Source organism: Jeotgalibacillus malaysiensis, from assembly GCF_044789845.1.
Lineage (GTDB): Bacteria > Bacillota > Bacilli > Bacillales > Jeotgalibacillaceae > Jeotgalibacillus > Jeotgalibacillus malaysiensis_A.
The window spans coordinates 2,309,081-2,366,751 of sequence record NZ_CP085252.1; the positions used below are offsets into that span (position 1 = coordinate 2,309,081).

The following is a 57,671-nucleotide window of genomic DNA, read 5'->3' on the forward strand; positions in this document are numbered from 1 at the left end:
CCAATGTAGTGAATACACCATATGAGATCGCGCCGAGATGGTTCGTCATTTGTGGTGTTACCTGAAAAACCTGGCGTTTATTTTCATTTTTTTCAACCTGCAGTTCTTTTAAAATCAGGTCGTCGATGGTTTCACCCATCTGCGGCTGACGCTGGATCATTTGTAATGCTTTCAGTACATCCTGCCTGCTGATCACACCCTGCAGCTGGTGTGATTCATTTACTACAGGTAACAGCTCAATTCCTTCCCAGATCATAATATGAGCTGCTGAGGCTACACTTGTTTTTGTATTTACAGTCAGTGGATACTTCGTCATGACCTTCTCTAAAAGCTCATTTTTATCGCGGCCGATAATGTCTTTTGCGGTAACCATCCCTGTTACTTTCAGCGATGATGCATCAACGACAGGAAAACGGCTGTGGTGCGTTTCTTTATTTAAGTTCTCCCATTCTTTGATGGTGGACTTTGCATTCAGATAATAGGACTGTTCCAGTGGGATGAGTATATCGTCAACGAGGACAATTTCCTTTTTGATCATCTGGTCATAGATTGCCCGGTTGATCATGGCCGCTACTGTGAACGTATCATAGCTTGTTGAAATCACCGGGAGCTCAAGTTCATCTGCGAGTTTTTTGACAGACTCTTCTGCGTCAAATCCTCCAGTTATTAGTACAGCCGCTCCGGCATTTAACGCATATTCATGTGCTTTTGTTCTGTTACCAACAATCAGCAGGTTCCCGGCTTCTGTGTATCTCATCATCGCCTCAAGCTTCATAGCGCCAATCACAAATTTGTTCAGTGTCTTATGAAGACCGGTTCTTCCGCCGACCACATGTCCGTCTACTATATTGACGACTTCAGCATAAGTAAGCCGCTCAATGTTTTCACGGATCTTTTTCTCAATTCTGATTGTGCCGACCCGTTCAATTGTACTGACCAATCCTTTATTTTCTGCTTCTTTTATCGCCCGGTAGGCTGTGCCTTCGCTGACGGCCATATGTTTTGCTACCTGTCTTACGGAAATCTTGTTTCCGACAGGCAGGGATTCTATATGTTGTAGTATTTGTTCATGTTTTGTAGCCAATCGCTAATCCCCGCTTTCTCGTTCCTGCATTCGTTCCTTTATTATAACCGCAGTGGTAAGAAAGGTTCAAATCGGTTAGAAAATACAAAACAAAAAGGCTGAGACAAAAATGTCTTAGCCCTTCCAAATCGTTTCGCTGCGCTTCAGGCGGACGCTTTCCGCGGGGACGGCGCTGAGCCTCCTCAGCCTGCGGCTTCCGGGGTCTCAGCTGTCCGTCATATCCCGCTGGAGTCGCCGCCTTACGCTTCGCTGCACTAAAATATTATATTGAATATTTCCCATTCAATTCTTTTTATAATTCTACTTGATCCCCGGCATGCATCATTTTACCCTGTCCCTCTTTTAACATACTGATGAATTTCTCAGGGTCCTGCTTGATCGGCGGAAATGTGTTGTAGTGAATTGGTACAACGTGTGTTGCCTGAAGGAGCTCTGCTGCATAGGCTGCGTCTTCAGGTCCCATTGTAAAGTTGTCACCGATTGGCAGAAATGCAATATCGATCGGGTGTCTGTCACCGATTAGCTTCATATCGCTGAATAATGCAGTATCTCCTGCATGGTAGACGGTCTTACCTTCAGCCATAAATAAAATCCCTGCAGGCATACCAGTATAGATAATCTGATTATCTTCAGTTGTATAAGATGAGCCGTGGAAAGCCTGTGTGAATTTCACTTTTCCAAATTCAAATTCATACGCGCCTCCAATATGCATCGGGTGTGTGTTTAGCCCCTGTATTTCCATATAATTAGCAAGTTCAAATGGTGCCACGACCAGCGCATTACTCCGTTTAGCAATTTCAACGGTGTCGCCAACATGATCATTATGTCCATGTGTCAGCAGAATCACATCAGGATTCTGATCATCTGCATTCAGATCTGTCTGTTCATTTCCATTAATAAAAGGATCAATCAAAATTGTTTTGCCGTTTGTTTCAATTTTAATAATTGAATGTCCATGGTAAGAAATTTTCATTTTCATTCCTCCTAGGTTACGGTTTCTCTCTCAAGTTTTCCCTTCCTGCAGCTCATGAAACATTTACATGTGCTATATATAGTGATAATTTTGAAATGACTGAATTTGAGAGGATGACAATCATGATTGAAAAAATCCAAACGTATTTAAAAGATGAACAAATCGATGGTGCTTTGCTGACTTCTACTGAAAATGTTACATATACGACCGGATTCAGAAGCAACCCGCATGAAAGGTGGCTCGCAGTATGGATACCGGCTGAAGGTGAGTCTATTTTGATCTGTCCGGGAATGGAGGTTGAAGACACAAAAGCTGCCGGCTGGAATGGAAAAGTGATCGGCTATAGTGATACGCAAAAGCCTCTTGAACTGCTAAAGGCTGAAGTGAATCACGTAAGCAATCTTGCAGTGGAAAAAAACCACTTAACAGTAGACAGGCTGGAGCTGATCCAGCAGGTCTTCGGGGATTGCATCATTACTGCTGCCGAGCACTTCATGAATGATCTGCGGGTCATTAAAACTGAATCAGAAATTAAGCGGCTGAAGAAAGCTGCTGAGCTTGCAGACTTTGCAATCGAAACCGCATGCAGCGAGCTTGAAGAAGGCAAGACAGAGCTTGAAGTGCTCGCAAAAGTAGAATATGAATTGAAGAAAAAAGGAATTACTGAGATGTCTTTTTCAACAATGGTGCTGACAGGTGAGAATGCTTCTTCCCCACACGGAACACCGGGCGACTCCACAATTAGAAAAGGTGACCTTGTGCTTTTTGACCTTGGTGTTGTCTATCAGGGCTATTGTTCTGATATTACACGGACAGTGGCTTTTGGAGAGATTTCAGATACTCAGCGTGATATTTATGAAGCCGTACTGAGAGCAGAAATGACGGCACTTAAAATGGTGAAACCCGGCGTTATGTCAAGTGAGCTTGACCTGGCAGCAAGAAAAGTGATTGAGGATGCCGGATATGGAGATTACTTTCCGCACAGACTTGGTCATGGCCTCGGGCTGAATGTGCATGAATACCCTTCAATTACTTCTGAAAGTAACATTGTCCTAAAAGCAGGGATGACCTTTACAATCGAACCTGGTATTTATGTGCCGGGTGTTGCCGGTGTGAGAATTGAGGATGATGTACTTGTCACAGAGGATGGGTATGAAACATTGACGAAGTTTCCAAAAAGCCTTCAGACATTTTAATTCTGAACAGTGGACGGTGGTTGAGAACATTTATTTGAATCGATGTTGAATGTTTATGGTTCACCGCTGAATGTAATTGATTCATCGTCTCAGATATATGAATCAGTGGCCTTTGAAGTGTAGTTATTTGAATCAGACCTTTAGTTATTTGGTTCATACCGGGGATTAATTGAAACACCACGGCAGTTAATTGAACAACACATTTTTGCCGCTTACCCCGCGGCAACTAAACAGCGCCCGGCCATAAAATTGGCCGGGCGCTGTTGTTATTATTGAATCAGCAGTTCTCTCACACTTGCATATTCCAGTCCGTGTGCTTCAGCTACTGCATTGTACGTTACAAAACCATCCAGCGTATTGATCCCGCTCATCAGTGCTTCGTTATCAATACACGCCTGGCGATACCCTTTATTTGCAATCTGAATACCATATGGCACTGTCACATTTGTCAATGCAATTGTCGAGGTACGTGGTACTGCTCCCGGCATATTCGCTACAGCATAATGGACAACACCGTTCTTTGTATAAGTTGGGTTATCGTGCGTTGTAATTTTATCAGTTGTTTCGAAAATACCACCCTGATCAATCGCAATATCAACCACTACCGCTCCGGGCTTCATTGCTTTGATCATTTCTTCGCTGACCAGTTTAGGTGCTTTCGCGCCAGGGATCAGAACAGCCCCAATGACAAGATCAGATTCTGCTACACTTTCAGCGATATTTAACGGGTTTGACATTAATGTCGTTACATCTTTTCCGAAAAGGTCATCGAGCTGACGCAGTCTTTCAGGATTCAGGTCAAGGATTGTGACATCCGCTCCAAGGCCGACAGCCATTTTCGCTGCATTCGTTCCGGCTACTCCTCCGCCGATTACTGTCACTTTTCCTCTGGCTACACCTGGTACACCTGCAAGCAAAATGCCCATACCACCATGAATTTTCTCGAGGAACTGCGCGCCGATCTGTGTTGACATTCTGCCGGCTACTTCACTCATTGGTGTTAATAATGGAAGTGAACCATTAGGAAGCTGCACTGTTTCATATGCAATTGATACGACTTTGTTATCAATTAATGCTTTCGTCAGTTCCGGTTCCGGTGCAAGGTGCAGGTACGTAAACAGGATTAACCCTTCGCTGAAATATCCATACTCACTTGCAATAGGTTCTTTTACTTTCATCACCATTTCACAAGACCATGCTTCAGCAGCTGTTGGTGTGATCTGGGCACCGGCAGCTGTATAATCTTCGTTAGTAAAGCCTGAACCAAGACCCGCTCCATCCTCAACAAGGACTTCATGACCCTGATTGACAAAATGGTAAACACCAGATGGTGTAATCGCTACCCGGTTCTCATTGTTCTTTATCTCTCTTGGAATCCCGACACGCATGTTTATTCCTCCTAAATCCAGAAAATTTTAAACACCCTTTATGCAGTTCCATTTTAACAAATCGCCCAACCCTTGTCCCTACTTATTTTCCACTTCTGAATTGATTAATAATTCTCACATTTTGAAACCGTTTTCGCTATTACGCTAATGTGGTAAAATGACGGTACTTAATTGATGGGAGTTATCTCATGACTAATGCAATGAATAAAAAAAGAATTCAAATAGAAACAATCGGTCTCTCTGAAGTACCTGAATCTGAAAAGAAAACACGCTGGTTTGATTATGCCTTTATACAAATGGCCTTTTCTGTTAATACGGGAAATGTACTCGTTCCGGCACTTGCAGTAACTGCAGGTGGGCTCTCAGCCGGGGCTGCTATCGGCTCAACGCTGATCGGTGCAGTGTTAGCGTTTATACTCGTTTCAATTCTGTCACTCCCGGGTGCACGTTACGGGCTGCCTGCACAATATATGATCCGGACGATGATTGGCAGCAAGCTTTCCATGTACTTTGCTTCACCTGTAAGGTCCCTCACCTCTCTATACTGGTTTGCTGTCCAGACGATTGGCGGCTCGATTGTAGTGCAGTTTTTGCTGAATGAATTTGCAGGAATTCAAATTCCTTTATTTGTGCTTGCCCCTCTTTTTTCAGTCATTATGGGTATACTCGCTTTAATCGGTTTTGAAGCTGTTAAAAAAACGATTAAATGGTTTATCCCGTTTCTATTTCTCAGTCAGCTGCTAATGCTTTATCTGATTGTTGATCTGGTTGCTGCAGATACGACCGTATTAACTCAGGGTGAATTCTCGATCGGCACCTGTTTCTTTTACGGCAGCCTAGCCTTTATGCAATATGTTTCAGGGGTCAGTGCATCCTCTGATATGACGCGTTATGCAAAGTCACCTAAAGAAGGCTTTATCGGTGTACTGACTGGAAATATTGCAGGGTTTGCTGTTACAGCTGTACTCGGTGCTTTATTTGCTTCTGCTCTGCAATCTGTTAATCCATTTGTTTCAGCAAGCATGCTGACGGATTCCAGCGCTGCGATTGTTCTGATTGCTGCCGGCGCGATTATTTCAATGATTTCCATTAATCTCAGTAATGCTTATACCGGCGGATACAGTCTTTTAAATGCGCTGCCGTTTCTTGGACGCGTTAAAAGTGCAGTTGTGTTTGGAATTGCAGCAACTGCTCTCAGTCTGTTCCCAGGAATTGTTGAAGGAGCAGAAACGTATATTTCTCTGCTGGGAGCTGCAATTGTTCCTTTATCTGCAGTCATTATCGCTGACTATGTAATCGTTAAGAAGATGAACATTACTAAAGATCACTTATTCCGTCTGACTTCAGGAAATCATTCAGCAAATTTATCTGCGCTGGTTACTGTTTTATTATTTGTCCCTGTATACTTTTTAATTCCTGATCCATTATCACCTGGTTTAATCGTATTTATTGTCGCCTGTGCCTTTTATGCTGTTTTGCAAAAAATAGTCACTAATCGATCAGAAATTTCTCATAATTAGCAGGAATATTGACATGATTTGGTGTAATATATAAGTAAAGGAGGCGATCAAAATGACATTAAGCTATGACCACATTCTAGTTGCGGTAGACGGTTCTAAGGAAGCGGAGTGGGCTTTTAAAAAGTCAATTGATATCGCAAAAAGAAATGATGCAACGCTGAACCTGCTTCATGTTATCGACACCAGATCTTTTGCGGTTGTTGAAGCTTACGACAGAAGTGTTGCGAAGAGAGCAGAAACTTTTGCGGAAGAAATGCTGAATGATTACAAGAAAGAAGCAGAAAGCAAAGGTGTTGGTAAGGTTAATGTATTTGTAGAATACGGTTCTCCAAAAGTGCTTGTTCCTAAGGAATTTGCACATAAAGTTGAAGCAGACCTCATCATTTGTGGCGCGACTGGTCTCAATGCGATGGAGCGCTTCCTGATTGGAAGTATTTCTGAACATATTGTACGGGCAGCGAAGTGCGATGTGCTTGTTGTGCGTACTGACCAGCCTCCGGAAAAAGAAGCGAAAGACTTGGATATTTAATAATTAAAAGAGAGAACCCGCTAAAGGTTCTCTCTTTTTTGATTATGCTTTCACATGATCTTTTATAATGGCTTCAGCTTTTTTCAGCTGATTTTTCACCTGCTCAAAGCCCGTGCCGCCCTCTGATTCACGGCGTTTCACGGCCTGTGCTGGTTCAAGGACATGATAGATATCTTCTTCAATCAGAGATGAAGCGGCTGTCATTTCACTCAGCGGTAAGTCCTTCAGATAAATCCCCTGATTAATACACGTCAGTACAAGCTTTCCAACGACTTCATGCGCCTCACGGAATGGCATCCTTTTAGATGCAAGATAATCTGCAAGCTCAGTTGCATTAGAGAAATCTTCGTTAACCGCTTTTGCCAGCTGGTCTGTCTTAACTTTCATTGTATTGATCATACCTGCAAAGATTTTTAAAGATCCCATCAGCGTATGAACGGTATCAAACATACCCTCTTTATCTTCCTGCATATCTTTGTTGTATGCGAGCGGAAGGCCCTTCAGAACGGTCAGCATAGAGACCAAGTGTCCAAACACTCTTCCCGTCTTCCCTCTCACAAGCTCTGCCATATCAGGATTCTTTTTCTGTGGCATAATGCTGCTGCCTGTAGAGAAAGCATCTGCCAGTTCGATAAACTGGAACTCCTGGCTGGACCAGATGATCATTTCTTCTGAAAATCTTGAAAGGTGCATAATTGTCATCGAGGCGTTAGATAGAAATTCAACGATAAAGTCACGATCACTCACTGCATCCATACTGTTTTCGTAAATATCCGAAAAACCGAGCAGCTCTGCAGAACGTTTTCGGTTGATTGGAAAAGTTGTTCCTGCAAGTGCACCAGCTCCAAGTGGTGAAACGTCGATTCTTTTGAGTGAATCCTGAAAACGCTGAACATCTCTTTCAAGCATCCAGAAATAAGCCATCAGGTGATGAGCAAAAGAAACGGGCTGTGCGCGCTGAAGGTGTGTATACCCTGGTGCAATGGTTTCCACGTGCTGGTCAGCCTGCTTCACAATTGCCTCCTGGACAGCACGAACCAGTTCAACAATCTCAATCACTCTGTTTTTAAGATACAGATGCATATCTGTTGCGACCTGGTCATTTCTGCTTCTTCCGGTATGCAGCTTCCCTCCGACCTGACCAATTTCCTGAATCAGAAAGTGCTCAAGGTTTAAATGAATATCTTCATTCTGAACAGAATAAGGAAGATCACCATTTTGTGCTTTTTCCTTCAGAATAGAAAGACCTGAGAGGATCTGCTTCACTTCAGAAGGCTCTAAAATACCGCACTCTCCAAGCATCGTAACGTGGGCAACTGATCCTTCCAGATCTTCCATTACAAGATTCTGATCAAACCCGATGGAGGCGTTGAACTCGTCAACCCACTCCTCGGGTGATTGTGAAAAACGTCCTCCCCAAAGTTTACTCATGAAGTCGTCACACCTTTTGATTCCTTCTGTACCATAGAATGAACTTTCGTTGGAAGTCCCCATAGTTTAATGAATCCTACCGCTGCACCGTGGTCAAATTCATCATCAGAAGTATAAGTTGCAAGCTTTTCGTTATATAGTGAATTTGGTGAAGTTCTTCCTTCCACAATTGCATGTCCTTTAAACAGCTTCACTCTTGCTACACCATTTACATACTGCTGCGTTTCTTCCAAGAATGCTTTCAGTGCATCAGTCAGTGGTGAGAACCATAAACCTTCATAAATTACTTCAGTCAGCTTCTTTTCAATAACCGGTTTGAAATGGGCCATTTCTTTTACAAGCGTCAGGTCTTCAAGCTCTTTATGAGCCTTCATAAGTGTGATAGCCCCAGGGCACTCATACACTTCTCTTGACTTGATTCCTACAAGACGGTTTTCGACATGGTCAATTCTTCCAACCCCATGCTTTCCTGCAATGTCATTTAACTTCAGAATCATGTCAGACAGCTTCATCCCCTGACCATTTAATGCAACAGGAACCCCTTTTTCAAATGTAATTTCAATCGTTTCAGGTGCATTAGGTGTCGTTTCAAGAGATGCAGTCAGATCATAAGCACCTTCCGGAGGAGCAGCCCATGGATCTTCTAAAATTCCACACTCATTACTTCTGCCCCATAGATTCTGGTCAATTGAATAAGGACTGTCGAGATTGACAGGGATCGGAATATTATGCTGTTTTGCATAATCAATTTCTTCTTCTCTTGACCAGCCCCACTCACGTACCGGAGCAAGTACCTCAAGATCAGGATTCAGCCCATTAATCGCCACTTCAAAACGTACCTGATCATTTCCTTTACCTGTACAGCCATGCGCTACTGCAGAAGCACCTGCTTTCTCTGCTACTTCAACAAGCTTCTTTGCAATCAACGGTCTTGATAATGCTGAAACAAGTGGATATTTACCTTCATACATTGTATGTGCCTGAAGTGCAATTAAAGCAAAGTCCTGTGCGAATTCTTCTTTAGCATCAATGACGTAGCTGTCAACAGCACCAACTGTCAGTGCTTTCTCTTTAACAAAATCAAGGTCTTTTCCTTCGCCAACGTCTAAGCAGCACGCTACAACTGCGTACCCCTGATCTTTTAACCACTGAATCGCTACTGAAGTATCAAGTCCGCCTGAATATGCTAAAACTACTTTTTTGTTTTGTGTCATGTTAATCAACCTCTTTCGTATTTTTATAAATAACTTTGTATATTTATTCTTTATATGATGAATGTATCATAACAGTCTATTTATAAAGATGCAACACCTGTTTATGAAAAAAATAAAGATTAAATATTCTGATTTTATTAATTTCCAATCATTATTTTTTCGGTTTTGAAGGCTCGAGTGTTGATCTATCCTGAAAGAGAACGCTTACAGACGATAGTAAATTCAGCTGAAAATCATGAATTAACTCCACAAAAAAAGAACAGCTTTAACTGTTCTTATCAATCAGATAGCGATACTGGTAAAATCGCTCTGCATATTCAGTTACATTTCTCGTGAGCTGGTAATTGGCAGCTGCTCCGATCGCCATGGAAATGACCGGGTATCCTCCTGCACGTTTGTTGTTAAACATTCTGATTGCGAGTGTTTTAAACAGCTGAAGACCCGGGCCCTCCAGCCAGCGTTCGTTTGTAAGCTTATCAGTTCCATTGAAGAAATAGTCGCTTTGCACACTGCTTAATGTATTTTCAAGCTCATCCCATGCTTCTGCCTGAAATTTTCTTGGCAAAGTTGCTGCATGGAACAGCTTTAAGGCAATCGTCATTTCATAAGGTGTATGCACGTCACGCCCGTATGCAGCTGCTGTAAATTGAATGGCTCTGATGTTTATCAGCAGTAATGCAAGCAGGTCACTGATAAAGGCAGCCGCTCCACCTGAACCCGCAATACCACCCTGTAAAAATGAATAAAGTCTGTGTCTGCCGCTTTGCTGCAAAGACAGATAGTTAAGCTGGTCTATACTCAGTCTCCGGATATCTTCAATTTGTATAACTGAATCATCAAATGCTTTTGCCGTTCTCAGGATGCTTTCACGTTCGTCCTGCTGAAGCTGAAATCCCTGCATTGTACTATGTATATGAAATAAGGATGTATCTATATGGGAAAAGATGTCTTTTTTCAATTTTTCCGGGAAAAGAGAGAAAGATCGTTCAATCCATTTCGAATAAACATTTGTCAGGTCGTTACCTGATACTTCACTCAGAGATTGCTTCCATAAGCGGATTTCGTTGTATACTTCCTCGTCTCTTTCAGACCAATTCATTTAACCACCTCACCTTTCTTTCCTATATTATACTATTGTTATATTCAGGATTGCATAAGTAATTAAAAAAGCACTGCTCTCTCCTTATAAAGGAGTAAGCAGTGCTTTTGTATAATTAAAATTAAGTTAAACGAGTAACATCGCGGGCAATCATGACTTCTTCATCTGTTGGGATGACGATTACTTTAACTGGTGAGTGAGGATAGTTGATAAATGCTTCCTCACCGCGTGTCTTGTTCAGTGTAGGATCCCAGTATACGCCCATGAACTCAAGGCCTTTCAGTACTTCCGCACGGATAACATCACTGTTTTCACCAATACCGGCAGTGAAAATAATGGCATCAACACCGTTCATACGTGCTGCATATGAACCGATATATTTGTGAATACGGTTTGAGAAGACATCAAGCGCAAGACGTGCACGTTCGTTACCTTCTGCTGACTGGATCTCGATATCTCGCAGGTCACTTGAAAAACCTGATACACCAAGCATACCTGACTGCTTATTCAATACGTTCAAAACGCCTTCTGCTGTCAGGTTTGTTTTTTCCATAATAAATGGAATCAGTGCCGGGTCAATGTTACCGCTTCTCGTACCCATCGTCACACCGGCAAGCGGCGTGAAGCCCATTGATGTATCAATAGAATTGCCGCCTTCAATGGCAGCAATACTTGCACCATTACCGAGGTGACACGAGATCAGACGAAGCTGCTCAAGCGGACGGCCGAGCATTTCTGATGCACGCTGGGATACATACTTGTGTGATGTACCGTGGAAACCGTACTTACGTATACCGAAGTCTTTGTAGTAATCATATGGAAGGCTGTATAAGAATGAGCTTTCAGGCATTGTCTGGTGGAACGCTGTATCAAATACCGCAACTGCAGGTACATTCGGTAATACGTTCTGGAATGCTTTAATCCCTGTAATGTTAGCTGGATTGTGCAGTGGTGCAAGCTCAGACAGTTCTTCAAACTTAGCAATTGCTTCATCAGTAATGACGACTGAATCGCTGAATACTTCCCCGCCATGAACAACACGGTGACCTACACCGTTGATCTCATCCAGTGAGTTGATAATTCCGGCAGATGTCAGTTTATCAAGAAGCAGCTTAACTGCAACATCATGGTTCGGAATATCTGTTACTTCCTTCTGCTTTTCTCCGTTTACAGAAATCGTGAATACACTGTTATCTAATCCGATTCGTTCGATTAAACCTTTTGTGATGACTTCCTCTTCCGGCATCTCGAAAAGCTGAAACTTCAGTGAAGAGCTTCCTGCGTTAATTGCAATGACTTTTGTCATAAATTTTATTCGCTCCTTTTATATGAAAAACATAAGTATTACCTTTATACCCTGTTAAACAATTTACTATCCATGTTCATTTAATCACTCTCTTTACATGTCTTCAAGGGAAAGCTTGCTGTGGCAACGTTTTCATGTAAAAGTGTTTATTTTCAGAATACAATATTAGAAAAAGACTGAAACAATTTGTCTCAGTCTGGGTAATCGTTCCACTTCGCTTCAGGCGGACGCTTTCCACGCGGCCGGCGGTGAGCCTCCTCGGACGCTTCGCACCTGCGGGGTCTCACCTGTCCGGCTTCTCGCGTTGGAGTCGCCGCCTTACGCTCCGCTGCACTCAATTTCATTTAACACATTTTTTCATTTTCTATATTTCAAATCTGATCTTACTTGTTCTCTTTCATCCACTGCTGAATTTTTGTCATCATGTTCTGCACTGCAGGACCATTTGATAACTTCGGCATTTCTGCAAGGAGTACCTGCTTTGGCGGTTTTGTATTTTCGCCCTGTTTTTGAAGGATCAGGATGCTTTTTGCAGATTGTTCGTTTTTAAATAGTGACTGCGGCAGTTTGATGAGGCCCTGAATATGCGCTTCCTCTTTTAGAAATTCGTGAAGCTGCCCTGATAGCGGCGATTCAAATAATCCGTTTGGCACAAGGAAAAACAGGTAGCCGCTCTTCTTTACATGCTTAAGTGACTGCTCAATGAATAAGTGATGGGCATATGAATGACCTTCTTTTGCCTGGAGCTTATAGTCAGCAGCCCTTGTGTCATTCGGATAGTATCCGACAGGCAGATCACTTACGACAGCATCTGCCGGATCGATGAATAAAGGTTCAAGTGAATCCTGCGTATATAGATGGATTGGCTGTTCTGAAAGGTTTGCTCCTGTGTATGCAAGCCTGATCAGTACTTCATCAATTTCAACGCCGTGCGCCACTTCCACTTTCCCATTCAGCTGATTCATAATCGAGAGAACCAGGTTTCCTGTTCCAAGTGCCGGATCAAGCAATGTAATTTTTTCCTGACCCTGTGTGAACTTCTCAAGCAGGTATCCAATGACCATCGCGATCGAATCAGGTGTCATTTGGTGATTAGGCTGTGTGTGCTCTTTCATCCCTTTCAGAACTGCCAGCTGAAATGCTTTTCTTCTGTCATCCTGCGAGAAGGATTCAAGCTGAAGTGATGCATAACGGTCTTCAAGCTTTCTTTTAAGTTCAGGGTCCGTTTCTTCCACTGTTTCTGTAAACCAGTGTTCCCCAGATTCTGCCAGTGCTTCTAAATATGAAATTGAATGGACACGCTGGATCTCTTCAGCTGTTTCATTCAGTAATGTAAAAATGGATTCTACAGGTGATATGCTCATCATTTCGTGCCTCCTGTTTAACTTTTGACGCTTCATTTTAACATGTATATAAAAAAAAGAAAGCCATGACGGCTTTCTCACTTCTTACTCTGCTTTTTTCGCAGCTTCAATCGCTGCGTCATAGTCAGGATGATCGGTTGCTTCTTTTACATATTCAACGTAAGTTACTTTATCATTTGTATCAATCACAAACACCGCACGTGCCAGCAGACGCATTTCTTCGATTGCGACACCGTATGCCTTTCCAAATGACAGGTCGCGGTGGTCAGATAATGTAATCACGTGTTCAAGACCACTGTCTCCACACCAGCGCTTTTGTGCAAATGGAAGGTCAACAGAAATTGTCAGAACCTCTGTGTTGTTAAGCTTTGATACTTCTTCATTAAATTTACGTGTCTGTGCGTCACATACGCCAGTATCAAGTGATGGGACTACGCTGATAATTTTCACTTTTTCTGCAGAATCTTTTAGGTGAAAAGGCGACAGATCATTCGCAAGCACTGTAAATTCAGGTGCCTGATCTCCGACCTTCACTTCATCACCAAGTAGTGTTACCGGGTTATTTTTGAATGTAATAGAAGCCATGAAAATCCTCCTTCAGTATATGTATTCTCATTTATCATACTGAAAGGCGGACGCGGCAATCAACTAATATGATTCTTCCTGGCGAAAGACATCTGAAATTCTGCTGACTGCATCAGGTGCCATATCCATTAACTTCTCAAGCAAATGAGCACCTTCATTCATGTGGTGGAGTCTGATCCCATCCTTCCCAACGATTAAAAACGCAACAGGTGTGATCGAAACACCTCCACCACTCCCGCCGCCAAACGGAAGCTCCGGTGCTGCTTCATAGGAAGTCTGATAATCGCTGCCTCCTGCTGCATAACCAAAACGGACGCGGGACACTGTCATAATCGTACTGCCATCAGCCGTTTCCACCGGATCTCCGATAATTGTATTCACATCTACCATTTCCTTAAGCTGTTCCATTGCTGTTGTCATTACACCTTCAATTGGATGTTCCAATTAAGCCACTCTCCGTTCTTTTATGATTAACCATTCTTCTCATAAGAAGCATGACACCTGCTTTTATAAGGTGTGCAATCGTTACTGAAATTATGCAGTGACATACAACAGTCATTGGTGACTGGCTGAACACTGGTCTGATCATTAACCGGGGTGGGGCTGCCAGTCTGATATATATGGAGAGCTGTTGAACGATTAATGCCTGAACCATGCCAATTCCACCATTGAGCCATGCACTCAGATCAGGTCTGTTTGTTCCGACTCCGGCTGTTACATGCAGTGATTCAATAGTAAAACCTTTCGATGTCTTCTTTAGCCAGCTATTTAACCTGACTACTTTTTCTCTTATTTGTACAAGCTTTAATTTCATTTTTTGTAAATCACTTTTTGTTAATTTCTTTGGTTTGCTATTTATTTTATATTCAGGCTCAGGCGCCAGTTCAATCGGTATCATGTATCGCTTAACGCTGATACCGGCTATTTTCACGACAATCATAAACTGAATGTTTTTACCCTTCCACTCAATATCAATCAGACACTTGCATTTTAAAAATAGCAGTAGCGGCAAACAGAATAAAAAGAGCAGTTTAATCATCGCATCCACCTCAATGATAAACTGCCCTTTTCCTATTTATTTATACTTTTACAGTTTCTGCTCTGACAACCGTCCGTTCATGAATGACTGTTGTGTCAGCGAACAGATCGTGAATTGCCTGCTTTTTCGGAGTAAAAGCAGCAACCACATACAGGATCGCCAAAAAAGGCAGACCGAAAAATGTGATTGATGTGTATATATACCGGCCGGCAAGCTCTCTGATCAACACCGCAATCCATCCCGGTCGTTCGCCGTCTTTTGATATGACTCTTAATCCAAATATCATTTTTCCAAGCGACTGTCCGAAAAATTTTGTCATTAATATAAAGTAAGCAAAAAAGACGATCGCTGTTGCAATATTCACACCGCTGAACATTCCACTTCCCATTTCAAGCCCGCTCAGTCTGAATACTGGATAGATCAACAGTCCATTCAGTGCAGCAATGACTAACAGATCAAGTAAAAATGCACAGGCCCTGATCCAAAAACCGCCAAAGTGAGGCAGGAAAGCCGGTCTTTCAATCGTATTTGTTTCATTTGTCTCCATACAGCTTCCTCCTTTTAATCAGCGTATAAGTACATTGGGCGTGGTCCGCCTGTATGACTCATTACTTCTGACAGAATCTGACCTTCAAGGCCGCCAAATGTTTTTTGAACCTGCAGTGATAACAAAGAGCTCCAATCATTTGGCATTCCATAATGAATAACAGATGCATTTTCAAGTTCTAGGTCCGCTTTGATTGCACTGATGACATCTTCCTCGTAACCAAACTCGTCAATTAAATCTAGTTCAAGTGCCTGAACACCATTATAAATACGTCCGTCAGCAATATCTCTGACGCGGTCTTCAGGAAGGTCACGTCCATTTGCAATGACGTCAACAAACCCATCATAAGAGTCGTTTAGTATACTGCGTACAATTTCTAAATCTTCTTCACGCACTTCTTCTGCAGGATTGAGCATATCCTTAAATTCTCCGGAAGTGACCGTAACGAATTCCACCCCGTAATTATCAGCAAGCTCACCAAAATTAATGCTTTGAAGAATAACACCAAGTGAGCCAGTCATTGTTTCTCTGCTTGCATAAATTTTATCAGCAGGTGCTGCTACGTAGTATCCACCTGAGGTTGCCTGGGCACCCATTGAGACATAAACGGTCTTACCCGCTTCCTGAATCTCAAGAATTTTATCGTGGATCTGGGCGCTCTCTACAACACCGCCCCCTGGAGTATTCACACTGAGTACCACGCCTTTAATCGTGCCATCATCCTTCACCTGATTCAGCTGGTCCATAAAGTGAGAATGGTTATACCCGGCTGCACCTAGCAAACCGCCTGTATCACCAGTGTCCTGAATTGTCCCATTCAAATCAATGACAGCAATTCTGTCTGTTGTACTGCCTGTTTCAATCACTTCTTCAGACAAACCTGATGTTGTTTCAAAAGAAGAAAACATTTCATCAAAATTAGTTGAGAGTGCTGCAGTTGCAAAGTTAATACCGGCTGATACGACAAATAAAACACCCGCAATGCCGATTGCAATCCACCTTTTAGTATTCATTTTTCAAAAACCTCCTCGTATTCTCTCTCTTGTCTATACGTTCTACTTTTAGATATGTTTCATTTCATGATACACTTTAATCAATCTTTTATTATGTTGTATTTTCAAAATTTTCATGAAAGACCTGGAGGGATTCATATGACTGAAAGAAGAAATATTTATTTTTATGCACGTAAAACTGAACAGGCGAAAGAACATTTGCGGATGCTTGAAGAGCTTGCAGAGCGCTATCAGTTCAATGTCGTTCAGGATTTTAAAAAAGCAAATATTATTGTCAGCCTTGGTGGTGACGGTGCATTTCTTCAGGCTGTCAGAAAAACAGGATTCAGACAGGATTGTCTGTATGCCGGCGTTTCAGATTCAGGTAAAAAAAGCCTGTACTGTGACTTCCATGTAGATGATGTATCTTCAATGATTGATGCAATGACGCAGGATCAGATTGAGGTAAGAAAATACCCGACAATTGAAGTCACTGTTGATGATGAGACAAGCTTTCTATGTCTGAATGAGTTCAGCATCCGGTCAGGAATCATCAAAACATTCGTCATGGATGTACATATTGACGATCTTCACTTCGAAACGTTCCGCGGTGACGGAATGATTATTTCAACACCAACAGGCAGCTCTGCCTACAACAAATCTGTTGGGGGCGCTGTAGTGGATCCGATGCTTCCATGCATGCAGGTGAGCGAGCTTGCTTCAGTAAACAGTAACCGTTTCCGAACGCTCGGTTCCTCATTTATCCTGAGCGGTCAGCGGAAGCTTCGTCTGACTGTGACGCAGGATGGCAATGACTATCCGGTGATGGGGCTCGATAACGAAGCGCTTGGTATCAGTCATGTGCAGCACGTAGACCTTGCACTGAGCGAAAACATCGTTAAAACCGTTAAATTGAAAGACAATTCCTTCTGGGAAAAAGTGAAAAGAACATTTCTTTAAAAGAGAAGCTGCGGGTGATCCGCAGCTTTTTATTTTAGCCTGACCCTTCTCGCCATTCTCATTCTTGAGTATGTAAAAACTGTGAGGCTTAGCCATATAAAGATAAATGAAATCAGGTCAATTGCACTGAACGGTTCTCCGTATAAAAACACACCGAGAATCAGTGTAAGTGTCGGCGCAATATATTGTAAAAAACCGATCATAAAGAGCGGAATGCGCTGCGCTCCATTTGCAAATAAAAGAAGTGGTATAGCTGTAGCTGCCCCTGCCCCAATCAAAAAGAAATCTGTCTCTAGTGATACATCAAATAGTGCAAGATTTCCCGTGCCCTGCAAATAAGCAAGATAAATCAGTGCAATCGGCATAATGGTCATCGTTTCAAGCGTAAGCCCTATTGCTGCATTCACACGCAGCATTTTCTTCACAAGTCCATAAAATCCGAATGAAAAAGCAAGAGCAAAAGCGATCCAGGGAAAGCTCCCGTATGAAATGGTTAAAATTAATACCCCGATCAGCGCTAATATAAATGATAATACCTGCGCTTTAGATAAAACTTCTTTTAATACAAATACACCCAGCAGGACTGAAACGAGCGGATTAATGTAGTATCCAAGACTCGCTTCAACCATCTGCTCAGAATTCACTGCCCATATGTAGACAAACCAGTTAATACTAATCAGTACAGATGCTGCAACCAGCGCACCTAAAAGCTTTGGACGCCTGAAAAGGGAGAGTGCCTCTTTCTTAAACTGACCGAACTGGCGCATGGCAATGAGTAAAACGAGCATAAACCAGAATGACCAGAAAACCCGGTTCGCTAAAATCTCATCTGCCGGCACATGCTGAACAAACTTCCAATATACCGGGAGCAGTCCCCATAGTGTATAGGCAAGGGCAGTATAAATCATACCCAATCTTTCTTCGTTCTCCATTTAACCGCCCCGTTCTTAACATAAATCCTGCAATAAAAATAGTAATGATTTTAAACCCTTGTATAAACCGTCTTCCCATCAACAATCGTCCTTTCGACTTTCATCGTGAGCAGTTCATCCGGCTCTTGTTTGAATGGATTTGCTTCAAGTACAGTAAAGTCAGCTGCAAAGCCCGGCTTGATAACTCCGCGATCATGTTCATGATGACACGCATAAGCACTGCATTTAGTAAATAGTGAAATCCCTTCATACATACTCAGTTTTTCACTTTCACCATACACTGTTTTGTTTGGGTCATCCGGCTTTGTTCTTGTCACAGCAGCATGAATGCCAAGCAGCGGATCAACAGGTTCGATTGGTGCATCAGATCCTCCAGCGCACGCAATACCTCTATCCATCAGCGTTTTCCAGGCATAATTCCACTGCATACGATCTTTACCGATCCGGTCCTGCACCCATGGAAAATCAGATGGCACGAATCTCGGCTGAATATCAAGTACGATCGGCAGTTTTTCAGCCCGCTTAATCAGCTCTTCATCCAGTATCTGAGCGTGAATTAATCTGTCCCGCTCCCCGTTTGAAGGATAAGCTTCGATCGCATCAAGCATATATTCAAATGCCTGATCCCCGATTGTATGCACAGCAACAGGCATATCGTATTGTCTGGCCTTCCATACAAGCTGTTTTAATTTTTCAGGTGAATGAATCGCTACCCCTTTTTCGCCCGGCATATCAGCATAATCATTTTTAAGTAATGCTGTCCGCCCGCCAAGTGCACCGTCAGCAAAGATCTTCATCGCACCAAACTCAACATAACGGGACCCGGATCTGAAAGAGTGCCCCTGTCTGTGCCAGTCTTCAATCACATGATGGTGTACTAGCAGGTGGGCTCTGAAAGGCCGGCCGTCTTCTTCGATCACTTTCTGAAAAGCACGATAGGTTCTTGTAAAATCACCATAATAACTTAAGTCTTCAGTATGTCCCCCGGTTAATCCAAGAGACCATGCGTGCTCAAGCGCAGTTTTTAAAGATTTTTGGATATATTCATCCTCTATTGGCGGAAGTGCAGGGATCATTAAGTCCTGAGCGGTATCTTTGAGCTGTCCTGTGAGTTTCCCGTTAAACTTTTCAATGACCCCGCCTTCAGGATCCGGTGTCTGTTCATCAATTCGAGCTAAAAACAGTGCAAATGAGTTAACCACTAGAGCATGTCTGCAAATTCTTTTCAAAATCACCGGATGATCAGGTGCAACTGCGTCAAGCTCTTCAGCAGTCGGAACAGATGCATCCTCCCACTGATTCTCATTCCAGCCGTCACCCTGAATCCACTCACCCTTTGGCAGTTCAGCTGCCTTTTTTGCGACCGCATCAATCACTTCCTGCTTTGATTTCATCTCTGATAAATCCAGTCTGAGCAGCGTCTCCCCTACCCCGACAATATGTAAGTGGCTATCTACAAACCCCGGAAACATGGTTTTGCCTTCAAGATCCACAGTTGTAACCTCTTCATTGCCTGCAGATGCTAATAATTCATCCTCAGATCCAACTGCTTTAATCTTTCCGTTACTCGTCAGAACAGCTTCTACTGTAGACCCTTCCTCTTCCATTGTATAGATTGTTCCATTCTTAAATAGCTGCAGCATATCAAAACCCTCTTTTCTTTCGACACATTTATACTCAGTGTACAAAAAATATTTCGAAAGATGAAGTGGATTGAACTAGAAAAGTGGAAGGCGCTTGCTCAGCTTCGAAGGGCATAAGGCGAGGAGCGGAAAACGGGTGGACTTTCCCGTTTATCGATGCTTGACTTATGACCCGAAAAGCTAGCGCCTGGAACTGGATCGAGAAATGTGAAAGCAGGCTTATTTTGTTATACCGGAGCGTTCAAATAATTTGAGTGGTGATGTAAATAAGTAGATAGATGATGTAATTAATAACAAAGATGATTCAATAAAATCCTTCACGTTCAATTAATCCTGAAGCTGATCCAATTATTTCTGTAGCCGATCCAATCAACTGAATACCTCATACAATCAACAGCAAATGGGATTCAATTCTGCTGCCAGCGCATTTGCAGCTTCCATACCGGTTGCTTAACACGCAAAAACAGCAGGCGCCTCATTTAAGCACCTGCTGTTCTTTCATTATTATTTCTGATATCCGCTAAGCTGTTGTTCAGCCATCTGAACTAGACGCTTAGTGATTTCTCCACCTACTGAACCGTTTGCGCGTGATGTAGAGTCAGCTCCAAGCTGTACGCCGAATTCAGTAGCAATTTCGTATTTCATCTGATCAAGAGCTTGTTCTACACCTGGAACAACAAGCTGGTTTGAGCTTCTGTTTGCCATGTGCTATCACCTCCTTGTGAATATAGAATGTGCAATAACACGTGGCTTATTAATGGTAAATGTTCCTAACAAACGAGAACGATTAAAACGTGAAGCTCACGCTTAAAATAAATCAGTTTCTAAAGCTTCTTCTGTGCGGTATCCAGGCTTTAAAATGATGGTTTCAGTCTCTTCAACAGACTGAAGGATCATGTCTTCAAAATCGATAAAGCTTTCATAAAAAGCCACTTTTTCTGTTTTTGGCCTGGTTTTTGGTGCTGCCGGTGTAAAGATGGTGCAGCAATCTTCATATGGCAGGATCGATGTTTCATACGTGCCAATCTCTTTTGCAATCTCAATAATATCTGTTTTATCTGATGCTATGAGTGGTCGCAGTACCGGCGTATTCGTTACCGCGTTGATTGCTTCCATACTCTCTAATGTCTGACTGGCAACCTGACCAAGGCTTTCACCTGTGACAATAGCTTTTGCACCGGTTTTCTTTTTAATTTCATCAGAGATACGCAGCATCATTCTTCTTGTTGATGTCATCGTATAATTTTCAGGAACCTGTTGATGAATCGTTTGCTGAATGTTCGTAAAAGGTACGATGTGAAGCTTTACAGATCCGGAGAAACCTGCAAGTTCAGAAGCAAGCTGCTTTACCTTTTCTTTTGATTTTTCACTCGTAAATGGAGGGCTGAAAAAATGAACAGCTTCGAGTTCAACACCTCTTTTCATCATCTGATAGCCGGCAACCGGGCTGTCGAGACCACCTGAGAGCATCAGTACTGCTTTATTGCCAGTTCCAATTGGCATTCCGCCTGCTCCCTGGATCGTCTGCGCTGACAGATAGACAGCTTCACTTCTCACTTCAACTGTCAGTTCAACTTCAGGCTTTCTCATTTCCACTTTCAAACCGGGTACGTTTCTTAATACGTGCGATCCTATTTCGTAATTTAATTCATTCGTATCGAGCGGATAATTTTTGTCAGCTCTTCTCGCTTTCACCTTGAAAAGTGTACCTTCTGATGCAAGTGATTGGACGAGTTCTGCCGCATGACATTTTACTTCTTCAAGATCCCTATCAGATTTTACAACCGGACTGAATGACTGAATCCCAAATATTAATTTAAGTCTGTCCATCAGCTGATCAGCATCTTCAGGATTTTTTAACTCGAGGTGCATCCTGTCCCTGCCTGATTCAATATGAAAAGCACTGAGATCTGCACATGCATCCGTAATATTTTGCTTAAGACGCTTGATGAATTTATTCCGGTTTCTTCCTTTAGTTGAAATCTCGCCGTAGCGAATTAAAATTCTATCTATTTGCATATTGCTTATACTCCTTTCAGTAATGGCGGAATGACTTCCTGCCAGATCCTGATAAATTCTTGTATATCTTCTGTCTGCTGATCTGCTCCGAGACTGATTCTTACTGCACCCCTGATATCGCGGTCGCTGAAGGCGCAGGCAGTCAGTACATGGCTTCTTTTATTCATTTTTGATGAGCACGCGCTTGAAGTGGTAATAAAGATCTCTCTCTGAGCCAGTGCGTGCACAATGACTTCTCCTGTCAGCTTTGGGACAGTTAAAGAAAAGATGTGTGGTGCGGCATTTTCCGGGGAAAGGACTTTTACTTCTTCCCTCTTCTCAAAAAATGACCTCAGCATCTGCTGACAGGCTTGAAGTGTCTGATCAGCTTCAGGCTGGTGCTCTGAAGCAAGTCGCATGGATTTTGCGAGTGATACTGCTCCTGCAGTGTTGACTGTGCCGCTTCTTAAACCTTCCTGCTGACCGCCCCCGGCCATTTCAGGGATAAGCTTCATGTCTTTTTTCATTGCCAGCAGGCCTGACCCTTTCAGTCCGTTAAACTTATGGGCTGATAATGTGATCATATCCAGCGTTTCATAATCAGCTTTCAGCTTTCCATAAGCCTGAACAGCATCTGAATGAAAACGGGCATTTGAATTCGCCTTGATGATTTTTCCGGCTTCATGAATGGGCTGTATACTGCCGATTTCATTATTCACATACATGATTGATACCAGAATTGTATCTTTTCTGAGTGCTGCTTTCAGGTCATCCAGAGAAATCACACCAGCTGGATCGACAGGCAAATAGGTGACTTCAAACCCTTCATTTTCAAGCTTTTTAAACACTTCTAGAACTGATGGGTGCTCAATTGCCGTTGTGATTAAATGCTTTCCTTTACCCTGTAGAAAATAAGCGGATCCTTTAATCGCCAGATTGTTTGACTCTGTCCCGCCGGAGGTAAAAATCACTTTGCTGTCAGGCAGACCTGAAAGTTCGCTACACTGCTGCTGTGCCTTTTGAAAAAGTGATGATGCTTTCTCTCCAAATGCATGAATGGAGGAAGGGTTTCCATAAAACTGTTCATTTACCTTTATATATGAAGAAATGACTTCAGGATGTGGTTTTGTCGTTGCACTGTTATCCAGATAAATCATGGTGATCACTCTTTCTTTTATAGTGAATCTCTTATACAAACGCTACATTTATTTCATTAAACCTTATTCATCCTAACATATCTGCCTCAGGAATGTTATTTAAGGAAATTTATCAGTTGAGCAGACACAATTTTCTCTTTATTTAGACTTTTGCTATTTTCGACAAATTTCAACTTTTCTATGATATGATGTTGCGGTAAAACTTAGATCATCGGTGGAGGGTATTATGAATAGCAATAAAATAACATATGGTAGCGTTTTCACGGTTGGGCTTATGCTCTTTGCACTTTTCCTAGGTGCCGGGAATATGATCTTTCCGCCTCTGCTCGGACAGCAGTCGGGTGATAGCAGCTGGGTTGCGATCGCAGGATTCCTTCTGACCGGGGTAGGTCTTCCTTTATTAGGTGTCATTTCTATAGCGAAGTCTGGCGGAAGCCCGATGGACCTGGCAAGTCGTGTACACCCAATTTTCGGAATAATCTTTACAATCATCCTGTACCTGGCAATCGGACCGTTCTTTGGTATCCCGAGAACAGCAACTGTTTCCTATGAAATCGGTGTTTTACCATTTCTGACTCAGGATACTGCAGGCGGCTGGACGTTACTTTTATTTTCTATATTGTTTTTTGCAGCAACTGCATGGTTATCGTTGAATCCGGCAAAGCTCGTTGACCGGATCGGCAAAATATTAACACCAGTATTAGTTGTTATTTTAGCAGTTTTGGTAGGCGGTGCCTTTATTAATCCGATGGGCGAACCTGGTCAGGCTGTAGCCGGCTATGCAGATTCTCCATTTATTACAGGATTTTTAGAAGGTTATCTGACACTTGATGCGATTGCAGCACTTGTGTTTGCGATTGTTATTATCTCTGCGATTCAAAATAAAGGTGTGACAGACCGTAAGCAGGTGGTAAGAGCTGCTGTTTTCGCAGGGTTAATCGCAGCATCAGGCCTTGCAGCCGTATATATTTCACTAAGCTACCTTGGCGCTACAAGTTTAAATGCAGTTGGCGTTCAGGATAATGGTGGCGCACTGCTTTCTGCAGCTGCGAACTATCTGTATGGTTCATCAGGTGCGATCATTCTGGGAATTGCGATTGGTGCAGCCTGTCTGACGACTTCTATCGGACTGGTTTCTGCGACTTCATCTTACTTTTCAAGAACGTTTCCAAATATTTCTTACAAGAAATTTGTCATCATCTTCTCTGTTTTCAGTATGATGATTGCAAATATCGGACTGGCGCAATTGATCGCTGTTTCGGTTCCTGTTCTTGTGATGATCTATCCAATGACAATTGTTCTGATTATACTGTCATTCCTTGATAAAACGATTAAAGGTAAACAGGCCGTTTACGTTGGTGCAATTATCCCTACATTTATATTAGGTGTGAGCGATGGACTTGCAGCTGCCGGCTTTACAGCACTTGCGTCAGCATTTTCATTCCTGCCGCTGATGGATCAGAGTCTTGGGTGGATCTTACCGGCTATTGCTGGTGGATTGATCGGTTTATTCATTCCTTCAGGATCAGGATCTACAGCTCCGGTCAAACCTACAAATTAAATGAAGCAAAAAAAGAAGCAGTACTTCTCATCCTGAGAAAGTGCCGCTTCTTTTTATATGAAGATTATAATGCATCAATTTTTTTGAGTGCACCGGGCTCAATTTTTTCGATTGACTCAGCTGCCTGCTCGAGTGCATTCTGGTAATCACCGTTTCTGAACATCAGCTCTGCCTCGTTTAATCCGATAAACACTGTTTCATGGCGGCTTCTGTAGCGGTTACCGTACTGAATCACTTTTTCAGCCTGCTCGGCAGCCTGAATCATTTCCTCTGTATTTTCAGTAAAGGTTTCAATCATTTTTTCAGTCGTCATCGTGTGCTGATTAATCGCCTTCATATTCATCGGACGTTCTGCAAGATAAGAATCAAGCGCTTCAATCTGCCTGATAATATCCTTTCGTTCTAAGAACCAGAACTCAGGTATTTTAGGAAGGTTTGCACTGTCTACGATTTTTTCCTGATCTCTTACCGCTTTGATCTGATACTCCTGCTGGTTTCTCGCAGCTAATTCGTCACTTCTAAGCTGTTCAAGTTCACCAGCATACTTTTTATGTTCCTCATCGATCTGCATCAGTTCAGTTTCAATTTTCTCTGTTTCTTTTAATACAGACGAATAAGGTTCAAGCTGTTTTTCCAACTGCTTGTTCTGATGATCAAATGTATCAGCCAGTTCTTCAAGCTGAGTTTCCTTTTCTTTTGGCAGATCCAGGTCTTCTTGATCGAGTTGATATCCCTGCCGCACATAATCCATTTCACGGATCAATTCATTATTTCTGATTTTTAACGTCTCTAGAAGCTTTCTAACGTTTGCAATTTTAGCCGGAAGGTGAGTTCTTGCATTCACTTCATCTTCCAATGCAATAAACGCTTCATCAATTTCTTTTCTCGTGTTCACTCTCAGTTCTTCAGCTTCAGTAAATTCCAGTCTGATCAGATGCCTTTCAGCTTCTTTCAGGTTGTTCTCGATTACAAGACACCCTTCTTCAAGGTTTAAATGATGGATCGGATACTGCTGTTCGTCCATTTCTTTACAGGCATCCTTTAACTCATTCAATTCTTTCGGCAGTTCATCAAGCAGGTCATCTGCAAGTTCTGGCGCACTCTCGATCATCATGATGATCTCATTAATCTCTGCAGTCAAATAAATCACAATTTCTCTTGCCTGAAGATAATTTCCCTCAGCTGTCAGATTATGATATTCATCAAGCTTCGGCTCTAAAGCCATAATTTTACGTTCAATTGGCTCAGCAGCCTTGCCGAATTGGGTACGTCTGTTACGGATCAGTGAAGCTGCATCTTTGTAATCGGCTTCTACCAGCTGGATTTCTTCGCGGTTCTTCTCGTCACTGCCCATTAATTCTTCCAGTTCAGAAAGAATTTCATTCATATGTTCTTCAGCTTTATCCAGCTCAATCGCAATGTCTTCACGTACTTTTCGTGATTTTTTGAAACGGAACTTATCAATATATTCCTCAGCATCAAACAGCATACTGTCTACTTCAGCTAATTGTTTATCAACAATATTGTTCCATGAGTCTCTCCATTTTTCAAAGAGCTCCTCTGTCTGACCATTCATGTTCAGTTGTTTTACTTTTGTCATTTCTTCAAGAACAGGTCTGTGCTGAATGTCGAGCTTCTGTTCCTCAAGTTTATCTACTTCTTTATACTGCTTCTTCCTTAATACGAAAGCAGTGATGATCAATATAATGATTAAAATGACGGATCCAATTATGTACTCCATCTTATGCCTCCTGTTCAAGCAGCCCATGTCTATGTCAATATGAAAAATGTATTGACTTTATGATACCATGTAACAAATGAGATTTCTTGTTTTTTCTTGATTTTTTGACACGACTTTTTTCGTATGCGAAAGGACTGGACATGATGATTACCAGAGATGGACATATTCATACGCCATATTGCCCTCACGGCTCTCAGGATGCTTTATCGTTATATGCTGAGAAAGCGATTGAAGCCGGGCTTAAGGATATTACTTTTACTGAGCATGCCCCGCTGCCGGAAGGCTTTTATGACACAGTTCCTGATAAGGACAGTGGCATGCGACAGGAGGATCTCGAACATTACTTAAAAGATATTGAGGCGATTAAAAAAGTATATAAAAAAGACCTGCGCATTCACACAGGACTTGAAGTTGATTATATTGAAGGCTTTGAAGAGGAGACCCGTAATTTTCTGAATCAGTATGGTCCCGCACTGGATGATTCGATTCTTTCAGTGCATTTCCTGAAAGCTGCAGACCGGTATGTCTGTCTTGACTTCAGCCCGGATGCTTTTAAGGAGCTAATTTCTTTGACAGGGTCTGCTGATGCTGTGCATTCACTTTATTATGAGACCGTGATCCAATCCGCACTTGCTGACCTGGGTGAATATAAACCGAAAAGAATGGGACATATCACACTCGCCAGAAAGTTTCAGCGGCTCTTCCCTGCACTGGACTCACATGAAGCTGAAATCCAACAGCTGTTAAATGTGATAAAATCCCGGAACCTTGAGCTTGATTATAACGGAGCCGGAACCGGAAAACCGTATTGTCAGGAAACTTATCCGTCTCCTGCGATCGCATCAGCTGCTCACCAGATGGGTATTAAACTTGTCTATGGCTCTGATGCACATACCGCATCCGGCCTGATGCAGGGATCCGATCAGCTGATTGCACTTAATCCGTAACTTGAAGTTACACTGTTAAACCATATTTCAACCGTTTCGATATATTGCCTTGTAAAATAAGGGTCTGCAGTATTCATATGCCACAGCTCCCTTACAGTCTGGCTTTGTAAAAAAGGTGTTGTGATCATGGAATTCAGCTGAATCAGAAAAAACGAAGGGGACAGCTTAAAGCTGTGTCCTTTTTCAATATCCTCAGCCATCAGCATCTTCCATAAATACTGCTCTTTTCGTAAGTAACATGCAGTCATCTCTCTGATCAGCTGGTGATCAAGTGTAATCTCCCGCCAGGCAAATCTGGCAAATCGGTGATGCTGCTGTTGGAACCTGATCACGTCACAGGCAGCGCTCATTACAGCACTTTTATGGTGCTTCCCCTCATTCAGTGACTTTTCAAGCACATTCAGGTATGGTTCGAAAAATGCAATCAGACATTCTTCCAGCAACCCTTTTTTCCCCGCAAAATAATATGATACTGTTCCAACGTTTACACCTGCTGATGCTGAAATATCTCTGATACTCGTACCGTGAAACCCTTTTGTATAAAACAGATCCACTGCTGTTGTCATGACTTCGGATTTTGTTTCGCGCTGCCCATTCATTTGTCTTCACCCTTTCAAATGATTGCTTCAAGTTCCATGCTGTGTTATACCTGTATTATTCTAATGTATATATTCGGGGTGCCACGGCAGCCTTCCTTTAAAAAGCGTTCTTCAAATTACGCGTATGAAAGGAAAAATCAAATCAATTAAGCGGGTGATAAGATGTTTAATGTCGAAACGTATAAAGGCAGTAAAGAAAAACAATATGAAATGGTTCACAAACAGCTTAAGGCTTTACTCGAAGATGAACCGAACCGGATTGCAAATCTAAGCAATGCCTCAGCATTGCTGAATCAATTTCTGGATGAAACGAACTGGGTAGGCTTTTATCTAATGGAGGATGGCGAGCTTGTACTCGGACCATTCCAGGGGCTTCCTGCCTGTGTAAGAATTCCACTTGGAAAAGGCGTATGCGGCACAGCTGCAGGTGAAAACAAAACGATGCGTGTCGAGGATGTTCGTGCATTCCCCGGCCATATTGCATGTGACGCTGCTTCTCAGTCAGAGATTGTGGTCCCACTCGTTAAAGACAGCGAAGTAATCGGCGTCCTCGATATTGACAGTCCGGTAAAGAGCCGCTTTGATGAGGAAGATCAAAAAGGACTTGAAACATTCGCGGAAATTTTAACTAAATCTATTTAATGATTGCCAAAAAAGCCGCAAGCGACGATTCGCGTGCGGCTTTTATATGATCAGCTTTCCTGCTTCATTGCTGCACTTTCCTCAATTCTTGTAAATGCCTGGTCAAGGTCCTCTTTAATATCCTCCCATGATTCAAGCCCGACTGACAGTCTCAGCAGCGTATCGCTGATGCCCATTTCCTGCCTTGTCGCCTCAGGTATGACTGAGTGTGTCATTGTTGCAGGATGCTGAATCAGTGTTTCTGCATCTCCAAGGCTCACTGCTATTTTGATCAGCTTTAATTCATCCATAAAAGCCTGAGCCATTTTCTTTGTGCCATTAAAATCAAACGAAATGAGGCCCCCCCATCTACTCATTTGCTTCGCAGCGATGTGGTGTGATGGATGGTCATTGTCGCCAGGAAAATAAATATTTCTGACAGACGGGTGCTGTTTGAGATAGCCCGCAATTTTTTCAGCATTATCACAATGACGGTCCAGCCTGACAGCGAGCGTTTTTAAACCTCTCAGTAATAGCCACGCATCAAATGGTGACATGATCCCGCCAATATCTTTTTGGGTTGTCATCCGGATTTCAGCAATTGCTTCAGCTGATTTTGCAACCAGCAGTCCACCAATAACATCCCCGTGCCCGCCAATATACTTTGTCGCACTATGAAGTACAAAGTCCGCTCCGAATTTTAACGGGTTCTGGAGGTAAGGTGAGCTAAATGTATTATCAACTACAACAGGAATCCCCTGCTCATTTGCTACGCGGCAAACCAGTTCAAGGTCAATGATCTCCATTGTTGGATTAATGGGTGTTTCTACGTATATACAGGCTGTGTCCGGTGAAATCGATTGTCTGATCGCTTCTTCTGTAGAAAGGTTCGCAAATTCATGCGTGATCTGGAACTTTTCTGACATCAATTCAAGCAAACCGAATGTACAACCGTACACTCCTTTCGAACAGACAATATGATCCCCTGATTTTAATAGATGAAACAGAATCGCTGAAACAGCAGCCATACCGGAACCAAATGCTAAAGCAGCTTCCCCGTCTTCAATCGTTGTCATTCTGTCTTCAAGTACTTTCACTGTCGGGTTTCCAAGACGTGAATAAATGTATCCTTCCTCATCTCCTGCAAATCGCCTTTCCCCTTCAGCGGCATGAGCAAATGTATAAGTTGACGTCTGGTAAAGCGGAGGCGTCAGTGATCCTTCATATTTTCCTGAATCATACCCACTATGAATAACCTCTGTTTCAAATCTTTTTTTCTCTCTTGACATGTCAAGCTCCCCTTGTTTTGTAATCGCTTTCATAACCTATTTTACTTGATTTTGTAATAATTTCAATGGATCTTTCCAATATAAAAAGGACTGCATTTAAACAGTCCTTTTAAGAGCGCATAATCTGATCTGATTCTCTTTTTAACCAGACAACGCGGTTCTTGCCGGTGTTTTTCGCTTTATACAATGCGATGTCAGCACGTTTGACTACACTAAGCATCTCGTCATGAACTTCACCAGTCCAGTTGGAGACTCCGCATGAAATTGATACTTCCGGATCTGTTACGTGCTGAACAGTTTCTCTAAGGTTTTCTGTTAATGCTACTCCTTCATGAAGTGAAATGTTCCGGAAGTAGATCGCCAGTTCCTCTCCACCCCACCTTGCAGAAACGCTGTGCTCGTTCTGGAATGACATTAAATGCTTTGCAACCTGAATAATGACCTGATCTCCTTTTTGATGACCATATGTGTCGTTCACTTTTTTAAAGTCGTCTATATCAATTAAGATAAATACACCCTGCTCATCTTTTGCCATTGACTCTTCAATGAATTGATCAAGGTAATGTCTCGCAAAAAGACCTGTCATATGATCCCGGTTAATCATTTCCTGCATCTCCACGCGCAGCATAGCATTGACAAGTGCTAAAGCTGAGTGATGGACGATTGACTTAAAAAGTTTATACATCTCAAATGTAAAAGCGTAAGAATCCTGGTGAAGCACGATACAGAATCCTTTCAACTCGTCATGATGGATCATCGGAACGGCAATCAGCGAGCGGTATCCCGCTTCTAAAGCACAGTCAGACATGTACACGCCGTCAGTTCCTTCTAACAGCTGCTGTTTAACATTCTCAATATAAACACGGCCCTGTTCAGTGTTGAAAAAAGCAGAACTACCTTCGACGATTTTCCATTCCTCATGATCTACCCAAATCAACCCTGTTTCATCAGGATTCAATGCTTTTTGAATCTGCACTGTCAGCACGCTCATCATATCTTTCATGTTGAGATTTGCATTCAGCTCGTGTGACAGGTCATTAATTAATTTCAAGTCAATAATCAGCTGTCTTGATTGCATATAGAGTTTTGCATTCTCAAGCGCATGACCAGCAGTGGTTGAGAGTACCTTAATAAATTCTATCTCGTTCTTTTTGAGTGATTTGTTAGATTTCCCTTCAGTTTTTAACAATCCATAAACGCCCTGCTTACCTTTTAATGGTGAATACATAATGGAACGGCTTCCCTGATCATCGATTGTTACTTCAGAGGAAACAAATGCATGAAAAAGCGCTTCGTTATCAGACTGATAATCCAGGTATTCAATCGGCAAACCTTTTTCAACGCCTTGATCGTCTGAGAGAATTAATGTGAACTTATAATGAGAGAACGTGTTCTTTAATGAATGAATGATTTTAGCAAGTACCTGAGACACATTCATATGGGAATTAAACGCTTTTGTGACATCAAAAAGCTCATGATACCTTTTTCTCTCTTCTGCGGTGATTAACATCCTTCTGACATTCTGATAAAGTACAGCAGTATCACAAGCTAAAACTGATACCATGACAGGGTTTTTTGCCCACTGCGCTTCAGGTAAAGGTCTGATTGCGATAAAACCCATCAGATCGGATTTTTCGTAGCATGGAATTAAAATATCTCCCTGCTTAAGAAATGTCTGATTATATTTTAAAATATAGTATGGCTGATTATTAAGTTGGTTAATGATGCTTTTATCTATTGGTTCCCGCTTTTCCAGAGATTCATCGTATTCATAAAGATGCTCTCCTTCCTTATATAAATAGAAGGTTTCTTCTATATCAAAGTGTTCTTTTAATAGGGCAGATAACTGACGGTACCAGTGTCTGATCGAGCTTTCTCCTGCCATGGAATGTGCGAGAATATCAAAGACACCAGCTTTAAATCGGTCCATAAACGGTTTCAGCGAATCCATTTTTTCACCTTCGTCTCTTATGTATTGGCTTTGTTAAAGATGGCTGGTGATTGCAGCGAGAGGGGGGATGCTACCCGCGGCCGGGCGATGAGCCCGCAGGCTTCGCCCCCTTACGCTGCAATCACCAGCCGTGCAGAAACAAAAACAATCCTTAACATAGCTTATGTATTAAATATAATTGCTTTATTATATAATTTTCAGATATTTACAAATATTAATTATAGCACAGTATGTCCTATTTACTATACTCGCAGGCCGCTTTTCGTAACAGACTTTTCAGCAATTATTTCAGCAAAAACCGCCATCGTGTATTTGCATATTTTAATATACGCGCTATCAATGATGTTTCAGAATAACGGTTGACAGAAAGCCTTATAAATTGTATGATGATCTTTGTGTAAAATAATGCAGCCTTTTGTGAACACATGAATGTCTCATTTTGTTCCTATTGTTTGTAGGTGCATCGTGTAACCCCTGCTGCAGGGCGATGGTGCAAGATAACAAAATGGGTGTTGATGGTTTATCACATGGTTTTTATTTTACAACAAAATAAAAACACAAGGAGGAGTCAAATTATGGCTCGTTATACAGGTCCATCTTGGAAACTGTCTCGTCGTCTTGGTGTTTCACTAAGCGGCACTGGTAAAGAACTAGAAAAGCGTCCTTACGCTCCGGGTCCACACGGTCCTACTCAGCGTAAAAAACTATCTGAATATGGTCTTCAGCTTCAGGAGAAGCAGAAGCTTCGTCACACTTACGGAGTAACTGAGCGTCAGTTCCGTAACCTATTCGACAAAGCAGGTAAACTACCTGGACGTCACGGTGATAACTTCATGATCCTTCTTGAAGCTCGTCTTGACAACCTTGTATACCGTCTTGGTCTTGCTCGTACTCGTCGTCAGGCGCGTCAGCTTGTAAACCACGGCCACATTCTTGTTGATGGTTCACGCGTTGACATCCCGTCATACAGCGTAAAACCAGGACAATCAATCAGCCTTCGTGAAAAATCACAGAAGCTGAATATCGTTCAGGAAGCAGTAGAGCTTAACAGCTTCACTCCTGAGTATGTATCTTTTGATGCTGACAAGCTTGAAGGTACTTTCACTCGTTTCCCTGAGCGTAACGAGCTTGCTGCTGATATCAACGAAGCACTAATCGTAGAATTCTACTCTCGTTAAATTCTACAATTTGCAGGATAGTACTCAAAAATCCCTTGAAATGTTGGAATGCCAACGTTTCGAGGGTTTTTTTATTTTTTCCTAATTTGCAAAACAATGCATTATATGACTTTCATTTGGGACCAAAAAGAAATGAAAATTGCTTAACGGTGGGTAAAGGAATAAGTGCAAAAAATTAATAACTGTTTCTTTAAAACTAATATAAATCCAGCATGTAATGCGGATACTAAAAAATTGCTTTACAATTTTCATTATTTTTCTATAACAGTCACTTCTAAGACTTAAAAGAAAAACCGCCCACATGGACGGTCTTTCTTTGTTTAAGTATTTACTTTCCAGGAGGTAATTCTTCGCTAAATGGATTCACTATAGGTGGGTGAAAGCTTAAACTTTAAACGTTTATATTGTGAAACCGGATGGATGGATGAATAAAGGAGAAGCACCGAGGGATTATATTTCTCAGTGCTTCTTCCTTTATGATTCGATAGACTGTGGTACGAAGATTGAGAGCATGACAAGGTACATCATTCATTCGCTCCATTCAACCCCCTCATTAACATCAGAACTCTACATATATACCAAATAAACCATTCCTACCGTTACAATCCCGGTAAGAAAAGTAAGGGGCATCCCGGCCCGCAGATAATCCCGGAAGCGGTAGCCTCCAGGACCGAAAACAATCAGGTTCGTCTGGTAACCAATCGGTGATAAGAAGCTTGCAGAAGCTGCTATCGCTACAAGGATCGCCATGCCGATCGGTTCTATCCCGATCGGTCCGGAAATCTGATAGGCGGCAGGGAACATGATGACAGCTGCCGCATTATTCGTCACGACTTCTGTTAGAAGAGCAATCATTCCATATAAAACGACAAGCAGAAGGATGACTCCGTAGGGTTCCATCGCTTCCATAAGCTCCTGCGCCATCCAGTCCGCCGCTTTCGATTCGATGATGACGTTGCCTATTCCGAGGGCTCCCGCAATAAGGAGAAGCACCCGGAACCGGATCATCTCCCGTGCCTCTTCAGGGGAAACGAGGCGAAAAGCGAGCATCAGACCGACAGCCAAGGCCATGGCATTGAAAATACTAAGAAATCCGCTGACCACACACACGATAGCTCCTATGAAAATGACCAGAGCACTCCATCCGGTACGATCATCTTCAAAAAATTTTTCTTTTCCCTCAGGAAATGTAACGTAAAAGTCACGATGCCTCTTCATGCGTTGATCAAACGACTCGCCAGCGACCATCAGCAATACATCCCCCGCCTTTGGTTTGATGTCACCGATTTTCCCTTCTAACAGCTCTTCGTTACGATGGATGGCTACAACAGCGGCATCATAAGCTTCACGGAACCGAATTTCTTTCACGGTACGACCGAGCAGAGAGGACTGATGAGAGACCACCCCTTCTCTCAGTTTATTCGTCCCTTTTTTTAAACCGACGATACTTAAATCAGTGCCTGTATCAACGACCAGGCCCCGGCGTTTTCCAAGTTCTGCGATCGATGAGATGACTCCAGTGAAAAAGAGACGATCTCCGGGGAAAATCCGGGTATCGCCGGACACGGGAGCGATTCTCTCTTTCCCGCGTCTGATTTCTATCAGGTATAAACTTTCCAGATTCCGGAGACCTGCCTCTTTTACTGTTTTTCCGGCGTGCGGAAAATCAATCTGCACCCGGAGTTCACTCAGGAAGTCTCTCGGGCTCACTTCTTCCTCTTCACCTTCTCCGCTCTCGTGCCCGGGGAGCAGACGCGGAGCGAAAAGAAGAAGATAAATAAGTCCGACCACCGTAACCGGAAGTCCTACAATCAGAAGCTCGAAGAAACGGAATCCCTGTTCCCCGAAGTCAAGTAGCAGCCCGTGAATTACAAGGTTCGTCGATGTCCCCATCAGTGTCATTGTTCCTCCCAGAATGGTCGCATACGACAAGGGCAGCAGGAATTTGGAAGGAGCTATCTTGTGGACTTCACACCATTTCCGGACGAGCGGAGTAAGCGTTACGACGAGCGGAGTATTGTTCAGAAATCCTGACATGCCGGCCAATGGAATCAGCAGACGTCCTCTGGCTTTCCCTTCCGACGCTGCACCTGAAAGGATTCGGGAAACAAACTTCTCCGCAAGACCGCTTTTTTCGAACACTCCCCCGACAATGAATAACAACCCAATTGTCAGCATTCCCTGGTTTGAAAAACCTGCAAGCCCCTCTTCCGGAGAAATGAAACCGAACACGATGAACACGAAGAGCGTCGTGAGTACCAGCAGCTCAGGTCGTACCACGTCCATTATAAGACCGATCAGCATCAGCCCGACAATTCCTAAAACCATCGCCATCTCCATCGTCATATTTATCTTGGCCCCTTTTACCTTTTCATCACGGCTGACCCATGTACCTTTTGATTTCTTTCAGCACGTAGTTTGTCGCTTCCTCAAGCGAAAGATCGGTTGTATCGACTTCTATGTCCGGATCCCCTGGTGCCTCATAAGGAGCAGACACGCCAGTGAATCCGGAAATCTTACCTTTTCTAGCCTTTTGGTATAATCCTTTTACATCCCTCTCTTCGCAAACCTCCAGAGGTGTATTGACAAAAATTTCGATAAACCCTTCTCCAATGATCTTCTTCGCTTTCTCTCTGTCCCTCTGATACGGTGAGATGAAAGAGGTGAGCGTAATCAGACCGGCATCGTTCATAAGACGTGATACCTCCGCTATCCGGCGGATATTTTCGAAACGGTCTTCTGCATTAAAACCAAGATCACCGTTCAATCCGTGGCGGACATTGTCTCCGTCCAGAAGCATTGTATGGTATCCTTCGTGGAAAAGTCTTGCTTCTATTTCACTAGCAAGAGTCGATTTCCCGGACCCCGACAAGCCGGTGAACCAGAGAGTGACCGGCTTCTGCCCTTTCTGACCGGCTCGGAATTCCCGGGTGATCGATGTATCTTCCCAAGTAGTATTCGGAGAATTGTGCATCGTCTCCTCGATGACACCGCTTGCCGCCGTACTGTTCGTCACGCGGTCGATTAGAATAAATGCCCCCAACGTCTCATTATTTCGGAAGCTGTCAAACACACCTTTTTCCGCCGTAACAACCTCCACAGTAAGCAGCTCATTCTTCTCTCCTCGAGATACATCCACCTGGTCCCCGGTGTTGATATCCGTTTTATGATGAATAGCGGTTACTGTACCTGGAATCGTCTTGGTACCAGCTTTCACGAGAAAGTTTTTCCCTTCTGTCAGCGGTTCATCGTCCATCCAGAGGAGACTTGAGGTGAAACGATCCGTAACTGGAAGATCTACATCAGTAATCACGTTGCCTCTCGATATATCCAATTCCCTGTCCAGCTGCACAGTTACCGGCTGTCCGGTATCCCCCCGGCCCACTTCCCGATCAGTGATGAGAATGTTTTTAACTGTTGCCCGTTCTCTGCTTGGTAATATCAGAACTTCATCTCCCAGGTGGATTCGACCGGACTCAATCTGCCCCTGAAATCCCCGGAAGTGGTACCCCGGACGGGAGACCCGTTGTACCGGCATGATGAAAGGCGCTTCCTCTTCTTCTTTTGTAACGTCGGCATTCTCAAGATATGTAAGCAGTGGCGGTCCATTATACCAGCGTGTATTCGTAGAGTTCGACGTAATATTGTCCCCTTCCGTGGCGGATACGGGGATCACCGTTGTATTTATGTCCGCAAAAGAAGAGATGAATGTGTCGAAGTCACGATTAATTTTCCTGAACGTTTCTTCGTCATATTTGATGAGGTCCATTTTATTCACGGCCAAAACCATATGACGGATCCCCATAAGGGAGCAGATTCTCGCATGACGTTTCGTCTGGGTGATGACCCCTTTCGTCGCATCGACGAGGATGACTGCGAGATCCGCAAAAGAAGCTCCTACCGCCATGTTTCTCGTATACTGTTCATGTCCCGGCGTATCGGCTACGATAAATGAACGGGCATCCGTCGTAAAGTATCGGTAAGCCACATCGATCGTTATCCCCTGCTCCCGTTCAGCCATCAGCCCGTCAAGAAGCAGCGAATAATCGATTTCTCCGCCCCGGCTTCCGACTTTGCTGTCGAGTTCGAGTGCCTTCTCCTGATCGGCAAATAGTAGCTTCGCATCATATAACATGTGACCGATGAGCGTGGACTTGCCGTCATCCACGCTCCCGCACGTAATGAATTTCAACAGACTTTCCATACTAGAAGTACCCCTCTCTCTTCCGCCGCTCCATGCTTCCGGCCGCTTCCTGATCAATCACCCGGCTGGTCCGTTCCGACGATACTGCTCCGAGCGTTTCCTCGACGATTTCATCCAGCGTTTCCGCTTCCGATTCCACTCCACCGGTCAGTGGATAACACCCGAGCGTACGGAAGCGGACTTTGCGATGGACAACCTTCTCTCCCGGCTCGAAGCGCATCCGGTCATCATCGACCATCACGATATTGTTTTCGCGATAGACGACTGGACGTTCTTTCGCATAATAGAGCGGAACGATATCGATATTTTCCTTTCGGATATACTGCCAGATATCCTTTTCCGTCCAATTGGACAAAGGAAAGACGCGCATGCTTTCTCCTTTGTCAATCCTCGTATTGTACAACTTCCACATCTCTGGCTTCTGATTCTTCGGGTCCCAGGCATGGTTCTTGTTACGGAACGAAAACACCCGCTCTTTGGCACGTGACTTCTCCTCGTCCCTGCGTCCTCCACCGAAAGCAGCATCGAACCCGTACTTATCAAGTCCTTCTTTCAATGCCTGGGTTTTCATAATGTCTGTATAATTTGCTCCGTGATCGAACGGGTTAATCCCTTCCTTCGCTGCCTGTTCGTTGGTATGAACGATCATGTCGATGCCGAGCTCTCTTGCTTTCCTGTCCCGAAACTCTATCATTTCTTTGAATTTCCACGTCGTGTCGATATGCATGAACGGGAAGGGGGGCTTCTCGGGATAAAAAGCCTTCATCGCCAGGTGAAGCATCACCGAGCTGTCTTTGCCGATCGAATACAGCATGACCGGATTCCCGCACTCCGCCGCCACTTCCCGGATAATATAGATGGCTTCTGCCTCGAGCCTATCCAAATGCGTAAGCCCGGATCCCTGTTTTTTCTCTTCCGTGTTCACCTTCATACTTTCACCTCCGAATGAAAATCAAGACCTGACTGCACAGCTTTTACGTGCCCGGCCCGAATGACGAAATCACCGAAATGTTCCCCTTCTTCTCTCTCCGTCGCATATTCGATGAAAAGAGGACGGAGAGTATCGAGAATCTCTTCTTCTCCGATATTTTCGCGGTATAGCCGATTCAGTCTGTTTCCTGTAAACCCTCCGCCAAGGTACATGTTGTATTTGCCCGGCGCTTTGCCGATGAACGCGATTTCCGCCAGGGCCGGCCTGGAGCAGCCGTTCGGGCAGCCGGACATCCGGATGACGATTTCTTCCTCCCGGAGACCCGCTTCGTCCAGAATATCTTCGAGTTTATCGACGAGCGTTGGAAGATACCTCTCTGACTCCGCCATCGCAAGCCCACATGTCGGCATTGCGACACAGGCCATCGAATTCCTTCTGAGCGCCGAATGGGACCTGCCATCTGTCAAACCGTACTTTTCAATCAGTGCCTCAATCTCTTCTCTTTTCGCATCCGTTACCCTTGCAATAATGAGATTCTGGTTCGGACTCAGCCGGAACTCCCCTTCATGGACTTTGGCAATTTCTCGGAGACCTGTCATAAGTGGATAATTGTCTTCATCTTTAATCCGGCCGTTCTGGACAAATAAAGTGAAGTGCCATTCACCGTTCCCCTCGGTCCATCCATACCGGTCTCCGTTATGATCGAAGTGGAAGTCACGCTCTTCCTCGAGTCTGTAACCGAGGCGCTGTTCGAGCTCTTCTTTTACCCACGGGAGACCACGCTTATCGATTGTATATTTGAATCTTGCATTTTTCCGATCAGAGCGGTTTCCGTAATCGCGCTGGATGGTGATGATCTTCTCTGCCACGTCTAAAATGTTTTCAGGCTTGCAGAAGCCGATGACGCGGGCGATCTGAGGGTACGTGTTCGTGTCTCCGTGTGTCATCCCCATTCCGCCCCCAACGGTAACGTTGAATCCGAGCAGTCTCCCATTTTCAACGATGGCGATGAATCCGAGGTCCTGGGAATAGACATCTACATCATTTGACGGAGGCACGGCAATCCCAATCTTGAACTTTCTCGGAAGATAGAATTTCCCGTACATCGGTTCGATCTCTTCTTCCGACCTGGTGTCGACAATTTTTTCTTCATCCAGCCATATTTCATGATACGCTTTGGTACGGGGGGATAAGTAATCGCTCAATTCTTTTGACCATTTGTACACTTCTCCGTGTATCTCCGACCGGTAAGGATTGGCACCGGCCATCACGTTCCTGTTCACATCTCCGCAGGCAGCGAGTGTATCCATAAGTGCCTCATTGATCTCCTGGATTTGAGGCTTCATGTTCCATTTCAATACCCCATGCGTCTGAAAAGCCTGTCGCGTTGTAAGCTTGAGCGTCTTATTTCCATATTTATTCGCTATGTCATCCATAACGAGCCACTGCTCTGGTGTCGCCACCCCTCCCGGGGCCCGAACTCTCGTCATGAACTGATAGGCAGGCTCGAGTTTCTGCTGTTTCCTTTCCAGACGTAGATCACGGTCATCCTGCATATAGCTACCGTGGAACTTCAGTATTTTGGCATCCCCCTCAGGAATACTCGCTGTCAACGGTTCCTGAAAGCTCTTTACGAGGGAGCCTCTCAAGTAATCACTTTTTTCCTTCAGTTTTTCCATTTCACTTGGTCGTCCCGGCTGTTTATCGGTCATATCTCTCTCCCTTTCTTGCTGCAGCGGTTCAGTAAACGTCCCGCTGGTATCGTTTTTCTGTTCGAAGTGCTTTCATATAATCGGACGCTTCCTCAGAAGAAAGGTTCCCTTCCGATTCCATAATAGCTGTAAGTGTCCGATCCACATCCTTCGCCATTCGGGATTCATCGCCGCATACGTATACATACGCTCCTTCTTGAAGCCAGCGGAACACTTCCTGCCGCTGATCCCACAAACGGTCCTGCACGTATATTTTCTCCGCAGTATCCCTCGAGAAAGCGACATCCATCCGGGTGAGCAGGCCCTCTTTTTTCCAGCGCTGCCACTCCGTCTGATAAAGGAAATCGGTAACGAAGTGTTGCTCTCCAAAAAAGAGCCAGTTCTCTCCCTCGTCCTCCCTTTCTTCGCGTTCTTCGAGAAATGCACGGTACGGAGCTACGCCGGTTCCGGCTCCGATCATGATGATCTTTGAATCTCCTGATTCCGGCAAGCGGAAATTACGGTTTTTTTGGACAAAGACTGGTAGCGTATTCCCTGCGTCTGCCCGCTCTGCACATTGTACCGAGCAGACGCCGTTGCGCTGACGACCGTTCGCTTCATAGCGCAGAGCTCCGATTGTCAGGTGGACTTCATTCGGATTCGCTGCACTGCTGCTGGCAATGGAATACAGACGGGCCGGTAATTTACGAAGGATTGAAAGGAATTCTTCAGCCGGTACGTCCCACGGTCCGAAATCACGGACAAAATCCAGTAAGTCGCGGCCGTATATATAGGATTTCAATGCCTCCGTGTCTTTGATGAGCGCTTTCAGGTCCTCGTTATCCGTCAAGGTAGAGGATTTTTCAAGCAGCGGCTTCGTCAGCACCGTCGTTTCGTAGACGGACAGGAGCGCTTCACGCACCGAACGGATTTCTCCATCTTTGGTTATAGTGACCGATGCTTTCCCGTCCCAGCCCATTTCCTGGATCAGTTCATCCGTAAGCTTCTCCTCATTTTCCGGTAAAATGCCGATACTGTCGCCCGGCTCATAGTCAAGTCCCGATCCTTCTAAATCCAGCTCGATGTGGCGGGTTTCCTTGTTGGATCCACGCCCGTTCAGGTTGATATTCTGGAGTATCTCCGCCCGGAACGGATTCGCTTTGGAGTAGACGGGCCAGACCGCTGTTTCCTTCGCCTTCGCCACACCTTCAGCCTGAGCGGAGGGACTCTGTTCCTCGAGCTTTTCCAGCACCCCTTCCTTCCATGTTTCTGCCGCTTCTTCAAAGTCGAGATCGCAGTCTATCCTTTCATATAAGCGCTCTGCGCCGAGCTCTTCTAGCCTCGCATCGATGTCTTTTCCTGTCTGGCAGAAGAACTCATACGAACTATCTCCAAGAGCAAGTACGGAGTACCGCATGTCTTTCAATTCCGGTGCGCGTTTACTGAAGAGAAATTCATAAAAGGTCATAGCATTATCCGGCGGGTCTCCGTCTCCGTGCGTACTCGTCACCAAGAGCAGATCCTCCGTTTTCTTCAGGTTCTTCGGTTTGAAATCATCCATGGAAGAGACTGTGACCTGAAAGTCTTTTTCCTTCAGGTTCTTTGATAATTGCTCTGCAAGTTCTTCACAGTTCCCGGTATGGGAGCCGTACAGAACCGTGATCGACCGCTGCTTTGCTTCTGCTTTCGTTTTTTCGACTTCTCCTCCTGATTGCGTGGGCAGTGTCTTCGGTGCAAGAGCCGGGGCACTCGCCAGGTAACCACTGAGCCAGATTTTCTGATTTTCCGTCATCGAAGACAGCAGCTGATTAAGAAGATCTGCCTGCTTTTCATTGAACGGGCTGTTCATCACTTCAAGTTGCACCGTCTCCACCTCCTGTTTGTCTTGCATGTTTCTCTTCCCCCTTGTCATTTATCGCATCAAAGTAGCGGGCCATATCTACAACCATCGCTCCCATTTTCTGATTTTCCGGGTACAGTATTTCCTGTACACCGAAATTTCTGAGTTCCTCTGCCGTGACCTTTCCTGTGGCGACCGCTTTCACTCTATTATTCAGTGAATGGACAAGCCGGTCGTCCGCTTCTTCTTCGAACAAATTTCTTACCTGCGTTTTGCTGGTGAACAGGACAGCCTGGACTTCAGCATTCGTTACTCTTTCGACTAACGTTTTCCTGACATCTTTTGAAGGTCGTTTGTATTCATAAGGACGGGAAAGGTACACGTAGGAAAAAAACTTCCCGAATGATTCTTTCCATGAGGCATCATCAACACTGTATGCCTGTAGAAAGGCTCTTCCCTGTTCTTTTTCAAGCTTTTCCACCAGCCCTTTCATCGTCCCATCTTCAGAGACGACTTCAGCTGTAAGTTCATGTTCAATGAGCCACCGGAGCGCCTTTTTACCTCGGATCGCGAGCTTCGCATTCTGCAATTTTGCAAGGAAGGCATCAAGTATCCCTTCTTGCTGTGCTGCATTTTCGAGAGTTCGCACACCGATTCCTGTCGTTAGAATGATCCATTCGAAATCTTCTTCCAACAAAATGTGCACGTCTCTGATACTTCGCTTTTCATGCAGCTGCTGTTCTCCCTGGATGGGCGTATATACAGGAGTGCCACCAAAATTTTTAATGAGAGCTCCCAATTCTTTGCTACGCCTGTCAGCCGCTATTGCTATTCTTTTTCCATTCAAACTGTTCACTCGATCCCCTCCAACCTTGCGACCATAAGAGCCTGCTCTTTTTCCTCTCCACAGTCTTCATCGAGCAGTTTGTTGATTGCTTCTTTCTTCTTTTCCTCTGACAGACCGGATGTTTTAATTTTCGTTCGGCAAACATGCAAAAAGTCGAGGTAAGCCGCATAATCTTCGTCATACTCTTCTTCGAGACGGTTCTTGATACGCGCAGCAAGAGCCGGACTCGCCCCGCCGGTAGATACGGCAATGGACAGTCGGCCGCGGGAGAAGTGAGCAGGGAAGTGTATATTCCCGGCATCTGCCTCTCCGGAAATATTTACAAGCGGCACATTCTCTCCGGCTTTCTTCACTTCTTCATCCACATGCCGGTTACCGGTAGCGGCTATTAAGAGAAAAGCCCCTTCTATATCACTTCGCTCAAACGTTCTTCGTTTCCAATGAAAACGTTCTTCTCCTGCCAGATGGCCCAGGCCCGGCGTTATTTCAGGACTCACTATCGTAATCGAAGCTTCTGCGTCCAGAAGTTTTTTCGCCCGTTTTTCAGCGACAGTACCTCCTCCGACAATGACGACCCGCTTTCCCTTCATGTTAACGGTGAGCGGCAAATGACTCATGGTCTGTATCCTCCTTCATCAAGGGAGTGTACGGTTCTTTTTCCAAAGATTCCTGAACCCGTTGCCGAAGGAGTTCGATGATGAAGTGGTGGTTATCGAGGTAATGAGCTGTGTGGACATTACAACCTTTCTCTTTCAAAATCCCCACTTCCTTTTCAATGTGCCGGATCAGTCTGCCGGTAAACCAGAGACAGGGGAGTACGATGAGACCTTCTGGATGCTTTTTAACTGCGTCCGCCAGTCCCTGTTCAAACGTCGGTTCCAGAACAGCAAGGTAGCAAACCTCTCCATGCCTGCTTCCGGTTTTCGCTACAAGGTGTTCCCTGATCGTTTCCATCACCTGTTCCGTTGCCGGATTCGTGCTTCCTCTTGCTACAAGGAGAAATGCATCCGTTGATCCTTTTTCGCTAAGCCTGTCGGAGAGTGCATCAATTAAAGCCCCCTGTACACCTAGAGGTTCTCCGTATGTAAAAGTGACATCCGGATATTTCTTCTGAAGGTTCTCCAGTTCATCCGGAATATCTGAATAATAGTGACCGGCACTGAACAGAAGCAGCGGAACAATAGCTATCCGCTTTGCACCTTCCGCTATCAGTTTCCCTGCCCCTTCTTCTATGCCTGGAGAAGCGATTTCCAAGTAGCACAGCCTGTGAAGCGCAACATCAATACCCTTGTGTGCTTCTTCCACGACCCGCTCCACTTCAGCCTTCGTCTCCTCAACCCGACTTCCGTGACTGACATATAGTACTCCCTGCATCTTATCCTGAGACCTCCATTTCTTTCGCTTCTGTGGGCTTTTCGAACCACTGGATGGTTTCCCTGCAGCGGACCACCTCTCCGACGACTATAATGGCCGGATTTTTTATGTGTTCCGCCTTTTCTACAATCGTGTCGAGTTCTCCTGTAACCGTCTCCTGCCATTCCGTCGTTCCCCAACCGACCAGCGCAATCGGCGTCGTTACCGGTTTTCCATGACGGATCAGCCTTTCACATATATCCGGCAGTTTCCTGACGCCCATGTAAATGCAGAGAGTATCCATACTTTTCACGACATGCTCCCAGTACACTTCATCCTCCATTCCGAGTTTGCTTACGCCTGAGATAAATGCAACAGAAGAACTGTGTTCTCTATGAGTTACTGGAATTCCCGCGTAAGCCGGAGCTGCAATACCTGCGGTGATGCCTGGTACGACTTCAAAAGGGATACCGCGTGCGGCCAGCACTTCCGCTTCTTCCCCGCCACGTCCAAATACGAATGGATCGCCGCCTTTCAGCCTGGTGACTGTCAGCCCCTGCGCCTGGAAATCGCAAAGCAGTGTGTTAATCTCTTCCTGGGTTAATGAATGGTGATCCGGACTCTTACCGCAGTAGACAAGACGGGTGTCGCTACCTGCTTCTTCCAGCAGATCCTGATTCACGAGCCGATCGTACAAAATCACGTCTGCCTGCCGGATCGCCTTTAATCCTTTAATAGTGATAAGGTCCGCATCTCCTGGACCTGCACCTACGATATAGACTTTACTCATTTCTCCACTCTCCTTTATCACGATTGACCACCTGTATGGAGTCCACACTCCGTTTTCTCCATCCCTTTCCATCTGCCATCACGACCACCACTTTCTGCTTTAAATGTACATGGAATGCATCCGATACTCGGATACCCTTCATCATGCAAATCATTGTAATTCAACCCATTTAGTCGGATATAAGACCAGACGTCATCCCATGTCCAGTAAATAAGGGGGCATACCTTTATCGATTGGAAACGTTCATCTTTGTTAACGAAATTCGTATTGCTTCGACTGAGCGACTGCTCCCGTCTCAGTCCAGAAACCCACGCCTCTGCTCCATCAAGAGCTTCTTCAAGAGGTTTAATTTTACGGATGAAGCAGCACTGATCAGGATTTCTTTTCCATAGAGCGGAACCGTGTTCCTCTGCTTGTTCTTCAAGTGTCAGGGCCGGCTTTTTCATTTCTATTTGAAGCGCCGGGTATCTCTGCTTCACTTTTTCGATAAGGTCATATGTCTCCTTAAAATGAATACCGGTATCGAGAAATACGATTTTTGCATCCTTTTTCACTTTTGCAATCAGATCGATGAGTACGATTCCCTCCGCTCCAAAACTGCAGGCATACGTAATAGAGTCATACTCTTTGTAAGCCCATCTGAGGACCTCAAGAGCACCTTTCGTCTGATCATCAGCGTTTAGATTACTGAACGGATCTCCAGTGAAATTATCATAGGTAACAGCTGTATTAGTCATAGTCGACTCCTTTCTACGGATATAGAAAAACCTCTCTTCCAAATAAGAAGAGGGGTTTAGAAATCATTCATCCCACTCTCTTATCTTTTCTGGAATTGGCATTGTCTCTTTGTGAGCCGCTGCCGAATCTTCGTAGGGCCAAGCCCCCCACCTCTCTTGATAAGATATAGCTTCAAAAATTTATAAAACCGATAATTCTTAGTGTTTTAGTATGTTTTAACCACGATAACATGAGTCACCTGATCATACAACCAAAAATTTGAAAAATTCTAAATTAAATAAATAGTAATAAAATCGTTTTCCAGCCTTAGACTTTTTGATGCCTTTAAAACGTGGATCTTTTATAAATTCTTCTAAAAACCGTTTAGATATTTTACAGCGTATGCTCATGGTAGCAACATTGACTATAAAAACCCCTTCACTTACAAGTTGCTGTTGGACAAAAATACTTGCACAGCAAAACCAACTATTTGAAGGAAGGTGAAGAGTTAATTTAACAAACGTACGTGTAGTTGGAGCTGGATATTAACACAATTAAGTAATATGTCAAAGAGAAAATTGAGGGAATGGCTTTTCTGCAACTCAGGTTAAAAAATCTTATCTATGCTTCTGGAATATTTACAATTCACTTAGGAACTATGTTTTTAACTGCTGTACAGAAAGTAAAAGAGTAATTATAACTAAGTTAAAGACTGTTTCAGAGGTGCAAAGATATAATGGTCCTTTAAACATTTCCAAGCGACTTATGTTAATATGATGTAGCGTAAAATATCACCCTTAGGAGTGAACAGAGTGGATAAGAAAGATGTAGCAAATATTCGCAAACAATTAAAAACAGATAATGATCTGCTCAGAATTTCAGATATCTTTAATGTGTATATTATGAAGGAATCAACAGATATTTATCATTACCAGCGACAGCCATTTGAAATGCTGGACAGTGATCAGCAGGAACTGTTTATGAATAATTTTAAAAAAGTACTGACGGGTCAAATGAATGAGAAATTATTTGAGCTAAAATTTAAGCGTGATGCTGAAAACAGCAGTCAGCTGATTTTACATAAAGGATTGCTTGGAGAAGGTGAAGACTGGCAGGAACAGATGCTTCAGATGACCGAGAAAATGATTCAGAACCCTTTTGAAAAGGATATTGTCATTACATTTATCCGTGGTGAATACATGAAGCCGACTAAAAAAAGAAGTGAAGCGTCTGAAGAAAGCAGTCGTGATACAGTCTACTCCCATCCGTTTACACTGTGTACTGTCAATAAAACTGAAGAGCCAAAAAAAGAAATTCAGTTTGATTATATCGAAAAAGAATTTAAATATAAGGTCGAAGTCGATCCGGTTATCGACCTGAAAAATCCAATGACCGGCTTTCTATTCCCGTGTATTACAAATCACGCTTCTGATGTGAATCATGTATTATACGCAGCGCCAAAAGCAAATGAACCGGATTTTCATTTTATCGAAGAGGTACTGAACGGTGAAGAAATCATGACTGCGCAGGAAGATAAAGCAGTATTTGAAGAAGTGATTAAAAGCGTCGTCGGTGACCGCCTTTCCCCTTCTACGCTTGCAAAAGTATATAGTGAAATTAACACGACAATTGAAGAGAACGAAGAGGACGAGCCGCCAAAGCTTGATTATAAGGATGTTGAACGCGTGCTGACGAACAGTGGTGAAAAAGTTGAAGGAGATAAGATAAAAGAAGCCTTCCAGCTGATCACTGATGATGAATCGTACGAATTAAAAGCCGGCAGCATTGTACCGAAATACAAAACGAAGTCGATTAAAATCCAGACCATGATCGCAAATATTTCCATCAGCCCGCAGGATCTGCAATACGTCAGACAGGTCAATTATAAAGGAAAGAGATGTATTATGATTGAGATTGAGGAAGATGCAGAGATTGACGGGTTTAAGATGCTGCCTGAAGCATTTGGAGAAGAATAATGTTAGAGAATTGAAAAATCCCGCCAGTAAAGCGGGATTTTTTTATCTTTTCTTTAAAGGTGTTACAGCAGGTCCTTCGAGTACGGCTCCGTCAAATGAGAATCTCGAACCGTGACACGGGCAGTCCCATGAGCGTTCATCCTGATTCCATGCGCATTCACAGCCCATATGCGTACATGTAATATCGACTTTATGAAGTTTACCTTCTTCATCACGATAGGCTCCGGTTTTACCGCTGTTATCCTTAATGATTCCGCCTTCCCCACTTAAGATATCATCCTCTGTTTTGCCAGGACTTTTCAGTTTTCCTTTTACAAGTTCAGCCCCGACATTGGCATTTTCGCTGACAAATGTGCCAATAGATGATGATACATCGTGATCAGCCGGATTGAAAAGATCCTGAAAACGATTATGTTTATGTGTAATTAAATCCCTGATAATATGTGCAGCTGCAGTTCCGCCTGTCATGCCCCATTTTCTAAAACCGGTCGCAATATAAATGTGGTCATGATGACCTGTCACAAGTCCGGCATAAGGGATCCCGCTCACTGTATATAAATCCTGTGAGGACCATCTGTATTTAAAGTCTGTTACACCGAATTTTGCTTTAGCGAACGATTCCAGCCGCTGATACCTGCTGCCTTCAACATCATTTTGACCTGTCTTGTGACCTTCTCCTCCGATGATCAGAAGCTTTTTACCATCTTTATAGGGAGTCGTTCTGATCGATTTTGTCGGGTTTTCCGCGCTGATATACATACCTTCTGCAAAAGTATCATCAACGATCGCCGCTGATGTATAAGAACGTTCAGGCTTGAGCCTTGAGAAATAGAGCCCTTTAAAATCAACAAAAGGAAAGTGAGTTGCTGCAATCAATTTTTTTGCTTTGATTACATACCCATCTTCTGTATTAGCTTCTACCCCATTGCTGTGTTCATCAGCATCGAGTAATCTGGTTTTTTCATAAATTTTTCCACCGAGCTTGATATATTCATTCAGCAGCGCTTTTAAATATTTAACCGGATGGAATTGAAACTGATTCGGCATTTTTAATACCGCCGCTGCTCCGATATCATAAGGCATTTCATCTGTGAATTCCCCCTCTATGCCAAGCGTCTGATAAGCTTTCCACTCCTTTTCAAGCTGTTCAGGCTGATCTATTGTGTAGATGCCTGCTTCCTGGATACTAAAATCACAGTCAATCTCATGCTCACTGATTTGCTGCTTCATCCAGTTCATTGCTTCTGTATTTGCGTCGTAATAAAGCTTCGCCTTTTCCTTTCCATGCTGAGAAAGAAATTGATCATATACCATCCCATGCTGTGCAGTCACTTTTGCCGTTGTATATCCTGTCGTGCCCTGGAAGACCCGGTTTGCATCTGCAATGGTTACTTTAAATCCTTCTTTCACGAGTAACAGTCCTGCTGTGATGCCGGCGATACCGGCTCCTGCAATCAGAATATCTGTTTCATGGTTATCAGTCAGTTTTTCTGCATCAGGCACGCCGTCTTCGAGCCAGTATGACTGGTTAATAATATATTGATCGATAAATGATTCTCCCATTTTAAAAAACCTCCTTAACTCAATAGTACTAACATTTCCTTCCACTGGGTTTTTTAAACAAAGTTCATTGTAAAACGCTGACCTTCCAGTGGAGGACAGCTAAGTGTATCTTTTAAACATTAAAATGGAATTAAAAAAGCACCCGATTAAATCGGATGCTTTTAAGGATTATGCGTATTGAATCATAAAGTATTTTTTCTTACCTCGGCGGATGATGGTGAATTCGTTGTCGAGTCTGACTGAGTCGTCAAGGTCGAAGCCAAGGTCCTGTACTCTCTCGCCATTAATGTAGACAGCGCCATTTGTTACATCTTCGCGCGCCTGGCGTTTTGAAGATGAAATTTTCGCATCAACAAGAACTTCAACCAGGTTAACAGATTGACCTTCTTCAACTTTATGTGTCGGCACATCTTTGAACCCTTCACGGATCTCTGAGCTGCTGAGTGACTTCAGGTCACCGCTGAATAGTGCTGCAGTAATTCTCTTAGCCTGATCAAGCGCATCTTCACCGTGAATCATTTTTGTCATTTCTTCAGCCAATGCTTTTTGGGCTGCACGCAGATGCGGTTCTTCCTGCACGGCTTTTTCAAGTCCTTCGATTGTGTCTTTATCAAGGAAAGTGAAGAACTTCAGGTATTTTATCACGTCAGCATCTGTAGTGTTGATCCAGAACTGGTAAAACTCATAAGGTGATGTCTTTTTAGCATCAAGCCATACTGCGCCGCCTTCTGTCTTACCGAACTTGGTACCGTCTGCTTTTGTGACGAGCGGGATCGTCATACCGAATGCCTTTGCATCTTCATCGTTCATTTTACGGATCATCTCAAGACCGGTTGTAATATTCCCCCACTGGTCACTGCCGCCTATCTGCAGCTTGCAGTTGAACTCTTTGTATAAATGATTAAAGTCCATCGCCTGAAGAATTGTATAAGTGAATTCCGTGTATGAGATACCTGTTTCAAGACGTGAAGATATCGTGTCTTTTGCAAGCATGTAGTTCACACCGATATGTTTTCCGTAATCACGCAGGAATGTAATCATGTCAATTTGACCGATCCAGTCCATGTTGTTTACCATAATTGCTTTATTGTCACCTTCAGCAGTGTAGAGTTTTTCAAGCTGCTTCTTAATGGCTTCAACATTATATTCAACCTGTTCACGTGTCTGAAGCTGACGTTCTTCTTTCTTTCCGCTCGGATCTCCGATTTGACCTGTCGCTCCTCCTACCAGTACGACCGGACGGTGACCGTGTTCCTGAAATCTCTTCATTGTTAGAAACGGCAGCAGGTGACCGATATGCAGACTGTCTGCTGTCGGGTCAGCACCGCAGTATAGTGATACTGATTCCTTTTCAAGCAGTTCCTTCATACCAGCTTCATCTGTCTGCTGATAAATAATGCCACGCCACTGTAAATCCTGTAATAAGTCCATGTTGTTTCCTCCTTCAGTCAATTCGGTCAAACAAAAAACACGCATAAAAATATCCCTTGCAATTTATGCAGGGACGCTTCTATGCGTGGTACCACCCAGCTTAAGAAGAGATGCACTCTTCCTCACTTCATTGATATAACGGATCGCTCCGGTTTCCCAGCTAAGGGAGAACTGCTCCAAGAATGTAATTCGATCACCTGCCGTAGCGGTTTGCAGCAACCACCGCTTCTCTAATTGTACGGATCAGGATCTCTACTTCGTTCTTTTCGATGCATTTACATATGTGTTTTAATAAAGATAGTTTTAGCACAAATAAATTTCATCTGTCAAGTCATTGTTTCACTCTCTTAATCTCTTTAAATTTACATTTCAGCTGTATAAAATATGTTATAATCGTAAGGATGCTGCAAGGAGGATGATCTATATTGTCAGACCAAAATAAATCATTTCGTGAGCGGATCGCCGGGCTGAGCGAAGCCTCAAACCGGATCGGATTGCCACGGAAACTGCACACGTCGTACCAGGTTTTCTGGAATTTACTATTATTACTTTTAATTTTTATCGTAATAGGTGCTGCATTTGCCGGTGGCGTCGGTGCAGGATACTTTGCTTCTCTTGTAAAAGATGAAGAGGTTCAGTCACAAGAGTCACTTGAACAAAATATTTATAACTATACCGAAACATCAGATCTGTATTTTGCAAATGATGTTTATCTTGGAAAGATCAGAACGGATCTTGAAAGAGAAGAAGTCGCACTTGAAGATGTTTCACCACTGCTCATTGATGCAGTAATTGCAACTGAAGATGAGTATTTTATGGAGCACGAGGGTGTTGTACCAAAAGCAATCATGCGTGCGATTTTCCAGGAAGTCACAAACGCTGCCAATCAGACTGGTGGTAGTACATTAACACAGCAGCTGATTAAAAATCAGGTGCTGACAAACGAGGTTTCATTTGACCGTAAAGCAAAAGAGATTCTGCTTGCTTTAAGGGTTGAAAGATTCTTTGAAAAAGATGATATCTTAGAAGCTTATCTGAATGTCGCTGATATGGGAAGAAATGCTTCCGGCCGAAATATTGCCGGGGTTCAGACGGCTGCACTGGGACTGTTTGGTGTGAATGCGAGCGAATTAACATTACCGCAGGCTGCTTTTATCGCCGGGCTGCCACAGGCACCGTTTGGCTATACGCCATTCACAAATGGTGGAGAGTTAAAGGACGAGGAAGCTCTGCAACCTGGTAAAGATCGTAAAATAGAAGTGCTTTCGAGAATGCTCAGAGATGGTGCGATTACACAGGAAGAACACGATGAGGCAGTTGCATACGATCTGACACAGGATTTTGTGGAACCAAGCTCAGGCGCACTTGAACGTTATCCTTATGTGACAGAAGAGTTAGAGCGACGTGCAGAGGATATTCTGAAGTATATGCTTGCTGAAAAAGATGGTTATTCTGAAGCTCAGGTTGATGCCAGTCAGACACTCTCAGAAAAATATTCTGTTTTAGCTGCAAGAGATATGCGTCAAAACGGTTATCAGATTCACTCTACGATTGACAAAGAAGTTTATGACAAGATGGAAGAAGTTAAGAATAATTACTCACGTTTTGATGGTGAAAGAGAAGGCGAAGAATGGGACGCAGAAGAAGGCCGCTTTGTCCCTGTGATGGAACAGGAACAGGTCGGTACGGTCCTAATGGAAAATGCGACCGGGAAGATTATCAGCTTTACCGGCGGGCGTGATCATGAAAGAAACAGCCTAAATCACGCAACACAGTCTTATAGATCGAGTGGTTCAACGATTAAACCATTGGCTGTGTACGCTCCAGCCATTGAATATGGTTTGATTGGGGCAGGTTCTCCATTAGCTGACGTTGCGTTTACAGGCCCTGACGGATGGCAACCTGCTAACTATGTAGTTGGAAGAGAATATGGATTAATTCCAGCAAGAACAGCACTTGCTGCTTCTCATAACCTTTCTGCTGCACGCCTTTATGGAAGAATGTTGCAGTCAGGCTATACTCCGGGAGAATTTCTTGAAGTGATTGATCCACAGGGAATTGATGATGTTGAATATAGTTACCCTGCATTTTCTCTCGGTGGTATGCAAAAAGGTATCACAGTTGAAGAAAACGTTTCTGCCTATGCTGCAATTGCGAACTATGGTCAGTACAATGAACCTTATATGATCGCAAAAATAATAGATAGAAATGGTAACGTTATATTTGAACATGAGGCTGAATCAAAAGAAATGTTCTCTCCTGCCGCTTCGTACGTAACACTTGATATGATGAGAGATACCTTAACATCTATCGGGTCAGGACGAAGTGCACCGGGATATCTGAACTTTTCAACTGACTGGGCTGGCAAATCCGGAACATCCCAGGAAACAAGAGACAACTGGTTTATTGCTTCCAACCCTGAAGTTACATTTGGATTGTGGCTCGGCTATGATACCCCTAAAACGTTAAGAGATCAGAGTTCAGTCCGCGCCATTAACCTCTGGGCATTCATGATGAACGGAGTAAATGAAATCAGAACGGAAATGATTGATCCGGAATACAGCTTCCAGCAGCCTGAGGGTGTTGTGAACCGTTCATTCTGTTCATTTACAGGATTACCTGCAGGTCAGGCTTGTTCAGCTGCAGGACTTGTCACTTCTGATTTGTTTACAACTGCATGGAGTCCTTCTGGTGAAGATGCCGGACTTGAAACTTCTAAATACGTAACAAGAAATGGTCAGCGTTACATTGCACTTGATTCAACACCGGATGAATTTTCATCCACCGGTGCGATTTTAAGCCCTGATTTTGCGGAAACAATGTTATACCCTTATGGCGGAGATGCTTCTAAATTATTCCCTGAGAATAACAGCTTTTTCGATAACATGCTTGTTGCTGATAACACATTAAATGATGATGGATCAAATCCATCACCTGTTACAGCAAGCGTATCTGGCACAACGCTCAGCTGGACAAATTCAGGCAGCGGAGATGTGATTGGATACCGGATTTATTCAGGGTCAAGAGTTGTTACCATCAGTCAGTATGATGATGATAATTCCAGAACACTTCCTGCCGGTACTTATGAAGTCGTGGCAGTTGATGTAGCAGGTAAAGAGTCTGCAAGATCAAATGAAGTGAGAATTGGCGCTGAACCTGACCCTGAACCTGCTGAGCCTGCTGAACCGGAAGATAACAATGATGGAAACAGTGGAAATGCAGGGAATGGTAACGGAAACGGAAATAGTAATGGCAATAGTAATGGTAATGGTAACGGCGGTGGCAATGGTGGCGGAAGTACACCTCCTGCCGAGGAAGAACCTCCGGCTGAAGAGGAACCTGAAGAGGAACCACCTGCCGAAGAAGAGCCTCCTGCTGAGGAGGAACCATCTGAAGAAGAACCTCCGGCTGATGAAGATCCAGACGAAGGTGACGAAGGCTAGACAACAAATTAACCAGGATTGCATCAGCAATCCTGGTTTTTTCGTATAAAAAAATCCGTCCTGATTACAGAACGGATTTTCACTCTATTAATCTTCCATTGTGGATAAATCGCCTGTTGGCAGATCAAGCTCCCACGCCTTTAATACGCGGCGCATAATCTTACCACTTCTTGTCTTAGGCAGCTTATCCTTAAACTCAATCTCTCTTGGTGCTGCGTGCGCTGAAAGACCTTTTTTCACATGCTGTCTAATTTCTTCCTTCAGTTCATCACTTGCCTCATATCCTTCACGAAGTGCAATAAACGCTTTAATAATTTCACCGCGCACTGGGTCTGGTTTTCCGATAACGCCGGCTTCAGCGATCGCAGGGTGCTCTACAAGCTTACTTTCCACTTCGAACGGTCCTACACGCTCACCTGAAGTCATAATGACATCATCAATTCTGCCCTGGAACCAGAAGTATCCATCTTCATCCTGATAAGCAGAATCCCCTGATACATACCAGTCACCCGGCATGAAATAAGATTCGTACTTTTCTTTGTTATTCCAGATGGTATTCATCATGGATGGCCAGCCTTTTTTAAGCGCCAGGTTCCCCATGCGGTTAGGTGGCAGTTCGTTCCCCTGATCATCTACAATGGCTGCTTCTACGCCTGGGACCGGCTTACCCATTGACCCCGGACGGATTTCCATTGCAGGATAATTACAGATCATCTGTCCACCTGTTTCAGTCATCCACCACGTATCATGAATACGGTGATTAAACACCTTCATCCCCCATCTGATCACTTCCGGGTTAAGCGGCTCTCCTACGCTCAGTACATGACGTAGGTTGGAAAGATCGTATTTTTTAACCAGATCATCCCCTGCTCCCATTAACATACGGAATGCTGTCGGAGCACTGTACCACACTGTGACTTCATAGTCTTCAAGCGTCTGGTACCATGCCTCAGGGCTGAAGCGACCGCCTACTATCACAGAGGTTGTCCCAGTAAGCCACGGTCCGAAGATACCGTAAGATGTTCCTGTTACCCAGCCCGGGTCAGCAGTACACCAGTAAATATCATTGTCTTTCAGGTCAAGGACCCATCTGGCAGTCTGATAATGCTGCAGCATCGCACGCTGGACATGCAGCACACCTTTTGGCTTGCCTGTTGAACCTGATGTATAATGCAGAATCAAACCATCATCCTGTTCGAGCCACTCAATGTCAAATGAACGGGAAGCCTCACTAAAATGCTGATTGAAGTCGATATATTTGCCTGCTTCAGTCACGTTGTCGCCAACGACGATCACATGCTTCAGGTTAGGCAGTTCATCCACCGGAATTCTCTCAAGCAGTTCAGGTGTCGTGATGATTGCTTTTGCATCGCTATCTTCAAGACGGTCTCTGACTGCTCCTTCCATAAATGCTTCAAAGAGCGGGCCGACAATGGCACCGATCTTCAGGGTGCCAAGCAGCGCAAAATACAGTTCAGGAGATCTCGGCATAAAGATAAATACTCTGTCTCCTTTTTCAATATCCGCCTGGCTTTTCAGCACATTTGCTGCTTTATTCGTCATTTCTTTCATTTCTCTGAACGTATATTTCTCGTTGCGGTTCGCATCGCGGTAATACAATGCGATTTTGTTCTTTTTATCCCCTTCAGCATGACGGTCGATTGCTTCATACGCCATATTGATCTTGCCTGTATGATGCCATGAAAATTCCTTTTCTACCTCACTCCAGTCGAATGATTCAACTGCAGATTCATAGTTTTGAAGATTGTAGTCTCCTTTAACTGCTGGTAGCGCTTCCAATTTCATATTATCTTCCCCCTATGTACAAGTTCTTTTACAGTATAGTACACTTCCACTATTATCTCAATTTTTTTAATATTCCGTTTTACAAATTCTGCTTTCTCAAATAAGCAATAACCATTTCTCTTCTGCTTTTTGTTGAAAGCGCTTTTAACAATAGGGTATGCTGTATAATAGGACTACTATGAAATGTGGGTGACAGTAAATGGACCATCCGAAACTTTACAATGCAAAAGAACTGAAAACAGCAAAAGGTGCGATTATGATCGAGGGACCTGTATCAAAGGATCAACTCGCATCAATGGAATTTCACGAAGACCTCGTTGCGTTCAGGATACCTGAGCAGCAGCATAAAGCACTGATTGAAATCGCAGGATTACCTGAAGGCAGAATTATTATTGCAAGAGATCATAATACAATTGTTGGTTATGTAACTTACCTTTATCCGGACCCGCTCGAAAGATGGTCTCAGGGGAAAATGGATAATCTGATTGAACTTGGCGCTATTGAAGTGATTCCGAAATACCGGGGGGCTTCTGTAGGTAAAAATTTACTCAGGGTTTCAATGATGGATGATGCAATGGAAGATTATATTGTGATCACAACTGAATATTACTGGCACTGGGATTTAAAAGGAACCGGTCTTAACGTGTGGGACTACCGAAAAGTAATGGAGAAAATGATGAATGCCGGCGGGCTTGAATATTATGCAACTGATGATCCTGAAATCAGCTCTCATCCAGCAAACTGTCTGATGGCCCGGATTGGTAAACGTGTGGACCCTGAATCTATTCAGAAATTCGATCAGCTCAGATTCATGAATCGATTTATGTATTAGGAGGAATGACCAGTGATCATTGAAGACATGATGGTGCGTGATGTACATACACTTGCGCCTGACGCTACTTTAAGTGAAGCAATTGAATTAATGAGCAATGAAAAAGTTCGGCACCTTCCTGTAACCGACGTGACCGGAAAAGTTGTTGGCATCATTACCGATAGAGATATAAAAGAATTCTCACCCTCCCCTTTTCAGACAGCAGAGAGCAAAGGGCTTTTTGAAACAAAGCTGCTTGATATTATGACCACACCAGTCATAACAGGCCACCCGCTTGATTTTGTTGAAGAGGTAGCTGTTACATTTATGGAGGAAAGAATCGGATGCCTGCCCATTGTCAGTGAAGATCAATTGGTCGGAATGATTACGGAAACAGATATTCTTCATACGCTTGTTCAATTAACCGGGGCAACACAACCCGGCTCCCAGATCGAGGTAAAGGTACCAAATAAACAGGGTATGCTGTATGAGGTTGCAGGTATTATCCGTAAAAACCATTCCAATATTCATTCAGTGCTGGTCTATCCAGACCGGCACGATGAAAAGTATAAAGTGTTAGTATTCCGCGTACAAACAATGAATCCAATGTCCGTCATTGAAGATTTACGCGAAGAAGGGCATGAAGTTTTATGGCCAAACCTTCCAAGTTCTCCACTGTAGAAAAAGACGCAGTTTTTATCTATTCCGATGATCTATTAAACTATCGTTTTTCTGAAGATCATCCCTTTAATCAGAAAAGACTGCAGCTGACGCTTGATTTGTTAAAATTTTCAGGGGCTATTTCTGATTCGGACATTATCCCGCCCCGATTAGCAACTGATGAAGAGCTCGCACTGGTGCATGATGCATCTTATATTGAAGCGGTCAAACAGGCTGGTAAAGGTGAGCTGCCGAGAGAAAAGGCAGAGAACTTTGGACTTGGTACGGAGGATACACCCATTTTCAAGGATATGCACGGAGCAAGCGCCATACTGGTCGGTGGTACTCTGACCGCCGTTGACATGGTCATGGAAGGGAAGGCGCTGCATGCACTGAACCTTGGCGGCGGATTGCATCACGGATTCAGAGGAAAGGCTTCAGGATTTTGCATATACAATGACAGCTCAGTGGCGATCCGTTATATGCAGGAAAAATACAATGCCAGAGTATTATATGTTGATACTGATGCCCATCATGGTGACGGTGTACAGTGGTCGTTTTATGATGACCCCACCTCCTGTACGTTATCATTGCACGAAACCGGGCGATACCTGTTCCCTGGCACGGGTGCTGTAAATGAGCGCGGACACGGGAAAGGTTATGGCTGTGCGTTTAATATTCCATTGGATGCTTTTACAGAGGATGATTCTTTTCTTGCAGCGTATGAGCGTTCTTTCAGAGAAGTCATTGAGTTCTTTAAGCCG

At 43.7% G+C, this 57,671-nt stretch carries 48 protein-coding genes, 1 riboswitch and 1 other annotated feature (2 of these 50 running past the window's edge); of the genes, 13 read left to right on the forward strand and 35 right to left on the reverse strand.

Translation table 11 applies throughout. The features are described from left to right. Both LG330_RS12425 and LG330_RS12430 read right to left on the reverse strand, forming a co-directional pair. Positions 1 to 1,084, reverse strand: partial view of a DRTGG domain-containing protein gene (locus tag LG330_RS12425; RefSeq protein ID WP_404404293.1) — the 5' portion only. The gene continues 227 nt to the left of window position 1, outside the view; only the first 1,084 of its 1,311 coding nucleotides appear in the window; the start codon lies at positions 1,082 to 1,084; its stop codon lies beyond the left edge, outside the window. Positions 1,085 to 1,376: 292 nt separating this feature from the next. Next, positions 1,377 to 2,057: a metal-dependent hydrolase gene (locus LG330_RS12430; RefSeq protein WP_404404295.1), complete on the reverse strand. Its 681-nt coding sequence runs from the start codon at positions 2,055 to 2,057 to the stop codon at positions 1,377 to 1,379. 113 nt (positions 2,058 to 2,170) lie between these two features. Here LG330_RS12430 and LG330_RS12435 point away from each other — a divergent pair, with 113 nt between their 5' ends. Then, positions 2,171 to 3,253 (forward strand): M24 family metallopeptidase, encoded by a 1,083-nt coding sequence (locus LG330_RS12435; protein WP_404409592.1) that lies wholly within the window; start codon positions 2,171 to 2,173, stop codon positions 3,251 to 3,253. Between the two features lie 269 nt (positions 3,254 to 3,522). On the opposite strand, the gene ald is transcribed toward LG330_RS12435, so the two are convergent. Further along, positions 3,523 to 4,641, reverse strand: a complete 1,119-nt coding sequence (ald, locus tag LG330_RS12440; protein ID WP_404404297.1) for an alanine dehydrogenase — start codon at positions 4,639 to 4,641, stop codon at positions 3,523 to 3,525. A gap of 188 nt (positions 4,642 to 4,829) precedes the next feature. Here ald and LG330_RS12445 point away from each other — a divergent pair, with 188 nt between their 5' ends. Continuing rightward, positions 4,830 to 6,161: a purine-cytosine permease family protein gene (locus LG330_RS12445; protein ID WP_404404299.1), complete on the forward strand. Its 1,332-nt coding sequence runs from the start codon at positions 4,830 to 4,832 to the stop codon at positions 6,159 to 6,161. A 52-nt stretch (positions 6,162 to 6,213) separates the two neighbouring features. Further along, complete coding sequence (locus tag LG330_RS12450) at positions 6,214 to 6,690, forward strand: universal stress protein (protein WP_134381551.1); 477 nt, start codon at positions 6,214 to 6,216, stop codon at positions 6,688 to 6,690. Positions 6,691 to 6,732: 42 nt separating this feature from the next. Here the strand turns inward: LG330_RS12450 and argH are convergent, their stop codons facing one another. The 10 genes from argH to sppA form a co-directional block, all read right to left on the reverse strand. After that, positions 6,733 to 8,121 (reverse strand): argininosuccinate lyase, encoded by a 1,389-nt coding sequence (gene argH / locus LG330_RS12455; RefSeq protein ID WP_404404301.1) that lies wholly within the window; start codon positions 8,119 to 8,121, stop codon positions 6,733 to 6,735. Further along, on the reverse strand, positions 8,118 to 9,335 hold the full coding sequence (locus LG330_RS12460) for an argininosuccinate synthase (RefSeq protein ID WP_404404304.1): 1,218 nt from the start codon (positions 9,333 to 9,335) through the stop codon (positions 8,118 to 8,120). Before LG330_RS12460 ends, argH begins: the two co-directional genes overlap by 4 nt. A 265-nt stretch (positions 9,336 to 9,600) precedes the next feature. Further along, positions 9,601 to 10,434: an EcsC family protein gene (locus LG330_RS12465; protein WP_404404306.1), complete on the reverse strand. Its 834-nt coding sequence runs from the start codon at positions 10,432 to 10,434 to the stop codon at positions 9,601 to 9,603. A 121-nt stretch (positions 10,435 to 10,555) separates the two neighbouring features. Continuing rightward, on the reverse strand, positions 10,556 to 11,740 hold the full coding sequence (locus LG330_RS12470; RefSeq protein ID WP_404404308.1) for an acetate kinase: 1,185 nt from the start codon (positions 11,738 to 11,740) through the stop codon (positions 10,556 to 10,558). A 383-nt stretch (positions 11,741 to 12,123) separates the two neighbouring features. Next, positions 12,124 to 13,107: a class I SAM-dependent methyltransferase gene (locus LG330_RS12475; RefSeq protein WP_404404310.1), complete on the reverse strand. Its 984-nt coding sequence runs from the start codon at positions 13,105 to 13,107 to the stop codon at positions 12,124 to 12,126. 81 nt (positions 13,108 to 13,188) lie between these two features. Then, the gene (gene tpx / locus LG330_RS12480) at positions 13,189 to 13,689 is read right to left on the reverse strand and encodes a thiol peroxidase (protein WP_404404312.1); all 501 of its coding nucleotides are present in this window, start codon (positions 13,687 to 13,689) and stop codon (positions 13,189 to 13,191) included. Positions 13,690 to 13,752: 63 nt separating this feature from the next. Further along, positions 13,753 to 14,109: a GerW family sporulation protein gene (gene ytfJ / locus LG330_RS12485; protein WP_039813668.1), complete on the reverse strand. Its 357-nt coding sequence runs from the start codon at positions 14,107 to 14,109 to the stop codon at positions 13,753 to 13,755. Positions 14,110 to 14,116: 7 nt separating this feature from the next. Then, entirely contained in the window at positions 14,117 to 14,728 is a 612-nt protein-coding gene (locus LG330_RS12490; RefSeq protein ID WP_404404314.1) for a hypothetical protein, read from the reverse strand. 40 nt (positions 14,729 to 14,768) lie between these two features. Further along, positions 14,769 to 15,275: an RDD family protein gene (locus tag LG330_RS12495; RefSeq protein WP_404404316.1), complete on the reverse strand. Its 507-nt coding sequence runs from the start codon at positions 15,273 to 15,275 to the stop codon at positions 14,769 to 14,771. Positions 15,276 to 15,289: 14 nt separating this feature from the next. After that, positions 15,290 to 16,288 carry a signal peptide peptidase SppA gene (gene sppA / locus LG330_RS12500; RefSeq protein ID WP_404404318.1) on the reverse strand — a complete coding sequence of 333 codons (999 nt, stop codon included), beginning with the start codon at positions 16,286 to 16,288 and terminating at the stop codon, positions 15,290 to 15,292. A gap of 138 nt (positions 16,289 to 16,426) precedes the next feature. Here sppA and LG330_RS12505 point away from each other — a divergent pair, with 138 nt between their 5' ends. Continuing rightward, the gene (locus LG330_RS12505; protein ID WP_404404320.1) at positions 16,427 to 17,227 is read left to right on the forward strand and encodes an NAD kinase; all 801 of its coding nucleotides are present in this window, start codon (positions 16,427 to 16,429) and stop codon (positions 17,225 to 17,227) included. A 29-nt stretch (positions 17,228 to 17,256) separates the two neighbouring features. On the opposite strand, the gene rarD is transcribed toward LG330_RS12505, so the two are convergent. The 5 genes from rarD to LG330_RS12530 all read right to left on the reverse strand — a co-directional run bounded on the left by rarD (position 17,257) and on the right by LG330_RS12530 (position 22,957). Next, entirely contained in the window at positions 17,257 to 18,159 is a 903-nt protein-coding gene (gene rarD, locus LG330_RS12510) for an EamA family transporter RarD (RefSeq protein WP_404404323.1), read from the reverse strand. A 50-nt stretch (positions 18,160 to 18,209) separates the two neighbouring features. Further along, positions 18,210 to 19,802, reverse strand: coding sequence for an amidohydrolase (locus tag LG330_RS12515; RefSeq protein ID WP_404404325.1), 1,593 nt, complete (start codon positions 19,800 to 19,802; stop codon positions 18,210 to 18,212). A gap of 504 nt (positions 19,803 to 20,306) precedes the next feature. Continuing rightward, positions 20,307 to 20,507: an alpha/beta-type small acid-soluble spore protein gene (locus LG330_RS12520; protein ID WP_041120899.1), complete on the reverse strand. Its 201-nt coding sequence runs from the start codon at positions 20,505 to 20,507 to the stop codon at positions 20,307 to 20,309. Positions 20,508 to 20,609: 102 nt separating this feature from the next. After that, positions 20,610 to 21,821 (reverse strand): tRNA uracil 4-sulfurtransferase ThiI, encoded by a 1,212-nt coding sequence (gene thiI / locus LG330_RS12525; RefSeq protein WP_404404327.1) that lies wholly within the window; start codon positions 21,819 to 21,821, stop codon positions 20,610 to 20,612. A gap of 5 nt (positions 21,822 to 21,826) precedes the next feature. Continuing rightward, positions 21,827 to 22,957, reverse strand: coding sequence for a cysteine desulfurase family protein (locus LG330_RS12530; RefSeq protein WP_404404329.1), 1,131 nt, complete (start codon positions 22,955 to 22,957; stop codon positions 21,827 to 21,829). A gap of 226 nt (positions 22,958 to 23,183) precedes the next feature. On the opposite strand from LG330_RS12530, the gene brnQ reads away from it, so the two are divergent. Further along, a complete protein-coding gene (gene brnQ / locus LG330_RS12535) occupies positions 23,184 to 24,518 on the forward strand; it encodes a branched-chain amino acid transport system II carrier protein (protein ID WP_404404331.1) in 1,335 nt (444 codons plus the stop codon). A 64-nt stretch (positions 24,519 to 24,582) separates the two neighbouring features. Here the strand turns inward: brnQ and LG330_RS12540 are convergent, their stop codons facing one another. Next, complete coding sequence (locus tag LG330_RS12540; protein WP_404404333.1) at positions 24,583 to 26,259, reverse strand: septation ring formation regulator EzrA; 1,677 nt, start codon at positions 26,257 to 26,259, stop codon at positions 24,583 to 24,585. 143 nt (positions 26,260 to 26,402) lie between these two features. Between LG330_RS12540 and hisJ the strand changes: the two genes are divergently transcribed. Beyond that, on the forward strand, positions 26,403 to 27,206 hold the full coding sequence (gene hisJ, locus LG330_RS12545; RefSeq protein ID WP_404404335.1) for a histidinol-phosphatase HisJ: 804 nt from the start codon (positions 26,403 to 26,405) through the stop codon (positions 27,204 to 27,206). Here hisJ and refZ read toward each other — a convergent pair. Next, on the reverse strand, positions 27,182 to 27,805 hold the full coding sequence (gene refZ / locus LG330_RS12550) for a forespore capture DNA-binding protein RefZ (protein WP_404404337.1): 624 nt from the start codon (positions 27,803 to 27,805) through the stop codon (positions 27,182 to 27,184). The genes hisJ and refZ overlap by 25 nt on opposite strands. A 162-nt stretch (positions 27,806 to 27,967) precedes the next feature. Here refZ and LG330_RS12555 point away from each other — a divergent pair, with 162 nt between their 5' ends. After that, complete coding sequence (locus LG330_RS12555; RefSeq protein ID WP_404404339.1) at positions 27,968 to 28,447, forward strand: GAF domain-containing protein; 480 nt, start codon at positions 27,968 to 27,970, stop codon at positions 28,445 to 28,447. A 50-nt stretch (positions 28,448 to 28,497) separates the two neighbouring features. On the opposite strand, the gene megL is transcribed toward LG330_RS12555, so the two are convergent. Beyond that, positions 28,498 to 29,715, reverse strand: coding sequence for a methionine gamma-lyase (gene megL, locus LG330_RS12560; RefSeq protein WP_404404341.1), 1,218 nt, complete (start codon positions 29,713 to 29,715; stop codon positions 28,498 to 28,500). A 109-nt stretch (positions 29,716 to 29,824) separates the two neighbouring features. After that, complete coding sequence (locus LG330_RS12565; protein ID WP_404404343.1) at positions 29,825 to 31,666, reverse strand: sensor domain-containing diguanylate cyclase; 1,842 nt, start codon at positions 31,664 to 31,666, stop codon at positions 29,825 to 29,827. 575 nt (positions 31,667 to 32,241) lie between these two features. Here LG330_RS12565 and rpsD point away from each other — a divergent pair. Further along, positions 32,242 to 32,844: a 30S ribosomal protein S4 gene (gene rpsD / locus LG330_RS12570; RefSeq protein ID WP_039810416.1), complete on the forward strand. Its 603-nt coding sequence runs from the start codon at positions 32,242 to 32,244 to the stop codon at positions 32,842 to 32,844. Positions 32,845 to 33,411: 567 nt separating this feature from the next. On the opposite strand, the gene LG330_RS12575 is transcribed toward rpsD, so the two are convergent. Genes LG330_RS12575 through LG330_RS12620 form a run of 10 tightly spaced genes read right to left on the reverse strand, consistent with a single transcriptional unit; the run spans position 33,412 to position 45,237 of the window. After that, on the reverse strand, positions 33,412 to 35,190 hold the full coding sequence (locus tag LG330_RS12575) for an SLC13 family permease (protein ID WP_404404345.1): 1,779 nt from the start codon (positions 35,188 to 35,190) through the stop codon (positions 33,412 to 33,414). 28 nt (positions 35,191 to 35,218) lie between these two features. Further along, positions 35,219 to 37,048 (reverse strand): adenylyl-sulfate kinase, encoded by a 1,830-nt coding sequence (gene cysC, locus LG330_RS12580; protein ID WP_404409594.1) that lies wholly within the window; start codon positions 37,046 to 37,048, stop codon positions 35,219 to 35,221. A 1-nt stretch (position 37,049) separates the two neighbouring features. After that, a complete protein-coding gene (gene cysD, locus LG330_RS12585) occupies positions 37,050 to 37,979 on the reverse strand; it encodes a sulfate adenylyltransferase subunit CysD (RefSeq protein WP_404404347.1) in 930 nt (309 codons plus the stop codon). Further along, positions 37,976 to 39,691 carry an assimilatory sulfite reductase (NADPH) hemoprotein subunit gene (cysI, locus tag LG330_RS12590; RefSeq protein ID WP_404404349.1) on the reverse strand — a complete coding sequence of 572 codons (1,716 nt, stop codon included), beginning with the start codon at positions 39,689 to 39,691 and terminating at the stop codon, positions 37,976 to 37,978. The genes cysD and cysI overlap by 4 nt, the downstream gene beginning before the upstream one ends. Positions 39,692 to 39,719: 28 nt before the next feature. Further along, on the reverse strand, positions 39,720 to 41,534 hold the full coding sequence (locus tag LG330_RS12595) for an assimilatory sulfite reductase (NADPH) flavoprotein subunit (RefSeq protein WP_404409596.1): 1,815 nt from the start codon (positions 41,532 to 41,534) through the stop codon (positions 39,720 to 39,722). Next, positions 41,524 to 42,366: a uroporphyrinogen-III synthase gene (locus LG330_RS12600; protein WP_404404351.1), complete on the reverse strand. Its 843-nt coding sequence runs from the start codon at positions 42,364 to 42,366 to the stop codon at positions 41,524 to 41,526. Before LG330_RS12600 ends, LG330_RS12595 begins: the two co-directional genes overlap by 11 nt. Then, on the reverse strand, positions 42,363 to 42,974 hold the full coding sequence (locus LG330_RS12605) for an NAD(P)-binding protein (RefSeq protein WP_404404353.1): 612 nt from the start codon (positions 42,972 to 42,974) through the stop codon (positions 42,363 to 42,365). Before LG330_RS12605 ends, LG330_RS12600 begins: the two co-directional genes overlap by 4 nt. Further along, a complete protein-coding gene (locus tag LG330_RS12610; RefSeq protein ID WP_404404355.1) occupies positions 42,949 to 43,731 on the reverse strand; it encodes a sirohydrochlorin chelatase in 783 nt (260 codons plus the stop codon). Before LG330_RS12610 ends, LG330_RS12605 begins: the two co-directional genes overlap by 26 nt. 1 nt (position 43,732) lies before the next feature. After that, the gene (cobA, locus tag LG330_RS12615) at positions 43,733 to 44,500 is read right to left on the reverse strand and encodes a uroporphyrinogen-III C-methyltransferase (RefSeq protein ID WP_404404357.1); all 768 of its coding nucleotides are present in this window, start codon (positions 44,498 to 44,500) and stop codon (positions 43,733 to 43,735) included. 17 nt (positions 44,501 to 44,517) lie between these two features. Beyond that, positions 44,518 to 45,237: a phosphoadenylyl-sulfate reductase gene (locus LG330_RS12620; protein ID WP_404404359.1), complete on the reverse strand. Its 720-nt coding sequence runs from the start codon at positions 45,235 to 45,237 to the stop codon at positions 44,518 to 44,520. Positions 45,238 to 45,314: 77 nt separating this feature from the next. Next, positions 45,315 to 45,403, reverse strand: a riboswitch (SAM riboswitch). Positions 45,404 to 46,029: 626 nt separating this feature from the next. On the opposite strand from LG330_RS12620, the gene LG330_RS12625 reads away from it, so the two are divergent. Next, complete coding sequence (locus tag LG330_RS12625; RefSeq protein ID WP_404404361.1) at positions 46,030 to 47,193, forward strand: DUF4317 domain-containing protein; 1,164 nt, start codon at positions 46,030 to 46,032, stop codon at positions 47,191 to 47,193. A gap of 42 nt (positions 47,194 to 47,235) precedes the next feature. Here the strand turns inward: LG330_RS12625 and LG330_RS12630 are convergent, their stop codons facing one another. Continuing rightward, a complete protein-coding gene (locus LG330_RS12630; protein ID WP_404404363.1) occupies positions 47,236 to 48,756 on the reverse strand; it encodes an FAD-dependent oxidoreductase in 1,521 nt (506 codons plus the stop codon). A gap of 168 nt (positions 48,757 to 48,924) precedes the next feature. Beyond that, positions 48,925 to 50,187 (reverse strand): tyrosine--tRNA ligase, encoded by a 1,263-nt coding sequence (tyrS, locus tag LG330_RS12635; RefSeq protein ID WP_404404365.1) that lies wholly within the window; start codon positions 50,185 to 50,187, stop codon positions 48,925 to 48,927. 66 nt (positions 50,188 to 50,253) lie between these two features. Next, positions 50,254 to 50,466 (reverse strand) — a binding site (T-box leader). Positions 50,467 to 50,612: 146 nt separating this feature from the next. Between tyrS and LG330_RS12640 the strand changes: the two genes are divergently transcribed. Beyond that, a complete protein-coding gene (locus tag LG330_RS12640) occupies positions 50,613 to 53,630 on the forward strand; it encodes a transglycosylase domain-containing protein (RefSeq protein ID WP_404404367.1) in 3,018 nt (1,005 codons plus the stop codon). A gap of 87 nt (positions 53,631 to 53,717) precedes the next feature. On the opposite strand, the gene acsA is transcribed toward LG330_RS12640, so the two are convergent. Beyond that, a complete protein-coding gene (acsA, locus tag LG330_RS12645) occupies positions 53,718 to 55,436 on the reverse strand; it encodes an acetate--CoA ligase (RefSeq protein ID WP_404404369.1) in 1,719 nt (572 codons plus the stop codon). A gap of 199 nt (positions 55,437 to 55,635) precedes the next feature. On the opposite strand from acsA, the gene LG330_RS12650 reads away from it, so the two are divergent. The 3 genes in view from LG330_RS12650 to LG330_RS12660 are tightly spaced (at most 12 nt apart) and all read left to right on the forward strand, a layout consistent with a single transcriptional unit that may run on beyond the window. Beyond that, complete coding sequence (locus LG330_RS12650) at positions 55,636 to 56,268, forward strand: GNAT family N-acetyltransferase (protein WP_404404371.1); 633 nt, start codon at positions 55,636 to 55,638, stop codon at positions 56,266 to 56,268. A 12-nt stretch (positions 56,269 to 56,280) separates the two neighbouring features. Further along, complete coding sequence (locus tag LG330_RS12655) at positions 56,281 to 56,928, forward strand: acetoin utilization AcuB family protein (protein WP_404404373.1); 648 nt, start codon at positions 56,281 to 56,283, stop codon at positions 56,926 to 56,928. Continuing rightward, a protein-coding gene (locus LG330_RS12660; RefSeq protein WP_404404375.1) for an acetoin utilization protein AcuC crosses the window boundary here: on the forward strand, positions 56,898 to 57,671 show its 5' portion. Its footprint extends 420 nt past the window's final position; only the first 774 of its 1,194 coding nucleotides appear in the window; it begins with the start codon at positions 56,898 to 56,900; its stop codon lies off the right edge, out of view. The genes LG330_RS12655 and LG330_RS12660 overlap by 31 nt, the downstream gene beginning before the upstream one ends.

Excerpts from the sequence above, each read along its gene's own strand:
- LG330_RS12430 (WP_404404295.1), bottom strand. The coding sequence starts at position 2,057 with ATGAAAATTTCTTACCATGGACATTCAATTATTAAAATTGAAACAAAC.
- LG330_RS12435 (WP_404409592.1), top strand. The coding sequence starts at position 2,171 with ATGACAATCATGATTGAAAAAATCCAAACGTATTTAAAAGATGAACAA.
- ald (WP_404404297.1), bottom strand. The coding sequence starts at position 4,641 with ATGCGTGTCGGGATTCCAAGAGAGATAAAGAACAATGAGAACCGGGTA.
- LG330_RS12445 (WP_404404299.1), top strand. The coding sequence starts at position 4,830 with ATGACTAATGCAATGAATAAAAAAAGAATTCAAATAGAAACAATCGGT.
- LG330_RS12450 (WP_134381551.1), top strand. The coding sequence starts at position 6,214 with ATGACATTAAGCTATGACCACATTCTAGTTGCGGTAGACGGTTCTAAG.
- argH (WP_404404301.1), bottom strand. The coding sequence starts at position 8,121 with ATGAGTAAACTTTGGGGAGGACGTTTTTCACAATCACCCGAGGAGTGG.
- LG330_RS12460 (WP_404404304.1), bottom strand. The coding sequence starts at position 9,335 with ATGACACAAAACAAAAAAGTAGTTTTAGCATATTCAGGCGGACTTGAT.
- LG330_RS12465 (WP_404404306.1), bottom strand. The coding sequence starts at position 10,434 with ATGAATTGGTCTGAAAGAGACGAGGAAGTATACAACGAAATCCGCTTA.
- LG330_RS12470 (WP_404404308.1), bottom strand. The coding sequence starts at position 11,740 with ATGACAAAAGTCATTGCAATTAACGCAGGAAGCTCTTCACTGAAGTTT.
- LG330_RS12475 (WP_404404310.1), bottom strand. The coding sequence starts at position 13,107 with ATGATGAGCATATCACCTGTAGAATCCATTTTTACATTACTGAATGAA.
- tpx (WP_404404312.1), bottom strand. The coding sequence starts at position 13,689 with ATGGCTTCTATTACATTCAAAAATAACCCGGTAACACTACTTGGTGAT.
- ytfJ (WP_039813668.1), bottom strand. The coding sequence starts at position 14,109 with ATGACAACAGCAATGGAACAGCTTAAGGAAATGGTAGATGTGAATACA.
- LG330_RS12490 (WP_404404314.1), bottom strand. The coding sequence starts at position 14,728 with ATGATTAAACTGCTCTTTTTATTCTGTTTGCCGCTACTGCTATTTTTA.
- LG330_RS12495 (WP_404404316.1), bottom strand. The coding sequence starts at position 15,275 with ATGGAGACAAATGAAACAAATACGATTGAAAGACCGGCTTTCCTGCCT.
- sppA (WP_404404318.1), bottom strand. The coding sequence starts at position 16,288 with ATGAATACTAAAAGGTGGATTGCAATCGGCATTGCGGGTGTTTTATTT.
- LG330_RS12505 (WP_404404320.1), top strand. The coding sequence starts at position 16,427 with ATGACTGAAAGAAGAAATATTTATTTTTATGCACGTAAAACTGAACAG.
- rarD (WP_404404323.1), bottom strand. The coding sequence starts at position 18,159 with ATGGAGAACGAAGAAAGATTGGGTATGATTTATACTGCCCTTGCCTAT.
- LG330_RS12515 (WP_404404325.1), bottom strand. The coding sequence starts at position 19,802 with ATGCTGCAGCTATTTAAGAATGGAACAATCTATACAATGGAAGAGGAA.
- LG330_RS12520 (WP_041120899.1), bottom strand. The coding sequence starts at position 20,507 with ATGGCAAACAGAAGCTCAAACCAGCTTGTTGTTCCAGGTGTAGAACAA.
- thiI (WP_404404327.1), bottom strand. The coding sequence starts at position 21,821 with ATGCAAATAGATAGAATTTTAATTCGCTACGGCGAGATTTCAACTAAA.
- LG330_RS12530 (WP_404404329.1), bottom strand. The coding sequence starts at position 22,957 with ATGATTTATCTGGATAACAGTGCAACGACAAAACCACATCCTGAAGTC.
- brnQ (WP_404404331.1), top strand. The coding sequence starts at position 23,184 with ATGAATAGCAATAAAATAACATATGGTAGCGTTTTCACGGTTGGGCTT.
- LG330_RS12540 (WP_404404333.1), bottom strand. The coding sequence starts at position 26,259 with ATGGAGTACATAATTGGATCCGTCATTTTAATCATTATATTGATCATC.
- hisJ (WP_404404335.1), top strand. The coding sequence starts at position 26,403 with ATGATTACCAGAGATGGACATATTCATACGCCATATTGCCCTCACGGC.
- refZ (WP_404404337.1), bottom strand. The coding sequence starts at position 27,805 with ATGAATGGGCAGCGCGAAACAAAATCCGAAGTCATGACAACAGCAGTG.
- LG330_RS12555 (WP_404404339.1), top strand. The coding sequence starts at position 27,968 with ATGTTTAATGTCGAAACGTATAAAGGCAGTAAAGAAAAACAATATGAA.
- megL (WP_404404341.1), bottom strand. The coding sequence starts at position 29,715 with ATGTCAAGAGAGAAAAAAAGATTTGAAACAGAGGTTATTCATAGTGGG.
- LG330_RS12565 (WP_404404343.1), bottom strand. The coding sequence starts at position 31,666 with ATGGATTCGCTGAAACCGTTTATGGACCGATTTAAAGCTGGTGTCTTT.
- rpsD (WP_039810416.1), top strand. The coding sequence starts at position 32,242 with ATGGCTCGTTATACAGGTCCATCTTGGAAACTGTCTCGTCGTCTTGGT.
- LG330_RS12575 (WP_404404345.1), bottom strand. The coding sequence starts at position 35,190 with ATGACGATGGAGATGGCGATGGTTTTAGGAATTGTCGGGCTGATGCTG.
- cysC (WP_404409594.1), bottom strand. The coding sequence starts at position 37,048 with ATGGAAAGTCTGTTGAAATTCATTACGTGCGGGAGCGTGGATGACGGC.
- cysD (WP_404404347.1), bottom strand. The coding sequence starts at position 37,979 with ATGAAGGTGAACACGGAAGAGAAAAAACAGGGATCCGGGCTTACGCAT.
- cysI (WP_404404349.1), bottom strand. The coding sequence starts at position 39,691 with ATGACCGATAAACAGCCGGGACGACCAAGTGAAATGGAAAAACTGAAG.
- LG330_RS12605 (WP_404404353.1), bottom strand. The coding sequence starts at position 42,974 with ATGAGTCATTTGCCGCTCACCGTTAACATGAAGGGAAAGCGGGTCGTC.
- LG330_RS12610 (WP_404404355.1), bottom strand. The coding sequence starts at position 43,731 with ATGCAGGGAGTACTATATGTCAGTCACGGAAGTCGGGTTGAGGAGACG.
- cobA (WP_404404357.1), bottom strand. The coding sequence starts at position 44,500 with ATGAGTAAAGTCTATATCGTAGGTGCAGGTCCAGGAGATGCGGACCTT.
- LG330_RS12620 (WP_404404359.1), bottom strand. The coding sequence starts at position 45,237 with ATGACTAATACAGCTGTTACCTATGATAATTTCACTGGAGATCCGTTC.
- LG330_RS12630 (WP_404404363.1), bottom strand. The coding sequence starts at position 48,756 with ATGGGAGAATCATTTATCGATCAATATATTATTAACCAGTCATACTGG.
- tyrS (WP_404404365.1), bottom strand. The coding sequence starts at position 50,187 with ATGGACTTATTACAGGATTTACAGTGGCGTGGCATTATTTATCAGCAG.
- acsA (WP_404404369.1), bottom strand. The coding sequence starts at position 55,436 with ATGAAATTGGAAGCGCTACCAGCAGTTAAAGGAGACTACAATCTTCAA.
- LG330_RS12650 (WP_404404371.1), top strand. The coding sequence starts at position 55,636 with ATGGACCATCCGAAACTTTACAATGCAAAAGAACTGAAAACAGCAAAA.